This is a genomic window from Autumnicola patrickiae (assembly GCF_031846525.1).
In the GTDB taxonomy this organism is placed as follows: domain Bacteria; phylum Bacteroidota; class Bacteroidia; order Flavobacteriales; family Flavobacteriaceae; genus Autumnicola; species Autumnicola patrickiae.
Genome location: NZ_JAVRHM010000021.1, coordinates 1 through 57,671, shown reverse-complemented (window position 1 = coordinate 57,671; position 57,671 = coordinate 1). Strand labels below are relative to the sequence as shown.

55 protein-coding genes (1 of these 55 running past the window's edge) are annotated in these 57,671 nt (G+C 34.7%); 21 read left to right on the top strand and 34 right to left on the bottom strand.

The genetic code is table 11. The annotated features are described in order from the left end of the window. The 4 genes in view from RM549_RS15760 to RM549_RS15745 are tightly spaced (at most 17 nt apart) and all read left to right on the top strand, a layout consistent with a single transcriptional unit that may run on beyond the window. Positions 1 to 890: the final stretch of a relaxase/mobilization nuclease domain-containing protein gene (locus tag RM549_RS15760; RefSeq protein ID WP_311686566.1), read on the top strand. 1,480 nt of this gene lie to the left of the window's left edge; 890 of the gene's 2,370 nt are visible here — the last part of the coding sequence; its start codon lies off the left edge, out of view; it ends in the stop codon at positions 888 to 890. Between the two features lie 4 nt (positions 891 to 894). Beyond that, entirely contained in the window at positions 895 to 2,901 is a 2,007-nt protein-coding gene (locus tag RM549_RS15755) for a YWFCY domain-containing protein (RefSeq protein WP_311686565.1), read from the top strand. 17 nt (positions 2,902 to 2,918) lie between these two features. After that, positions 2,919 to 3,620, top strand: coding sequence for a helix-turn-helix domain-containing protein (locus tag RM549_RS15750; RefSeq protein ID WP_311686563.1), 702 nt, complete (start codon positions 2,919 to 2,921; stop codon positions 3,618 to 3,620). Beyond that, a complete protein-coding gene (locus tag RM549_RS15745) occupies positions 3,620 to 4,459 on the top strand; it encodes a phosphoribosyltransferase (protein WP_311686562.1) in 840 nt (279 codons plus the stop codon). Before RM549_RS15750 ends, RM549_RS15745 begins: the two co-directional genes overlap by 1 nt. A 91-nt stretch (positions 4,460 to 4,550) precedes the next feature. Here the strand turns inward: RM549_RS15745 and RM549_RS15740 are convergent, their stop codons facing one another. From RM549_RS15740 to RM549_RS15620, 25 genes are all read right to left on the bottom strand, one after another. Continuing rightward, positions 4,551 to 5,663 carry a hypothetical protein gene (locus RM549_RS15740; protein ID WP_311686561.1) on the bottom strand — a complete coding sequence of 371 codons (1,113 nt, stop codon included), beginning with the start codon at positions 5,661 to 5,663 and terminating at the stop codon, positions 4,551 to 4,553. 247 nt (positions 5,664 to 5,910) lie between these two features. Continuing rightward, the gene (gene istB, locus RM549_RS15735; RefSeq protein WP_311686559.1) at positions 5,911 to 6,630 is read right to left on the bottom strand and encodes an IS21-like element helper ATPase IstB; all 720 of its coding nucleotides are present in this window, start codon (positions 6,628 to 6,630) and stop codon (positions 5,911 to 5,913) included. A gap of 24 nt (positions 6,631 to 6,654) precedes the next feature. Continuing rightward, positions 6,655 to 8,199 (bottom strand): IS21 family transposase, encoded by a 1,545-nt coding sequence (gene istA / locus RM549_RS15730; RefSeq protein ID WP_311686557.1) that lies wholly within the window; start codon positions 8,197 to 8,199, stop codon positions 6,655 to 6,657. Between the two features lie 217 nt (positions 8,200 to 8,416). Continuing rightward, on the bottom strand, positions 8,417 to 9,109 hold the full coding sequence (locus RM549_RS15725; protein ID WP_311686555.1) for a hypothetical protein: 693 nt from the start codon (positions 9,107 to 9,109) through the stop codon (positions 8,417 to 8,419). A gap of 163 nt (positions 9,110 to 9,272) precedes the next feature. Then, on the bottom strand, positions 9,273 to 9,557 hold the full coding sequence (locus RM549_RS15720) for a hypothetical protein (RefSeq protein ID WP_311686554.1): 285 nt from the start codon (positions 9,555 to 9,557) through the stop codon (positions 9,273 to 9,275). A 2-nt stretch (positions 9,558 to 9,559) separates the two neighbouring features. Next, positions 9,560 to 10,018 (bottom strand): hypothetical protein, encoded by a 459-nt coding sequence (locus tag RM549_RS15715; protein WP_311686552.1) that lies wholly within the window; start codon positions 10,016 to 10,018, stop codon positions 9,560 to 9,562. Next, entirely contained in the window at positions 10,002 to 11,237 is a 1,236-nt protein-coding gene (locus tag RM549_RS15710; RefSeq protein ID WP_311686550.1) for a hypothetical protein, read from the bottom strand. The genes RM549_RS15715 and RM549_RS15710 overlap by 17 nt, the downstream gene beginning before the upstream one ends. A gap of 180 nt (positions 11,238 to 11,417) precedes the next feature. After that, on the bottom strand, positions 11,418 to 11,810 hold the full coding sequence (locus RM549_RS15705) for a hypothetical protein (RefSeq protein WP_311686548.1): 393 nt from the start codon (positions 11,808 to 11,810) through the stop codon (positions 11,418 to 11,420). A gap of 15 nt (positions 11,811 to 11,825) precedes the next feature. Then, positions 11,826 to 12,659, bottom strand: coding sequence for a hypothetical protein (locus RM549_RS15700; RefSeq protein WP_311686546.1), 834 nt, complete (start codon positions 12,657 to 12,659; stop codon positions 11,826 to 11,828). A 243-nt stretch (positions 12,660 to 12,902) separates the two neighbouring features. After that, positions 12,903 to 13,628 (bottom strand): hypothetical protein, encoded by a 726-nt coding sequence (locus RM549_RS15695; protein WP_311686544.1) that lies wholly within the window; start codon positions 13,626 to 13,628, stop codon positions 12,903 to 12,905. 715 nt (positions 13,629 to 14,343) lie between these two features. Next, positions 14,344 to 15,351 carry a conjugative transposon protein TraN gene (gene traN, locus RM549_RS15690; RefSeq protein WP_311686542.1) on the bottom strand — a complete coding sequence of 336 codons (1,008 nt, stop codon included), beginning with the start codon at positions 15,349 to 15,351 and terminating at the stop codon, positions 14,344 to 14,346. A gap of 24 nt (positions 15,352 to 15,375) precedes the next feature. Continuing rightward, on the bottom strand, positions 15,376 to 16,587 hold the full coding sequence (gene traM / locus RM549_RS15685) for a conjugative transposon protein TraM (RefSeq protein ID WP_311686540.1): 1,212 nt from the start codon (positions 16,585 to 16,587) through the stop codon (positions 15,376 to 15,378). Positions 16,588 to 16,598: 11 nt separating this feature from the next. Beyond that, the gene (locus RM549_RS15680; protein ID WP_311686538.1) at positions 16,599 to 17,015 is read right to left on the bottom strand and encodes a hypothetical protein; all 417 of its coding nucleotides are present in this window, start codon (positions 17,013 to 17,015) and stop codon (positions 16,599 to 16,601) included. Beyond that, on the bottom strand, positions 17,002 to 17,631 hold the full coding sequence (locus RM549_RS15675) for a hypothetical protein (RefSeq protein WP_311686537.1): 630 nt from the start codon (positions 17,629 to 17,631) through the stop codon (positions 17,002 to 17,004). Before RM549_RS15675 ends, RM549_RS15680 begins: the two co-directional genes overlap by 14 nt. Before the next feature lie 34 nt (positions 17,632 to 17,665). After that, on the bottom strand, positions 17,666 to 18,844 hold the full coding sequence (locus RM549_RS15670) for a TraJ family protein (protein WP_311686536.1): 1,179 nt from the start codon (positions 18,842 to 18,844) through the stop codon (positions 17,666 to 17,668). Beyond that, the gene (locus RM549_RS15665) at positions 18,831 to 19,463 is read right to left on the bottom strand and encodes a TerB family tellurite resistance protein (protein WP_311686534.1); all 633 of its coding nucleotides are present in this window, start codon (positions 19,461 to 19,463) and stop codon (positions 18,831 to 18,833) included. Before RM549_RS15665 ends, RM549_RS15670 begins: the two co-directional genes overlap by 14 nt. A gap of 42 nt (positions 19,464 to 19,505) precedes the next feature. After that, a complete protein-coding gene (locus RM549_RS15660; RefSeq protein WP_311686532.1) occupies positions 19,506 to 19,889 on the bottom strand; it encodes a hypothetical protein in 384 nt (127 codons plus the stop codon). Beyond that, positions 19,879 to 20,556, bottom strand: coding sequence for a hypothetical protein (locus RM549_RS15655; protein WP_311686530.1), 678 nt, complete (start codon positions 20,554 to 20,556; stop codon positions 19,879 to 19,881). The genes RM549_RS15660 and RM549_RS15655 overlap by 11 nt, the downstream gene beginning before the upstream one ends. Further along, positions 20,553 to 21,326, bottom strand: a complete 774-nt coding sequence (locus RM549_RS15650) for a hypothetical protein (RefSeq protein WP_311686528.1) — start codon at positions 21,324 to 21,326, stop codon at positions 20,553 to 20,555. Before RM549_RS15650 ends, RM549_RS15655 begins: the two co-directional genes overlap by 4 nt. 2 nt (positions 21,327 to 21,328) lie before the next feature. Next, positions 21,329 to 23,812: a TraG family conjugative transposon ATPase gene (locus tag RM549_RS15645; RefSeq protein ID WP_311686526.1), complete on the bottom strand. Its 2,484-nt coding sequence runs from the start codon at positions 23,810 to 23,812 to the stop codon at positions 21,329 to 21,331. A 1-nt stretch (position 23,813) separates the two neighbouring features. Beyond that, positions 23,814 to 24,134: a DUF4133 domain-containing protein gene (locus RM549_RS15640; protein WP_311686524.1), complete on the bottom strand. Its 321-nt coding sequence runs from the start codon at positions 24,132 to 24,134 to the stop codon at positions 23,814 to 23,816. A 3-nt stretch (positions 24,135 to 24,137) separates the two neighbouring features. Continuing rightward, the gene (locus tag RM549_RS15635; RefSeq protein WP_311686522.1) at positions 24,138 to 24,551 is read right to left on the bottom strand and encodes a DUF4134 family protein; all 414 of its coding nucleotides are present in this window, start codon (positions 24,549 to 24,551) and stop codon (positions 24,138 to 24,140) included. Next, complete coding sequence (locus tag RM549_RS15630) at positions 24,448 to 24,837, bottom strand: DUF4134 family protein (RefSeq protein ID WP_311686520.1); 390 nt, start codon at positions 24,835 to 24,837, stop codon at positions 24,448 to 24,450. The genes RM549_RS15635 and RM549_RS15630 overlap by 104 nt, the downstream gene beginning before the upstream one ends. A 40-nt stretch (positions 24,838 to 24,877) precedes the next feature. Next, on the bottom strand, positions 24,878 to 25,396 hold the full coding sequence (locus tag RM549_RS15625; protein ID WP_311686518.1) for a hypothetical protein: 519 nt from the start codon (positions 25,394 to 25,396) through the stop codon (positions 24,878 to 24,880). After that, entirely contained in the window at positions 25,393 to 26,949 is a 1,557-nt protein-coding gene (locus RM549_RS15620) for a DUF4099 domain-containing protein (RefSeq protein ID WP_311686516.1), read from the bottom strand. Before RM549_RS15620 ends, RM549_RS15625 begins: the two co-directional genes overlap by 4 nt. A gap of 323 nt (positions 26,950 to 27,272) precedes the next feature. Between RM549_RS15620 and RM549_RS15615 the strand changes: the two genes are divergently transcribed. Then, on the top strand, positions 27,273 to 27,836 hold the full coding sequence (locus RM549_RS15615; RefSeq protein WP_311686514.1) for a M23 family metallopeptidase: 564 nt from the start codon (positions 27,273 to 27,275) through the stop codon (positions 27,834 to 27,836). 90 nt (positions 27,837 to 27,926) lie between these two features. Continuing rightward, positions 27,927 to 29,033 carry a hypothetical protein gene (locus RM549_RS15610; RefSeq protein WP_311686512.1) on the top strand — a complete coding sequence of 369 codons (1,107 nt, stop codon included), beginning with the start codon at positions 27,927 to 27,929 and terminating at the stop codon, positions 29,031 to 29,033. A gap of 799 nt (positions 29,034 to 29,832) precedes the next feature. Here RM549_RS15610 and RM549_RS15605 read toward each other — a convergent pair. Both RM549_RS15605 and RM549_RS15600 read right to left on the bottom strand, forming a co-directional pair. After that, positions 29,833 to 30,150: a type II toxin-antitoxin system RelE/ParE family toxin gene (locus RM549_RS15605; RefSeq protein WP_311686510.1), complete on the bottom strand. Its 318-nt coding sequence runs from the start codon at positions 30,148 to 30,150 to the stop codon at positions 29,833 to 29,835. Further along, entirely contained in the window at positions 30,141 to 30,383 is a 243-nt protein-coding gene (locus tag RM549_RS15600; RefSeq protein WP_311686508.1) for a hypothetical protein, read from the bottom strand. The genes RM549_RS15605 and RM549_RS15600 overlap by 10 nt, the downstream gene beginning before the upstream one ends. Before the next feature lie 1,254 nt (positions 30,384 to 31,637). Between RM549_RS15600 and RM549_RS15595 the strand changes: the two genes are divergently transcribed. Both RM549_RS15595 and RM549_RS15590 read left to right on the top strand, forming a co-directional pair. Beyond that, entirely contained in the window at positions 31,638 to 32,393 is a 756-nt protein-coding gene (locus RM549_RS15595) for a ParA family protein (protein WP_311686506.1), read from the top strand. 113 nt (positions 32,394 to 32,506) lie between these two features. Beyond that, a complete protein-coding gene (locus tag RM549_RS15590; RefSeq protein WP_311686504.1) occupies positions 32,507 to 33,097 on the top strand; it encodes a hypothetical protein in 591 nt (196 codons plus the stop codon). Positions 33,098 to 33,281: 184 nt separating this feature from the next. Here RM549_RS15590 and RM549_RS15585 read toward each other — a convergent pair whose 3' ends face one another. Beyond that, the gene (locus tag RM549_RS15585) at positions 33,282 to 33,551 is read right to left on the bottom strand and encodes a hypothetical protein (RefSeq protein WP_311686502.1); all 270 of its coding nucleotides are present in this window, start codon (positions 33,549 to 33,551) and stop codon (positions 33,282 to 33,284) included. Positions 33,552 to 33,733: 182 nt separating this feature from the next. Here RM549_RS15585 and RM549_RS15580 point away from each other — a divergent pair, with 182 nt between their 5' ends. From RM549_RS15580 to RM549_RS15560, 5 genes are read left to right on the top strand one after another with little or no spacing between them, the layout of a single operon-like run. Continuing rightward, on the top strand, positions 33,734 to 36,433 hold the full coding sequence (locus RM549_RS15580; RefSeq protein WP_311686498.1) for a class I SAM-dependent DNA methyltransferase: 2,700 nt from the start codon (positions 33,734 to 33,736) through the stop codon (positions 36,431 to 36,433). Positions 36,434 to 36,493: 60 nt separating this feature from the next. Then, entirely contained in the window at positions 36,494 to 36,832 is a 339-nt protein-coding gene (locus RM549_RS15575) for a type II toxin-antitoxin system HigB family toxin (protein ID WP_311686486.1), read from the top strand. A 6-nt stretch (positions 36,833 to 36,838) separates the two neighbouring features. Beyond that, entirely contained in the window at positions 36,839 to 37,399 is a 561-nt protein-coding gene (locus RM549_RS15570) for a helix-turn-helix transcriptional regulator (RefSeq protein ID WP_311686484.1), read from the top strand. Between the two features lie 51 nt (positions 37,400 to 37,450). Beyond that, positions 37,451 to 39,412 carry a DEAD/DEAH box helicase gene (locus tag RM549_RS15565; RefSeq protein ID WP_311686482.1) on the top strand — a complete coding sequence of 654 codons (1,962 nt, stop codon included), beginning with the start codon at positions 37,451 to 37,453 and terminating at the stop codon, positions 39,410 to 39,412. Then, positions 39,405 to 40,628, top strand: coding sequence for a GIY-YIG nuclease family protein (locus tag RM549_RS15560; protein ID WP_311686481.1), 1,224 nt, complete (start codon positions 39,405 to 39,407; stop codon positions 40,626 to 40,628). The genes RM549_RS15565 and RM549_RS15560 overlap by 8 nt, the downstream gene beginning before the upstream one ends. Before the next feature lie 4 nt (positions 40,629 to 40,632). Here RM549_RS15560 and RM549_RS15555 read toward each other — a convergent pair whose 3' ends face one another. From RM549_RS15555 to RM549_RS15540, 4 genes are read right to left on the bottom strand one after another with little or no spacing between them, the layout of a single operon-like run. After that, positions 40,633 to 41,733, bottom strand: coding sequence for a putative phage abortive infection protein (locus RM549_RS15555; RefSeq protein WP_311686479.1), 1,101 nt, complete (start codon positions 41,731 to 41,733; stop codon positions 40,633 to 40,635). Between the two features lie 18 nt (positions 41,734 to 41,751). Continuing rightward, complete coding sequence (locus RM549_RS15550) at positions 41,752 to 42,105, bottom strand: hypothetical protein (protein WP_311686477.1); 354 nt, start codon at positions 42,103 to 42,105, stop codon at positions 41,752 to 41,754. Positions 42,106 to 42,109: 4 nt separating this feature from the next. Continuing rightward, positions 42,110 to 42,595 (bottom strand): hypothetical protein, encoded by a 486-nt coding sequence (locus RM549_RS15545; protein WP_311686475.1) that lies wholly within the window; start codon positions 42,593 to 42,595, stop codon positions 42,110 to 42,112. A gap of 7 nt (positions 42,596 to 42,602) precedes the next feature. Continuing rightward, a complete protein-coding gene (locus RM549_RS15540; RefSeq protein ID WP_311686473.1) occupies positions 42,603 to 43,799 on the bottom strand; it encodes a helix-turn-helix domain-containing protein in 1,197 nt (398 codons plus the stop codon). A 1,125-nt stretch (positions 43,800 to 44,924) separates the two neighbouring features. Here RM549_RS15540 and RM549_RS15535 point away from each other — a divergent pair. The 3 genes from RM549_RS15535 (at position 44,925) to RM549_RS15525 (ending at position 48,826) form a co-directional block, all read left to right on the top strand. After that, a complete protein-coding gene (locus tag RM549_RS15535) occupies positions 44,925 to 45,263 on the top strand; it encodes a single-stranded DNA-binding protein (protein WP_311686471.1) in 339 nt (112 codons plus the stop codon). 67 nt (positions 45,264 to 45,330) lie between these two features. Then, positions 45,331 to 47,052 (top strand): ParB/RepB/Spo0J family partition protein, encoded by a 1,722-nt coding sequence (locus tag RM549_RS15530; RefSeq protein WP_311686469.1) that lies wholly within the window; start codon positions 45,331 to 45,333, stop codon positions 47,050 to 47,052. 829 nt (positions 47,053 to 47,881) lie between these two features. Continuing rightward, complete coding sequence (locus RM549_RS15525) at positions 47,882 to 48,826, top strand: ArdC family protein (RefSeq protein ID WP_311686467.1); 945 nt, start codon at positions 47,882 to 47,884, stop codon at positions 48,824 to 48,826. Positions 48,827 to 49,103: 277 nt separating this feature from the next. Here RM549_RS15525 and RM549_RS15520 read toward each other — a convergent pair whose 3' ends face one another. Next, a complete protein-coding gene (locus RM549_RS15520; protein WP_311686465.1) occupies positions 49,104 to 49,787 on the bottom strand; it encodes a response regulator transcription factor in 684 nt (227 codons plus the stop codon). Beyond that, positions 49,780 to 51,228 (bottom strand): sensor histidine kinase, encoded by a 1,449-nt coding sequence (locus RM549_RS15515; RefSeq protein WP_311686463.1) that lies wholly within the window; start codon positions 51,226 to 51,228, stop codon positions 49,780 to 49,782. Before RM549_RS15515 ends, RM549_RS15520 begins: the two co-directional genes overlap by 8 nt. Before the next feature lie 284 nt (positions 51,229 to 51,512). Between RM549_RS15515 and RM549_RS15510 the strand changes: the two genes are divergently transcribed. The 5 genes from RM549_RS15510 (at position 51,513) to RM549_RS15490 (ending at position 57,671) form a co-directional block, all read left to right on the top strand. Further along, positions 51,513 to 52,781, top strand: a complete 1,269-nt coding sequence (locus RM549_RS15510) for a retroviral-like aspartic protease family protein (RefSeq protein ID WP_311686461.1) — start codon at positions 51,513 to 51,515, stop codon at positions 52,779 to 52,781. Between the two features lie 138 nt (positions 52,782 to 52,919). Continuing rightward, a complete protein-coding gene (locus RM549_RS15505; protein WP_311686459.1) occupies positions 52,920 to 53,702 on the top strand; it encodes a GLPGLI family protein in 783 nt (260 codons plus the stop codon). Beyond that, the gene (locus RM549_RS15500) at positions 53,699 to 56,368 is read left to right on the top strand and encodes a TonB-dependent receptor (protein WP_311686457.1); all 2,670 of its coding nucleotides are present in this window, start codon (positions 53,699 to 53,701) and stop codon (positions 56,366 to 56,368) included. Before RM549_RS15505 ends, RM549_RS15500 begins: the two co-directional genes overlap by 4 nt. A 304-nt stretch (positions 56,369 to 56,672) precedes the next feature. Then, positions 56,673 to 57,146: an ASCH domain-containing protein gene (locus RM549_RS15495; RefSeq protein ID WP_311686455.1), complete on the top strand. Its 474-nt coding sequence runs from the start codon at positions 56,673 to 56,675 to the stop codon at positions 57,144 to 57,146. 3 nt (positions 57,147 to 57,149) lie between these two features. Further along, entirely contained in the window at positions 57,150 to 57,671 is a 522-nt protein-coding gene (locus RM549_RS15490) for a GNAT family N-acetyltransferase (protein WP_311686453.1), read from the top strand.

The window sequence follows — 57,671 nt, the reverse complement described above, 5'->3', positions numbered from 1 at the left end:
AGGTTCTTGAACCCAGTTTTGGTTCTGCAGATGTCATAAAGGGAGAGCTGTCAAAAGGGGAAAAACAATTAATTAAATTTTTAGCCAATCGTCCCTACAAGCACAATGATATCCCTAAGAATATCAATTTTTCATTATATAGATCTTCTAATTTAAAAAGAATATTAAATGATGCTGACCGCGAATTTATTGAGACCAACTATAACAAGCATTATTTAAACCTAGTGAAAAACCAATTAGAAAATGGGCAAATAACCAATTATAAGGATTTACTAAATCACGGCCTGGTGGTGGAACCGACTTCAGAAAAAAATGGAGAGTGGAACTATGTGGCCAGATTTTACAATAATGAGAAAAGATTTTCTATACCGGTGGGTAATGAATTAAAAAAGTGGCTTAATGAAGAAGGCATAACTAAATCCATTTATGACCAGGAGATTTTTAAAAGGGTTTCTCAACGATACGAAAATTATAATTTAAAATATCGCTTGATGTCCCAGCTTAATGAAATTAAAATGGCCCCGATTCATTCACATCAAGAAAATGCTTATAAACTTGAGAATATATACTCCCAAATTTCCAAACAGAATAAAGGGATGGCCAATGAGATTGCAGGGAAGGTAGAAGAAATTTATGCTAATCAAGATAGCTCTGCAGAGATTAATTTGAACCAGGTTAGAGAAGTTCTATACGCTGAAATTGAAAGCTGTAAAGATCCGGAAATTGGAAATAATCACATCCCAGAGAAAAGTTTAGACAATCAGGTAAGTATCTCTAATCATCCGAGTATAGAGTCTTCCGGTGGAGGCTTACGTATTTCAAATGATGACGAGGAAGAGCGAAGGCGCAGGAAACTACTAAAGAGATTTTATGATGACTTAGAAAGATAGGATTATGATACATACTAATAAACACAAACAGGAGGACTATTTTTACAATAGTTATTTGATTGCCAACGGGATGCTTTTTCTTTTTGTAGCCTTGCACTTCTATTTATTTGGGTATGGATATTTCGATTATTTTGGGCTTACGCATCCTTACCTGGAAAAAATAATGATGCCTATTGCCAGTAGTCTGTTCTTTTCAAACCATTTTATTACCAAGGCAATAATTGTGGTGATAAGCCTTATCACCTTTAGTATGGTAAAAGTTTATAAAAACAAGGACATCAATTTAAATGCAGCTATTCGTAATTTGGTTTTAGGGATAATTATTTTTTTTGCCTCTAGTTTAATATTATACCTGGAGCTCTCCATGGTTGCAGGATATTCTTTTTATGTCCTCATTTCCTTTACTGGTTTAATCCTCTTTAATGATGGGATGGGCAAAATTTTCAGGTACTTTAAATCTGATCTTAAAGAGGATATTTTCAATAAAGGCCAGGAGACCTTTCCTCAGGAAAGAAGAAAATTAGTAAATGAATCATCCGTTAATCTACCGGCAAAATACAATTTCAATAAACGACAGTTTAAGAGCTGGATCAATTTCGTAAACTTATATCGTGGTTTACTGGTAACCGGTTCCCCAGGTTCTGGTAAAACTTATTTTGTTATAAGGCATATTATATCTCAACTGATCAATAAAAATTTTACGATGTTGGTCTATGATTTTAAATACCCAGATCTCTCAAAGCTCACTTATAACCTTTTAAGGGAAGCTTATCCCAAACTTAAAATTCAACCAACTTTTTACTGTATAAATTTTGACGACCTTGAAAAATCACATCGTGTAAATCCCTTATTACCTGAATCTATAAAAGATATTTCCGATGCCTATCAGGCATCTAAGAGCGTATATTACGGAATGTCCATTAAAGGCACTACTAAACAAGATCCCTTTTGGGAAGACGGTGCTATTAACGCTTTAGCAAGTATTATTTGGCTCCTGAAGAAAGAAAATAATGGAAAATATTGTACCTTCCCGCATGCGTTGGAATTTTTAATGGGCGACCATCGAAAGTATATTCCAGTGCTAATGTGTGATAGCCAGGCCTCAAAATATGCTAGCGTACTTTATACTGCTATGCTTGAGGATAACTCTAAGCTACTTAACAACATGATGGCCACCTTAAAGCAAAAGATGGCGAAATTGGCATCACCGAATGTGTATTGGATTATGACCGGTAATGATTTTTCGTTACACTTAAATAATCCGGAAGATCCCAAGATTTTATGTCTTGCAAATAATGATCAAAAAAATCATGTATATTCGGCCCCGATTTCTCTTATCATCGAAAAAACTTCCAGACTTATTAATCGAAAAGGACAACTTAAATGCGCAACGGTCTTCGATGAATTTCCTACTGTTTATTTTGAAAATGTAGCTAATCAAATTGCTACGGCAAGAAGCAACAAGATTGCTACTATTTTAGGTTTACAAGATGCTTCCCAAAATGAAAAAAATCTGGGGAGGATTGACTCTGAAATTATATTTAATATAACTCCGAATATTATTTCGGGTTCTTTAAGTGGAAAGATGGCCAAGGATTTATCTGAAAGATTAGGAAAAATAAAAATGGTCCGGGATTCCGTAAATATGGGGCAAGATGGACCAACAAAAAATCAAAGTGTTCAAATGGATTATGCTGTTCCGGTATCTACTATAAACAATCTCTCTTCCGGGGAAGTAGTGGGAGTCGTTGCAGATAATCCAGACCAAGCCATTGAACTAAAGAGATTTCATAGCCATATTATTAACGATCATAAGAAATTGGAGAAGTTTGATCGTAGAATGGAAGAGCTGCCTGTGGTTAATCCAAATGTAAGTGAAGAAAAAGTGAACTTAAATTTCGATAAAATAAGTTATGATTCAAATCAACTAATTAATGATCTATATGAAAAATATAGTACAGATGATAGGTATAGAAATATTTTCAGCCCTTTAGAAAAATCCAAAATTTAGCAAATTATTAAGTAACAATGGCAGTTAAAATTGAGACAGATCACGGGGTGATTTATTTTACTCTTGAAGATTATATGAAGCGTAACCGCATTAAATTGCAGGAGATCGCAGATTTATTTGATAAGAGTTACCAACAGGCAGGGAATATTAAAAATGGGAAAAGTAATAGTCTAACTTTTGATATGATCGCAGCAATGTGTGATAAATTTAATTGCCAACCAGGGCAGTTATTTCAATATCACAAAGTATCAAATGATAAAATCAAAAGCTTAAATGAACTTTCTATTGTAACCAGCTATAATAAAATTAAAAAAATGGCTAACAATGAAGTAATAAGTGCGGAAATCCATATAATATACTACCAGGAAGAAGACTTTATCATCTTTGGTTCCCCGGAATTGGATATTTTTTCTGATTTTGAATTAAAGACGGAACACAGAGAAGATCTACAACAAGCAGTGATCGCAAATTTTAGAGAAAATTTTAAAATAAAAAATAGTCAATATAAAAAGTTTGATGCTTTTATAATGAATATGCAACGTCACAATCATTGGAAATACTGTAATGAAACCAAATCTTTTATTCCAATGCCTCTGAGTTATTACCTATCAACTTTTGATGTACTTAAAAAGATGGTAGAGAACCGTCCCTCTGAAATAATTAAACTTCGAGTATCTATAAATTTAGATGTAGAAGCAATTGATTTTGATCTTGGTTAATGGAAATACATAAACTCTCATATCAAGCAAATCCCTACGACACTTCATTAAAAGAGTTTAATAATTATAAAGAAGATCTGAAAAAGGGTGATTTCACCTCCAAACAAGCAATGGAGGTCCTAAATAAATTTGTCACAAAAGAACATTATAAGTCTTTAGACAAAATCGTAAACGATAATACAATATTTGTTTGTGTACCTTATAATGAGTCGAAGGAATTTAAAAATATTCTCCCAAAATTATATGCTCAGACTCTTTCTGAAAAGTACAATAAACCTTCTTTGGATCTCAATGATTTTATTCTTTATAATCAAAAGGAAAGCTCCAGGTCTACTTATAATATAGAACGTCGTTCAATGAATGATTTTTCTTATAATTTTAAAAGCCAGGGGAAGTACGAAGATTTTAAAATGCTGATTAAGTATAAAGATTTAGTTCTGGTGGCTGATGTTATAACTACCGGTGAAACGGTTGCTCATTTGGCTACTTATCTAAGGGAAAAAGCTGAGATTAATATAACGCATGTCCACGCTTTAGTGACAGCTAATAATCGCAATCCAAGTGATCGGGATATGAACCGACTGGCCCAGAAAATCCAGGGATATACCAATGATAATTATTCCATGAAGGAAATAATGGATAAAGTGCATTATAATTTTAGTCCCTATACTCATTTGAAACTGGCACGGTATGAAAGATCTGTAAATGATCCTGCTTCCGCTATGAGAGCTTTTAATACAATGAGTATTGATTCAGCAAGGGTGGAAAGCAGTATACAATTAAGTATAAATAAACAGATTCCCAGGAGCATTCAAAGAGATCATGATTTAGAGCTTTAAAATTCTCTATTTCCTCATTATTCTACTTTTAAACAGTTTGGTTTTAAGGGAAGCTTACAATTGGCTTTAGTACTATATGGACTTATCGTTTTTACTCTTCGGATGCGGTTGATGTAGCATAGATTTGTATCATTACAGATGGCACAGAATAAATTACTGAATTTGCTTTATTGAGAAAATCTATTTTTTTAAATAATCTTCTGTTACCAGTTTGACTGAAATCAATGTGAATACTATCTAAGTCTTTTATTTCAAAATCTGTATAACCTGCTGGATTAGCTATTTCTTTTTTTAAAAACTCCTTTTCCTTGTCAGTTAAATCATAATCTTGAAGTAATGTATTAATAGTCTTTTTATCAAAATCCTCTTCTTTTTTCACTAAATTCTTTCTAAAATCGTCAGGTACAACATCTCGGAAACTAATTGATTTTATGATATTGTTGTTTTTATCGAACAAATTTAGTTTGACATATTGGTCTAATAATTTATCAGGTTTTAAGTTCAAGCTATCTATATCGCTTAACTCAAAATCGTATAGTTCAGAGTATTCATCTATTTTCTCAAGCATTTTTGAACTGGGCTCGCCAAGCAAATCATATGGAAACATCATTAAGATTTTCTTTCTTTCTTCTATAGCTTTTTGGATTTCTTGTTCAGCGATTTCTCTTATTTTTTCCTGCTCGGCAATTTCCTTGTTTTTAAATTCCTTTGAAATAACAAAATTTATAGATTGAGTACTTCCACTTAAGGGAAATACAATATCATTTTTGCCAAATCTATTCTTAATTCTCACATCGACTTTATTGGCAGATTTTAATTTTTCTATAAATTCCAGTTTATGAAAATATTCTCCAGTGTTGGTGTTTTTAAAATCATCCAAAAAAATGATTTTACCATCAGGCGATTTAGATAAATTACGGCTTAAATACATTAAATTAGGTTCATTGTCAAATACCCAGAAGATTTCGATATCATAGACGGACTGATAATAACCTGCATCTGCAATGTAAAAATTTAATAAATTTTCTTTTACCAAATTTATTACGAGTGTGGGTTTATGATACGGATAATCATTACCAGTACCCGTTACACTTGCAATTCTGTATTTTCCGTCAAATGCGTTTTCACTAGATTTGTGTTTCCAAGCCTGAGCGGAAAGTATATTAAAAGCTAAAAGGCTTATAATAAGAATGATACATCTCATATTTTCTTTTTTTTGGTGTCGAGCTTCTGTATTAAAGCCAACGTCTCGTATAAAAAACAGTGTGAGCTGGTGAGCCTGATTGTCCGCAGGACAATCAGGCGTTGCAAGCGAGCACGGAAATTCGATTTTGAGACAGTTTTAAGCATGGTTTTTAGCTTTAGTGGATATTCAGGTGATGCTGACCCCTCGTTCAGGCCATACTGACCCCTCTAGAGATTCTGGTCAAAAAGATAAGTTAATGACAATATTACAGTTTTTTTCTAAGACTTTCTCCCTTAAGTTCTATTCGATGGGAAGTGTGTACCAGACGGTCCAAAATAGCATCCGCAATGGTAGCTTCTCCAATAATATCATACCAGCTTCCCACTGGTAATTGACTGGCAATAATGGTTGATGATTTTCCGTGCCTGTCTTCAATGATTTCCATCAGATCCATTTGTTGTTTCTTGTCCAGATGAGCCAGACCAAAGTCATCCAGGATCAATAGGTTGGCCTTAGCCAGTTTATCAAAGAACTTCAGGAAGCTTCCATCAATACGGGCCATTTTGGTTTTCATCAGTAATTTCTGTGTATTGAAGTACAGTACCTTATTTCCCTGGCTACAGGCCTGGTGTCCTAAAGCCGAGGCAAGGAAGCTTTTGCCGCAGCCTGTGGCCCCGGTAACTAATACCGATTCCCCTTTTTCTAAGTATGTTCCGGTAGCCAGTTCGGTGATCTGGTCTTTATTGATTCCCCTGGCGGTTTCCAGGTTTAATTCCTCTATGGTAGCCTGGTAACGGAACTGGGCACTTTTCTTCAGGCGTTCAAAACGCCGGTGGACACGTTCTTCGGCTTCGGCTTGTAATAATACTTCTAAGCCTTCCCCCAGGGATAGCTCGTGGTGTTGCCGGGTTTCTATCATAGCTTTCCAGCTTCGGTGCATTCCCCCGAGCCGGAGTTGTGATAATTGGTTTTCAATGGTGTTCATGTGATATTTGATTTTAATAGTTACTTATTTATAAAAAGAAGCCCCGCGGATATTCCCATGAGTGGGTAGGGATTTTACCTGTGGTTCCTCCTGATAGTCGGTCATCCGGTTCTCCAGGACCTGCTTTAAGAACCGGTAAGAATACTGCCCATGGTCCAGGGCAATGCTGCAGGCTTTAATAAAAATATTACGATTAGTTTTCCGGGACAAGTTCAATATGCCATCACAGGTTTTGTAAAGCTGCTCGGGGTATTTGTCCTGTTTGAACAAGGCTTCCATGTACCGGTAAAGTTCTTCAGAGTGGTTATACCCACGTTGCAGGTAATAGGTAGGGCTACGCTCTTTATAATACTGGTGGTGGGAACACAGGTGTTCCTTCCGAGTGGTATAACCTGCTTTTTTGTGGTTCCTGGGATGCGTGGCAATAAGGCCTGCTTTATGGTAGATCCTCACCAGCGACCGGGTGTAGACTACCTTGACCTTCATGCCAATGTAGGTATAGGGAACGCTGTAATAGTGTTTGTCTAGTCCCAGGTAAATATGATTATTCTTGGCCACTTTATGTTCCCTGTAATATTTGATCTCGAAGGCTGTTTCGGATAAAGGCTGCAGGGTATGTTTTTCATCGGCCAGGAACTTTTCTTCCCTACAGTAATCCTTCTGCTGCATCCGGGTCTGGTTATGCTCCCTGACCTTTTGGGCAATGGCTTTGTTCAAAGAAGGAAGGTCAAAGAAAGTGAGCTTGCGAAGCTTGGCATATACCCGGCTGTAGATCAGCTTCACCTGGTTCTCCACTAAACCTTTGTCCTGAGGCTTTCTGGGACGTGCCGGGGTAACAGAAGTGCCATAATGGTTGGCAAAGTCTTCCAGGGCACGATTGAGTTCAGGCTCATAGGGATTGGCTTTTATTACTGCCGATTTTAGGTTGTCCGGAACCAAGGTTTGGGGAACCCCGCCAAGTTCTTTTAAACAGCAACCAAGGGCATAAATAAAATCTTCCAGTTTCTGACTGGGCACGGCCAGGGCAAAGCAATAATCGGAATACGGCAGACAGGCAACAAATACCTGGACCTTAATTTCCTCCCCGGTATCCCTATCAATATAAGATAAAGTCTTTCCGGCGTAGTCAATAAAGAGCTTATCACCGGGCTTGTGGTCCAATACCATGGAAGGCTTTCCACTGCGCAGGTATTGCTGGAGGTGCCAGCAGAACTGGCCGTAGCTATATGGATGAAGGTTTCCTGTTTTATACTCTTCCCAGAGCAACTGCCGGGTAACACCTACTTTTTTAAGTTCTTTGCTATAGTATTCTAGCTGTGTCTTAAGATGCTCGTAGCGCTCGTCTTTGTAAGCTGGGTTTCCGGGCCATATTTTCCCTTCCAGTACCGGGTCTTCCATTGCCAATAGCGCTTCAATTGAAAGATTGCCTGCACGTGCCTTTTTAATATATCCTTTTACAGTATTCTTGCTGATCGAGAGGGTCCTGGCAATGGTTTTTATGCCCTTGCCCTTTTTGTGCATACGAAGTATTTGCTTTACCTGACTCATTCGTTTTGGTTTTCCGGCCATTACTTATCTTTTGATGGTATCCATCAAATAAACCAAAACCAATACAAAAAGCTGGGGGGGTCAATATGCTCCTGAATAAAAATTCGAGGGGTCAACATGCTCCTGAATCATTTTTCCAGCCAGCTTTTTTATTTTCTAAAGGGGTCAGCATCCGCCGGAATGACAGATACCTAAAAGATGATCTTCAGAGGGGTCAGCTTAGTCCTGAATATCCACTTTAGTTTTTTTCGTTTTTATTCCATTCTTCACGAATGCTTCTGACTTTAATTATGTAATCGAAAAGTTGGTCAGAAAAAATCCCTAAATCCTGGTTTGGTGCATTTATACGCTTTAACATTGCTGTTCCTGCTCTAAATATTAAAGTTAAGTCTATCGCTTTTAAGTTTACTAATTGTTTATACAAATCCGTACTGATAAAATCTATATGTTTTTCAAGTTCGGCGATTTGGTTTTCTACGTATCCTTTTTGTCTATTTATTAATTCTGTTATTGATAATTTTTCTTTTGTGAGTGAATTTACGTCCGTTCTGAAGTCAGGGTTTGTATTTGCCATTACTTTTTTTAAAACCTCATTCGAACATTTGTCATAGGTCAAAATATCAATATCCAATCCACTATAATCTAAGTTTTTCAAAATAGTATTGTATGTTTCCTCAATTCGTGTAATGTGAATTTCAAGGCTAGATAATAGTTCCTTTTTCCTTATTTTTTTTGGATAGTAGTCGATTAACAAATAGAAAATAAAAGCAGAAATAATAGTGAAAGATAAATTGAATAATAAAAGTCCGATTTCGTAGCCTTTATTAAACTTTTCCGGAATATCTATAAGGAAGAATGTATAAACAATGATGAATATCGCTGATAAGAAAACAATTGTCTTTAATAAAATTTTCAGATGTTTGTTTTTCATAAATGAAGGATAACGTCTCGAATAACGCAAGTTGCGGGATGGACAGAAAAAAATGTCCGTAAAACTCCATTTTTAAATGGTAATCAAAAATGCCATTTTTGACAGGTATTCCGCAATTTGCGTTATTTAATTATTGTTTCAGCTTGTTTATCGATGACCCAAGTTATTTTGGGTTTTTACCTTTTGAAGCACTTTGAACAATATTCGTTGTCTTATTTGTTACAAGGGTAACATCTATATCCTCATAATAAACAACCCATCTCTGATTATTAGTACCATTTAATGTTTCAGGACTAACCTCACTATATTCATATGCAATGTCAAAAACATCCATACCTACTAATGAAGATATTGGAAGTACTTCGCCATTAGCTGTTGTAAATTTATCCGATTCACAGCTTATTGTTGTTAATATGCAGATTAACAAGAAAACTTTTTTAAGTTTCATAATTACATTTTTTGTTTATGCCATCGAGGTAAAAAGCCGAATTCATTTTTATACAATGAGCAGAGTCTATTTTCTACATCTGTCGGAAAATCGGAGTTTTGAATAAAATCAAATGTTACAAACCAATGGAACACGAGTTCCTCAATTTTTTCAATTTTCATATTTTCGGGAAATGCTTTCTTTCGCTTTATTTTCCCGAACTTAGGATGATAGCCATTTACAATTCTGTCTTTCATTCCTCCAAGTCCAGTTTCACGAGTTTTTAACTCTCCATTCTTTCTTTGACCACTGGAACCTATATAAATTAACTCATCCTTTTCAAAAATAAGATATACGCCACTATAAGCCGAGGGGGCATTGCATTTTACAGCTAATTTTTCTGATTGTTTAAATCTAAAGGTTCCATTAATGGGATATTTAGATAAAATCATTTCAAACATTTCTTTAATGATATTGTTCAACGGCTACTACTTTTTCATTTTTGAAGAAAATAACCGTACCTCCATATGAATAAATTTCGTTTACTCCAGTGGTGGATTGAGCAGTAAATATTTTATATGGTGTTCCATAAGCATACAATATCATTTCTTTAGTCATACCTAATTCAATTTGCCCTTTTAGAAGTTTATCACAATGGCTTTCAGAAAATTTTTGTTGGCAATCGTTCTTGACTTTTTCTAATTGCTCTTCTTTTTCTTTTATTCTCTCATTTTTTTCCTGTAACCAATGGTTGTACAAAATATCTAATTCTTCTAAGGTTAATAATCCGGATTTAAAAAGCTCTCCTAATTTTATTTTGATTTGTTGGTTTCCTTTGGAGAGAATATAGAATGGAGAGAGAGTTTCCTGGTAGGGCAAATTAATAAATGAGATTTCGTCACAGTTCCAAAGTTCTCCAGTTTTGAGTGTAATTTCTTCGCCAGTATTTAAATCGACATATGCATCTTTTGGTTTACCATAGAAATCTTGTTCACTATCTCTAAAAACAAATAATTTTTTACCTACATAATTCTTTTTGTGATAGTCGTAAAATCCTTTTACTAAAAAAGGATTTAGTGATTGGTCTGCAAAATCTAAATCTTTGTCAAAGTATATAGTGTCATTCGTTTCCGTCTGAAGCCATAACCTTAATCTTCTTAAATCTTCTGTTTTAGTCCTTAAACTTTCATTTCGTGTGTCCGTAATATCTATAATTTTATAGTTCTTGTTAAAGATTTCACGGCTGAGTTCAATTTTAGTTGTATTAGAAGGATTTCCAATTATTATTGATATAAAAGGGTTGTAAATATTGCTTGTTACCTTGCAGGCTGATAAGTCGGAAGCTATTTCTTTTGCTTTTTCATCATAATACCCGTCATATATGCCTCTAAGATTTTCTTGAGCATAAGCTGTATCAGAAATATGTTCGGTGGGTTTAATTGTTCTTAAATTTAGAACAGATAATACACCTATGTCCACGCCTTTCTTATTTTTACTTGATAGAGGAGGCAGAAATAATTCTTGACCGATGAATTTTAGGTAGTCACTATTCTTTTGTTGTTTTCCAAAATCAAAAAGACTATCGTATTGACCAATTTTTGAATTATCAATAGCTTTTAATTTTACATTGTCTTTAATATCAATTTGGGAGTGAACGGAAAACGAAATAAAACTAAGAGTTAATAGTAGAAATTTTTTCATTTGAGTTTTTTATAATACACATCTTGTATAAAAACAGTGCTGGCGAGCTTGATTTTCCGCAGGACAATTGGGCGCAGCAAGAAAGCATGGAAGTTCGATTCAATACAGGATTAAGCATCTTTTTTTATACATTTTATTATAAACTTTTGCGACACTTCCGAGTTTGCACGCACTAAATAACTACAATTCTTTAAATTTCATTTTATATTCCGAATAGTCGCTACAATCTCTTAAAGTGCTTTTCAGTTCCTCCTCTTTTTTGTTTCTCCTTTTGACGAATGAAAAATAATTGGTCATAGACTCAACATTAAAAATAAAAAAGAATATCAACGAAATAATTCCTATCCCCGGAAGGAAAGAAAAAGCTTCATCAACTGCTACGAGTGGAAAACCAATTAGAATCGCTCCTATAGCATAAAGTAAAATGGGGAATTCTTTCCAAAAGCTTTTTTTAGGTAAAATATCGGCGTCCGGATCAGAATGAATAACTTTCTTAAAATAATTAAATTCCTCTTCGGAAAGCCTTTCATTCCTTAACCAGTAATTCTTAATAGTGTATTTATATTTTGCCATTTTGCATGTTTTATTCTAAAAGGCTTCTCTTACTTTATTTGCCCTATATTTTTCTAGATGTTTAAAAGCCTTTTGCAACCTTTTTTCTAAATCTGCTTCTGCTTCACAGTGTATTTGAATACCTCTTTCCCGTTCAAAATTTTTTTCCCCAGTCGTTCTATTTATAAACTGAATTTGTTTATTATTTGATTCAAAAGTTAATAAGCACCAGTCATCCCACTGCTCTTTTACATATATTTTGTCTATATCTTCTAGTGGAAAAACATATGTTATTGTTTCCTCGTTAGTAACATACGATTTTGAACCGATAACTTCTTTATCTCTAGTTATAAAAGTATATTCCAGTTTGTCAGGGGACAAGGAAAGATCTAAGAAAAGTGATTCATATCCCTCAAAAACATTATTTACAGAATATTTGGAAATTTTACTTCCGATCCAAGTAATAGTTTTTTCCAAATCAGGCTCTATATCATTCTGGATTTCTCCTTGAGAAATCTTTGAAGTACCAGATCTTTCACCGAGACGTTGACTCTTAGGTAAAATTTCATTATCGTACCAGTTTATAAATTCCTGCGGTTCTTCATCAGCAAATTCCCAAATATCATCTGCTTCAACTTGTGAGGTAGATAGATTCATTGTTACTTTCCCCCCGAAGAGTATGGCTAAATCTCTATACTCGTATGTTGCCAACATCTGTTTAATACTATTTTTAATTTCTTCTTTTCTTGAAGCAAGATTTTCTTTCTCTATACTAGTTGAGATTTCTGAAGAATTACCACTTGATTGTTTACATCCAATTAAAATAAAAGCTAGCAGTACTGATGAAAAAAGTAATTTTAATGTTGACATATTTAAGATTTTATTTTGGATGGAATTGAAAACTTTCTCCAAAAGCTTTATTAATTAATAATTATAGAATAATATTTTAAAATAGCCCAAAATTATAATTTTTGAAAATCCACATCAATAAGAGTTTCCAATATACCGTTCTGAGTGCGTAATTTTGTAATTTTATAAATTTCATCACCGTCTTTGTATTTTAGGTGAAGGTTTGAGCATTGTTTTTCATAGGATACGCTGTTGGGCAAAGTTTTACCTTTTCGTTTCTTTTTCTGCGCGTTTATTCAATTCCTTTAGAGATCCTTTAATAAACGTTACTTTAGGAATTGTTCTTCCAACTCCTGACCATCTGATTCCCCAATGAGGTTTACTATAGAAAGTAGTATTTGGTGCTGTCTTATACTCCTGGTTCCAGGCTTTCGTAACCAAGATTACTTTATGGTCAGTTTCGTTAATAACCTTCCCTTGTTTTCTCGTACCAAATTTTTCTTTTGGATTAATATATTTTATTTTTGTGGGTAAGAAATCTAAATAGATTAAACATCTGAGAAATTTTTTCCATACTTCTGTTTCGATATCTTCTGCGATAATTTTTTCGTTCTCATTCAAATTAAAGGTGAAAATTTTAAGATCAGAATAATTATCTTTTAATGAAACCGTAAAATTTAACACTTTTAGCTTTTCATTTATTTCCTCAAAAATGTAAAGCTCAGTAGAGTCCATTATGATTATTCCATTGGAACTTTTCCTTTCCTTGAGAATATTACAGTCGAATTCATCTTGAATTTTAATTGTATGAAGTGTATCAATTACAGAGTTTGAAAAAATGTACTTGTTTTTATCATTAATATCTAAGAACAAATTGATTTCATTATCGTCAGAGTCGCTCCAATCTGGAGATTTTTCCTTTAAACCTTGGATTAGTTTTTCTTTGGAAGTCCTCAATATTTCTAAACTGGAATCCTTTCCTAATTTCATTTCTCTTTTTTATTCAATTTTGCCCAACGTTTTATATAAAAACTGTGCGATGGTGAGCTTGATTTTCCGCAGGAAAATCAGGCGCAGCAAGCGAGCAGGGAGTTTCGATTTGAGACAAACTTTAGCATTGTTTTTATATTTTGTTGTGAGGCGTCTTTTTAATTATCCGCGAGCCAAAACATCCAAATTTACCGAAAAAAAAGCGCCACTTGCGCCTGAGTGATGATTCTAAAGCGTAGCTTTTTTTTCCTTCCCGAAGAAAATTACAATCGCAACTCTTCTAAAATTTGCCGATTTTCGTCCGTCGCAAAGAGGTCTCAAAAATGGCAATTTTCGACCTTTATTTAGCTGATTGGCTCCGTTTCAAGGTCCGATTATAGACCAATCCGTTTAAACAAAAAATTGCTAAAAAACCAATTTTCGCACCATACTCTGCCCTTGATGCCTCACAACGTACGTATAAATGCACTAGTACATTTATATCCATTATAGCTGCTAATTTAGGGGATTTTTAATATAATGATTTTCAGATTATCCAATTAGCATCCAATGATCATAACTTCTATCCTATATCCCTTTTTTGCTTTTGTTGTTTGAAGTTTTCCTTTGACTTTGAATCCCAGATTAGAAACAGATAAAGTCGTAAGAAAATAATCCCCTGGCCAGAGGGGATTATCAAATAAAGTGAATTAGTTAAGTATTGTGTGATAACCAACTAGTTTAAATATTCAGCTTTATTAATCTCTCTATATTTTAGTGTACAGGTAATATTTCGGCCACCATTTTTTTCATATAAAATGATATCCATTTTTTTATCCTTGGTTAAGGTAAATTTGTCAAAGGCAAACACCTGAGTCAGGGATTTTTTACGCTCAATTCCCTCCTTATCATTATATACATATAAAGGTTCCAATTCCAGTACCTGCGAAACAGTCCTCTTAACTTTCTTTTTATCCCTCACAAAAAATTTTACAAGATCAATATCATACTGCATTTCACCCTGATTTAAGATTTGTACAGGGAAAAACACAATTCCATCTTTTACAAATATCTGTTTTACAAACATTTTAATATTGTGTTCCCGTTCTCTATCCAGCACCTTTGTTTTCTTTGAAAGAACCGTTTTAGATAAATTTTCTATCATAGTAGAATTCATTCCGGTATTATTGAATGTTATTCCACTACCATAATTATTGGAGCTTTGCGAGAATGAACCGGACATTGCATTATCTAATTTTCTCATATCCACAACGTATTGCTCAGTAAAATCCTCAAAAACCACTGTAAAGGTATAGATACGTCCATCCTCGGTAATCACAGTTAAATTACTAGGTCTGGAAAATTCTGTTGATGCTTTAATTTTTAAAACATTTTCAACACCATCGACTTTTTTAGATAGGATATTATCCAGCCCCCGATCTATAGCCACTATTTTCGTAGGAAACACTAAAGAAGTAGTGGTTGAAGTGGTTATTCTAATATTATACGGTTCCATTAGCGCTGCTTTTGGGAAATCCCTGGAAGTATTTACGGCTTCATATTTAATAGCCTTGTAGAGAGCTTCTTTGCGCTCTTTTTCCTGGGCATTCTGAACAAGTTTCAAACTATCATTTTCCTGATTGATTTGTGCACTTATGGTTATGGATGAATTTTCAAATTCTTTATTCTGAGCCCAGCTTGTTGAAAGGATTAAGCATAGCAGTATTACTATTGGATATCTCATGATCTTTGTTTTTTAATTATTTAACTACTTGTTTTTAAGAAGAATTTTATGGTGGGGTTTTACCTTTACTTTTACCAGACGTACTTTCCGGGAAAATAAATCCTTTACAAAGTTAGAACCCGATTCAATGGCTTTATCTTCCACGGTTTGATCAAAAGACATTGTTGTAAAATCCATACTTCGTATAGATGTACTTGTTTCCTTCTTTGCTAAATCACGTTCGATAGATCCCGGTACATGAATTCCCTCCATTCCATCATAATCATATGCAACCAGAGAAACCGGAAAGAGATATTCTTTGTATTTGATAGAGGTAATGGTGAGCCTCAAACGATCACCGGAAAGGCCGACTTTTCCGTATAAAAAAGTATTTTTGGGAATGGTCATTTCATTTACAAAGAGATCTTCGTCCAGTTTTATCTTTACCGTTGAGCCGCTCATTAATGTTTGCTCTGTAAAGAAACTAGCCTTAAACGTATTATCCATACTGGTGTAATCTGTATAATCTTCTAATTCATTGAATTGATTTGAATTTGAATCGCTAAATCCATCCTTAACCTTTTTTACTTCAAGGACATTTCTTTCCTCTCCCGGCTGATTGGATAATTCGCTTTCCAGGCTTCGGCCTTCTTCCATAGCCCTGGCCATTTCCATTACCTTAACCATCTTGTCCATGGTTTGATTCACATCGTCTAGCTCCTGATTTGCCCCCTCTAATCCGGTTTGTTCCATTTGGGCTACCATTCCTTCCATTTCAAGAAGCTCTTTTTCTTTTTGTTGGGCCTTAAAATCTTCATAGCTATATGAATTACCATAACTTGTAGAGGGCGTGGGCTTAGTATTACGATTATCAAGTTCCGCATTAACCTGATCTAATTTTGCCTGTAATTCTTCCACGCTTCGTGCTCGATTTCGATCAGCGTTATCCAGGGCAACTATTTCCTGCGAGCTTTTATTAAAAATTCCGAAATCTGATTTTGAATCTTTTGCTTTTTTGATAGAATCCTCCCTGGCCCGTTCTATTAATGAGAGTTTATCTAGAGCATTCCCAATTACTGGTTCCGGAAGATCCATATTAAAACCTCCAGCACTTTTATTGCTTATTTTATTTTGGTCTTCTGGAGTTGCACCGAAAGTGGTGCGTACCTGGGAGAATATGAAGACCGAAAATATTATAATCGGGACCTGGGCGTACATTAAAAACTTCCCGGTTCTTTTTCTAGTGAGATCTGACATAGCTTTTTATTTTATCTGTTCATATATAGATTGATGGAATCCTTTAATCCAGGCCGAGTAATCATTATGGAATCATAAATATGAATAGTTTCCGGATTGGATCTTAATGTGTCCAGGAATGCATTTATTTTCAAAGCTTTTAATTTTAGATAATCAGGTTCCTGGGGAAGTTCTACTTCGCTGTATCTAGTGGTTATTTCCGGGCCTAACATTTCATATCCCTTTTTGGTTGGATTAAAACTGCTTACTAGGTTCCATATGAGCAGGCTAAATACAATTAGTGCCAATGAAGTATAAAATATCCATCTGGTTTTTTCATTCAATCCATTGTCGAAGGTGACCAATCGATCTGCAGTACTTTTTTTTATAGTAAGTACCAGGCTTTCTTTCTCAAGCTCTTTTTCTGTGGTTTTTTTATTTTCTTCCATAGCGAGTTTCAGTTGAAATAGTGGAATTATCTACAATCCTCCAGTTTTCAATAATAAATCCGTGGGGATTATTTTCAGTTCTATTTTCTAGGATGCGTAACCGGCCAGAAGTTTCAAGGTTTCTATAGGCTATAGAGGTGGAGCGTATCAAACGTTGTTTTCCTTTTACCCCAAATTGTAAGTAGAGAGGATTATCGGTTTTCTCAATTTTTATATCCTCGATGTCTAATCTAGAGGAGATAGATCCGGCAACTACATTTTGAAAGAAGCCTTGCTCCTCCATTTTACCAAATTGCACTACTACCGATTCATCAGCGAGATAAGACCATTGCTCCCTGTTTTTTTGAATTATGGCTCTTTCTGGATCAAAGCTGAAAAAAAGATGATGGAAATTTTTTAAATGAGCCATTCCCTCTATTTCCAAATTATTTGCCCTGGAGGTGAGGGAAGCTGTTTGAATATTTCCACTGGTATCCATAACCAACATTTGTTGTTTGGACATTTGGGAAATTTGGTTAGTTTTCATCACGGCATAAAACGTAATGCTTAAACAACCTACTATAATTATTAAAGTAAATGACTTTACATAAGAGAAGGCCGATTGAATGTTTTTCATTGATTGGAACATAGTCTTTGTTTTTAATTATAGATTAACCTCTTATTCTTGCAGCTGCGCTTCCTATAGCTTCTTTTCCTTTAGATACTGCCATTTTTCCAGCTTGTACAGCTGTTCCAACTCCACCTGATGCTATTCCAGCAGCTGCTTGAACTGTACTTCCGGTTTTCGAAAACTTGCTGTTTAGAGCTCCGGCAGCAGCCCCCGAAACTTGAACAGCCATTGAGGCCACTGAAGGAACACAAAAGAAAGCGACAATACCAATGAGAAGGAATACCAGGTTACTGAAATCTGTGGGTGAAAAAAATCCACTATCCCCTATCTGCCCCGCAGTTTCAGAGGTAATAATCATTTGCTCTTGAATGGTATTGAGCATCGTGGCCAGAATATTTGCAATGGGTAACCACAACCATTTTGAAATAAATTGCCCCAACCAATGAAACGGCATATTGCTAAAGCCTGGAAAGATCATAAGAGCAAATGCTATTGGACCTAGAATTGCCAGGATAATCAAATAAAAAGTGCGTATAAAATTGATACATAAAATGGCCGCTTCATAAAAGAGGCGCAGTAATTCAGCGATGATCATTTTAAATTTGTACTGCATTTTTAATAGGGCACCTTCCGCAGCAAATGAAAGATTAGCAGCCATTTTTTTTACTCCAAGTGCATCACTCTCTCCATCTTTATATTTTTCATAGTATTCCTCGAATTTCCCTTCCCCATCGTCACCAATGTACATTTGGTACTCTTCGGAATTCCTAATATTCCGTTTTCTGGCCTCAATCATCCGCTCATAACTCGCAAAACTCATAGTCTCGGTAACACCATTAATTGGGCTTAGACAGAGTTCTGTTAACTGTAAAATAACCGGATAAGAAAGCACTAAAAAGAAAACGCCAATAGGTTTTAATAAGCTCCAAAAATCAATAGGTTCTGCAGCAAGTAGGGATCGCCATATTCTTGAAAAAATATAAAATACAATACCAAGAGCCAATATGGTTGATACTGCCCGTATCATACCACCCATTTGTCCCTTTTGTTGTTGGTACATGTTGGTAATGGTTCCGTGGAGACCTCGCATCCCTTCGGTAAATCCTCCGATAGAATCAGCCCAATCGCTTGACTGAGCAAAACCCGTTCCCGGAATTAGAATAACTATCAGGAACATGACTGGAGCTATTGCGGTAAGATGATTTTTAGTTGTCTCCATTGTATTTATTAATTTCGTTACTTATCTCCAGCTCTATATTTTCAGTATCTCGACCACGGGCTATTTTAAATATTCGTTTATCCAGTACATTCATAAACTCAACCTGGTTGGAAACTTCGGTATGAATTCGATCAATATTTTTCATTCGCTCATCATCGGTCATATTCATTTCCGAAGCTGTGATAACCATTAATAGGCGTTCGGTCTGCTCCACAGAATCACTTACCAGGTTATCTAGAATATGTTTTAAATATTCCACTTCTTCCGGGTTGAAATAATCAGTACCATTCACATAACCAAAAAAATCTGAATAGTGATCTACGATGTATTTTTGCTTATTAATTATCTCGGCCACTTTATAGTATTGCTGAACTTGTGGGCTGACGCTTTTTAATCCATCTAAAAAGGCCTTGTGTAAATCATAATCTCCGGAAGCTACATTATTGATACGCTCATATCCATCTTTCAAAATTTCATACCCTTTTTTAATTTCTTCCGTTGTCTTTTTTATTTCCAGGTATTTCTCATAATTAAGCAACAGCACCTGTGCATCATAAGATTGGGCTATTCCGTTAAAGGGAATAATGGAGAGCACCAGAATGAATAAATATTTTTTCATACTCTTTGATTTTATTGCCAAAGGAGCTGTTTAACCTTTCTTTTATTGCTTTACATGCTCAATATTTTGAACACCATCTAAATGTGTCAATGTTTTGAAGTCTTCGGAAAATTGATAGGTTGATGTACCAACAATGGTTTCCAAATAAAGAATTTTCTTTTCTGGTCTGTATTCATACTCGTGATACTCAATTACAGGATTGTCTGGTTCGTCAGCTTTAATATCTTTAAATTCAATCCCGTATTTGTTTTCTTCAACATGGGAAACAGTTAATGTATTTGTATAGCCATCATTGAACTTGTTAGGTCCTTTCTTATGGACATATATCCCCTCTATGTTTGAGGATATATTTTTTTCTTTTTCTGTGTTCTTACAGGATAATGCTAAGATTGCGATCGAGAGAATTAATAAAAATTTAGTTTTCATAATTGATTTCTGAGTTTTGGATTTGACTTTCTTTATCGGTATTTATCCTACTTAAAATTCCTATAGTAGATCTTCTGGAGAGCATTGAAGCATATTTTCTCTTTTGGTTTGATTCCTCGGAAATGGCCATAAGCCTATTGAGACGTTCATCATCTTTAAGGTTCATTTCATTTTCAATCACAACCATATTCAATTCATCAATATCTTTTTCCAAATGAGTGAGTAACCCTTCAAAGGCATTTGTGTAAAATTGTAGCTGTTCCGGAGTTATATATACTTCATTATCTTCCAAATCATTTTGTGTCTCGCTAGAGATCGATAAAATATACTGGTGGTTCTCTAAAATGTTTTTGAGAAATGGAGATTCAGCTATAAAGGGTGGGACTTTGCTAAGGCTTACAATATATTGGTTGTCCTGAAAGTAATTCTCATCTTTATGGCTGTGTATGTTATCCAGCCCTTTTTGAGACTGCGTGGAGAAATTTTTATTAAGTTGCTTTTTTACAATGGATAGAGCTATAAACTCGTACATATAACTTAGCCGGGTTTTTCGCTGTTTCAGGATCTCTTTTGTTTTAGGAGTCCAGGTGTCATCCTGAGCAGAAAGATTATGTCCCCCCAGGAAGAGCAGCAGGATTAGGATGATATTTTTATAACCTATTTTCATTGAATGCCATAGTAGGATTTCATCAAATCTAATTCCCCATTCTCCTTAGCCCTTCCCAATGAGATAGAGGTAATATAGCCTGTAAAATCATTGAAATCCGCAGAGACCCTTTCAATTTTATCCAATGATTCTTCAATAAGCTGCAGGCGCTCTCCATCCTGCATTTGCAATCTACTGTCGGTAATTAATAGATTTATAGAGGTAATGACATCTACATTCTCGCTTAACATTCCCATGTACACCTCATTGATCAAATCAAGTTCATCTTGTGAAAAGTATTCATCATTTCTAAAATTTGTGAATATTTGAGTAAACCTGGTAATTAGTTGAGCCTGGGATGCTATGGCATTTTTTATTGATTGGATTTGGTCAATCTTGGCCTTAATGGTCCATAATTCAGCATAGTATTTATCAAATATTTCCCTTTTTTCATTAACCCAATGATTAATCTCATCAAGTTTTAGTTTGCTCATTTGGTTTTTTAGTTCTTCAGTGGCCACCTGTATCCTTAAGAACTGTTTCTGGAACCGCTGCATTACCAGATCCATAGCCCTGATGACCTTTTTAATCCCTTCTTTGATTATTATTAGAATAGGATTGACCACCATGAAATCAGCATTGGCCACATAGGTATTATCGATGGCGACTGAATTAATAAGTCTATACTCCTGGTAACGTCCAAGATCTAGGGTGCTCTCTTTATTAGCAGCATAGGAATCAATGCTTAGGGAAGTCAAAAGCAGCACGAGAAAGGGAGTTAAGCTTTTCATATCTATAGATTTAATTCCTTACTTCTGATGGCCCTGGCCATATTTTTTAATCCCAAATCGTAATCCCCTCCGGCATCATTTATGAATTCGAAAAGTTTTACTTTTTCTGTCTTCTCCGTAGTAAAAGTTAAATATTCCTCCAGGGAAACTTCAGTTCTATAAACCCTTGAATATGTTCCCCCCAGAGAGATAAAGACTTCTCTATATTTCTTTGTAGGATCATTGTTTTTATTAATCGAAAGCACCTGCTGTGTTTCTTTATTGGTGAGTCCCAGAAGTGCTTCAATCTCCTGGAATTTATTTTCAAATTTGCTTTGATCCAGCAGGATCTTACAATCACTATTATTAATAATAGCATTCTTGACTATTGGAGAAGAAAGGATATCTTCCACCTCCTGGGTTACCACAATGGCTTCCCCATTGAATTTCCTGACAGTTTTGAAAAGGTATTTGATATATTCAGCCATCCCTTCTTTTGCGATAGCTTTCCAGGCTTCTTCAATGGCAATAATTTTCTTTAAACCCTTTAATTTTCTCATTTTATTGATGAAAATTTCCATAATCATAAGGGTGACCACTGGAAAGAGAATTGGATGGTCTTTGATATTATCAAGCTCAAAAACGATAAACCGCTGATCCATAATATTAAGATTCTGCGTAGCATTTAACAAGTAGTCAAATTCCCCTCCCTTATAATAAGGCTCCAGGTTATACAGGTAGTTTTTTATATCAAATTCCTTGTCTCGGACCTTTTCCTTTTCCAGATAAGCTTTATAATTATTTACAATAAACTCATAGTACGAGTTAAAGCAAGGAAAGACTTCTGAGTTTTGTTCCAGATACTCATAATACATTCTAAGGGAATTAGACAAGCCTACGTATTCTGACCTGGTGTGGTCTCCGGCGTCTTTTTTCCACAGAGACAAAAGCAGTGCCTTTAGTGACTCCTTTTTTTCGGTGTCCATATTATCATTTTCTGAAATATAAAATGGATTAAACTGGATAGGATCATCTTCCTGATAAGTAAAGTAATGCCCTCCAACCTTCTTGCATAGCCCCTGGTAAGAGTCCCCAACATCAATAAGAACGATATGAGCGCCATCATCATAATAACTACTCATTATTTTATTCATAATAAAAGACTTCCCGGAACCTGAAGGACCCAACACAAATTTGTTCCTGTTATTGATAATTCCTTTTCTCCAGGGTTCATCCGAGAGGTCAATATGAACAGGTTTGCCACTAATGCGCTCCCCTAGTTTTAACCCTAATGGAGATTTGGAACTACGGTAATTGGTTTCATTGTTAAAAAAGCAAACCGCTTGATCTACGAAAGTCAAAAACGTATCATTGAGCGGTAATTCAGCTTCGTTTCCAGGAATACCGGCCCAGTACAGTTGACCAGCTGCAACACTTTCAATTTTGGGAGTAGCCTCTATTTTTGATATTGCTGATGATACTTTATTACGGATCTCCTGGTTGTCCATCAGGTCATTTCCCCAGGCGATTAAATTAAAGTGAGCCCGGACAGGTCTTTGATGCTCCGTGGTGTACTCGTTCAAGTATTCATTTACGCTATCTCTGGTAATAGCATTGTACCTACTTCCTTCTGAAAAGGAATGTAAACTGTTTACTTTCCTTTCTAGATCCCTAACAATTTTCTTTTGATCATCGATATATAAGTATTGGTTATAGACGTGGTTACAGTCTAAAAGCAATCCCAGGGTGGTTGCAAAACCAATGGAAAATTTGTTTTTATCCGATGAGTATTCATCATAGGTTATTCGAGGTCCGGTAAATTCAGGAAGATGTTCCAGATCCGCTAGGGAATAAATTTCCGGTTTATTGTCTCCAATTTGAACCGATCCATTTAAAATTATATCATCCAAAAGTGGATTCTGGTTAGGACTTTTAAGAAAAACATACTGTTCCAGGGTTCCAATTGTTTTATCAGTTCCGCATATTTCATCACTGCTTAATCCTCTAAGTTTAAAATGCCCGGAGGATTCGAGAATTTCCTGCATTTGTTTTAAATCATCAATGAATTGATCTTTTACCGCTTTCTTTAATGAGATATCAGGAGGTAGTGTTTTTGAAAATAAATTCGAGTTCCCGGAGTTTACCTTTGCTCTATTCTTTGGCTTATGGGTGATATAAAGGAAACAGGTATGATCCAAATACGGGCGTTCATAAAAGTGATTCTTATAGGCTTTTTGTAAATAGCTATCGGCCTCCCTGGGCTCCGGGTAATAATTTTCAGCCAAAAACCAATCCTGTTTGTGAACTACAGTTTGTTCAGGAAGCGACTTTATAGCCTTTGTCCAGGAAGAATGAATGTTTTTGTAATCCTCCGTACTTAAGGTGAATATTTCTGGCAGATCAACCTGAAACCCAAAAGTAACATCCCCCTTTTTTGATAAAATGAAGCCATCTTCCACAGAATATAATGGCCATCTTTTTCCTAATTTCTCACCCTTTTTTGCCATTTCATTTTTTCAGTTTAAGGAAATAATCCCTTGATTCAATTTGTATATATTCCGGCAGCTTTTTTTTTGCAAAATATTTTTGCAGGCCATCTTTCCCAAAACGATCCGATATAGCTGTCACCCCTTTTATTCCCAGAAATGCAAAGGCACCCACTATTAAAACCGTTCCCAGCGTATTCACGCCAAAGGAATTTAAGAGGGCAAAGAGGATAAAAGCGATCACGACCACCCCGAGGTAATAGTAGATATATTGGGCCTTTAAGCCTTTAAAGACTAATGGCCTATCTATATTTTTATTAATGAAATAAATTTCTTTGCTCATAGATTAATAGATAAATGATCTGACCACCCATATCCCGAATAAGTAGAAAACAAATGCGGTTAACCATCCCCTTGCAGCAGTATAGTTATTGGCATCACCGCTCTGTACTCCTTTGAATAAATTAATCAGTCCGAAAACGGCCATTACTCCTCCCATTAAATAAGCAATAGTGAAGGCTGGTGAACTTGCGTTTTTCGCCATCGTTTCCATTTCTTCAATGCTGTCAATAGTATCCCAGGATTGCATATAAGCCAATTGGGAAGAAAGAAAAAGGAGTAGGAATACTCCTTTTTTCTTTAGGAATAGGATTATATTATATTCCCGTGGCCGCACCAATAATGAATGTATCAACAGCCCATATACCAAGTAAGAATACTGCCAACCCACCAACCCAGGCCCCGGCAACTTTACCAACATTATCCTCTCCTCGCTGACTTTGGCGAAACACGTTTACCAAACCAAATAAGGCAAATACCCCGGCAAGGATATAAGCGATTACTTTAATTCTTGGCCACCATTCATTTTGGAAGGTCCCTGAAATCCCCTCCAAACCTTCGGTTAGGTTATCCTGGCCATAACTTGTTGCAGTGGCCACCATGGCGATTGCGATAACAGCTGTTCCCTTATGGGTTAGAGCAAAGTTTTTTGCAGCCTGTATTTGACCTACCCCCAAGTTTTTAAAAATTGAAATTGCATTTTTCATAATGAAATGTTTAAGTGATTAATGATTAATATTGAATTGATTACAGTTCTACAGTATTGGTTATTGGGGAGATTTCTTTTGTGAATACTTGGCCATCTTCCCCTCTTACGGTGATGGAAAGTTCTCCCGTATTTTGGGTCAGGTGCTCAAAAAAATTATTGTTTAATTTCTCTGTTGGGTTCGAAGAGGAAATATTATCTCTAAGATGATCCAAATTGTCGCTAATTTCTTCTGCAGTGTGGCTATTGGAAGGGGTCGGCTGGCCTGTTAATTTGTGGTAACTCACTTTCTGCTCCACTGAATTCTTATGCTCAAAATGCTCCTCTTTAATTTCTGTATACGAGTTATTAGCGTGCTGTTCTTCTGAGGATATGCCTACAAAACTTCGTTTTTCAGCATTTTTTTCCTGTAAGGATCTTTTCTTGGTATTCGGAGTTGTAGGGTTTTTATCTCCCTTTATAATACCAAGCAGTTCAGGTTTGAAATACAGGAATCCTATGGTAGCATTATATGCTATGACTACCACCCCAAGGATGGTTAAAAATGTTGTCCAGTTCATCTGCTATGAGCTATATGGTTATTTAAAAGCTTCTCTTTTTTCATTTCCCGGATAGTCTCAACTTTTAATACAGCCCTTCCAGTTACAGGGTTTAAATCAATATTCCCTTCATATTTACCTGGCTTGTCCGGGATGGAGATGTTCTTTACATTAACAGACTTCCCAGAACCAAGGCGGTTGTGGTCCAGAGCCGAGAGTTCTACGTCATAAGTTTGGCTAAGCTCCCTGGCGGAACCGATATCGTATTTGCGGATTTCTTTCTTTTCAATGGTGTTCGTTTCCTTATCAACTCCCACTTTATAAGGCTCTATATGACCCTTTTCATTGGGATAAAATTTTGGTTCGGAAATAGTTCCTTTTCTTTTTAGTTCCGCTTTTTCTTCAGGAGTAAGGGTCTTCCCGATATTGTCTTTTTCAATATCAAGATCCTTTTGCTGAAAAGTTATTTTTGCCACTACTTTATCATCTTCCCTGCGCTCCAGGTTGATTTTAAAAGGAGGGGTGTTACGAACCTCAATGTCTTCTTTGCGTAAATTCTTATTGATCAGGGTGGTACTAAGCCCTTTAAGCATATTATCAATATCTGTTTTTGAAAGATCTTCTTTGGCTATGCCAATCTTCTCCAGGGATTTATATGGGATATCTCTTTCCGAGAATTCTTTCCCATGATTTTCCTGCCGCTCTTTTTCTTCGACCCATGCTACTGCTTTTTCCTTCCCCTTGTTTAAAGCCAGGAATACTTTATTTATATTTTGCTCGGCAAAAGACTTACCGGCATTGTAGTTATGGATTATATGAGCAATTACATTTTTATTGCTCACAAGCATAAATTTATAATCCCCATTTTCTAATCCAGGATCATTTAACTTTACGAAAGCTTCCTTGCCCTTATCTCTGCCTTTGGTTTTTTCGGCCAGGACCCTTAGCTCCTCTTCCTGGGTTTTAACTATAACCATGGAGGTGGGAACTTCCCCTGTTTTTTCATCTTTAAAATATTGATGAAAATATCTAGGCTCTTTATCCTGGCCAGGATCTTTGAATTTTTTAGCTATACTATCTTCCGATTTAATATCTTCAGCTATATTTTTAGAAAATGGTTTGGGTTCGGTTACCGGGGACTTACCGGGTGGGCTATTAAATTCAATATCCTTAATACCCATAATTGAGCTTTGGGGAACTACCTTTTCATCCAATTGAACCTTTTTTATATGGCCTTCTTTTGTAATAGTATACGCCAGCCCTTTTTCCGGGTATGCTAATTCATTAGAAACCAGAGCATATTTTTCCCACCTTCCCATCTTTATGTTGTCTATTACATCAGGAACGGCCGCATATTGTTTTTCAGTTAGGTCATTGCCCGGAATGGTTTTCCCGGATTCCCAATACTCTGAAAATGCTTTACGCTGGTCCTTTGATAATTTGATATCAATCTGGAATGGTTTTGAGCTATTACCGGAGAGAACTTCAACCGGATCTATTTTTTTGGCCCCTGAATTTTTTTCTTTATAAAATTCCAGCTCAGAATTCGGGGTAGATGTCTTCTTCTCTTCCATTGGATTTTAAATTTTTATAGGTGTTAATAATCAAAATATACAATCTGCTTTTCCATATTGTATAAAGGAGTAATCCACTCGCTATGGTGGGTTTAATCCAGAACCAATTGATTACAGCCCAATTATAGATATCCAACATCATTAAGATCACTGGAGCCCCAATAAATATGTATAATAATAGTTGAAAAATATCCTTTAAACCCAAAACATAAAAAGTAGTATACAATTAGATTGTAATTTAGACTAAAATATATAATTAGATTATATATTTAATATTAAATTTATGGAAATTTTAGAGGATGAAGTTTTTTTATCAATGCTGTATGTTTTTAATCCCTTTCATAGGATATAATCAAATTGGAAAGGATTCTACAGCCTTAAAATTGTTGAATGCTCAGAATTTAGAGCAAACTATTTCTGTGTTGTTTTCTGATCCTAAAGGAATTAAATTTATTCCAGCTATTTTTCCATTTAACCAGAACTTCAAAGTTTCCTCACACTTTGGTTACAGAATCCATCCCATATCAGGAATGTCCTCCGATCACCAGGGCGTAGATTATATCTGTCCGGAAGGAACCCCGATCCTGAGCACGGCTAATGGGAGAGTATTAAAGATTGAATACCATCACCCCATAAAGGGAAATGCAATCACCATAAGTCATTTAGGCAACTGGAATACATTTTATGGCCACCTTTCAAGAATTATAGTACAAGCCGGGGATTTAGTTGAACAGGGACAAATAATTGGATTTAGTGGGAATACCGGGAGATCCACCGGAGCACATTTGCATTATAGTGTGTCCAGAAAGGGCGAATATTTTAACCCTTTAATGATCTCCCAAATTAGCAATCAACTTCTTACTACGAAGATTAAAACAGAATTATAAAATATATTATTTGTAATATATATAATACTATATTATATTTAAATTGTAATTAGCAACAAAGACATTATGTTTGACCAAAATAAAGGCTCCATGGACGATCAAAATATTAACCGTTCCTATAATTCTAAGAATAATAAAAGCGATTTTGTAAATTTTCCGGTCTTATTTCGCCGGGAAGCTTTGTCTGTTAGCGAAAATTCTGAATTAATTCAGGCCCCAATAACAGCTGTTCGGATATTGTTTAAAATATTACATGATATCAGTCACGACCAGTTTCAAGCTGATAAACAAAAGAACCAATTAAATTTATTTGAAGAACACTTTACTACAGATAACAATTCTTATTGCAAATTTCTTTTTCCAATCGAATCCATAGATGAAAACAGGAATTATAACAGTGTAAAAAAAGGGCTTGAATTTTTGGAGGAACTTAATAAAGGTTGGTACAAAGTCACAAATTCCAAAGGGAAGACCGTATCTAGTTATGGTGGTGTTATTTCCAATGCGAATATCGATGAAGGAAATGTTTTCTTTCTTGTGAGTAGCTATTGGATTGAGAAATTACTTAAAATTCCAAAGTATAATACCGTGATTTACGATCTGGCCTGGCAGCTTCCAAAAAGTAAACAAATACTTTTTTATCTATGGCTCCTGGAGGTACCCGAGACCGGAACCAATGTCAATTTTGACAAGTTTCAGAGCAGCTACGGTTTTAATTATAGTACACCCCATAGCTTTTGTAAAAATTTCCTGAAGAATATAAAAGATATTTTAGACCAATACTCCAATGTAAGCTTTAACTACAAGGTTAAATCCAATAAAATTCATATTCTCCCCTATCCTACCAAAACCATTAACTTAAAGCTCAGTAAAAAAACGATTAAAAAACAGGAAATTACCCAAAAGCTTCATTATTGGAAAATCAGGCATAAACTGGATAATAAAATTGATACTATCAAAACTGTCATCAATTTAGATAATAGTTGCTTTCCGATTCTTTTAAAGGCCTATAAGAACCTGGTTAAAGATTGTAGGGATGCAGGTACCAAAGTAACAGATTATACAGGAGAGAGCTTTATGAAGGTGTTTCAGCACCATATTAAACTACATTACCAGCAAAGCAACTGGAATACAATTGTAAAAGATGGGTATCCCAGGATAACGGAAAGTGATTTTGATCCTGATTTAAACGCGTAATTACACTACCATTTGATTTATCTTGGTGCTAATGTTGCGTAATTACACTACCAAAAAGCCTCAATTTCATCCCGATCTTTGCGTAATTACACTACCAAAAAATGTAAATTGCTCCCTAACTTGCGTAATTACACTACCAAAAGAAAAGGAAAAATTCTTATTCCAAGCGTAATTACACTACTCTTTTAGAAAATCCTACTAAATCTCTGCGTAATTACACTACCATAAAATGTGTTTAAAAGACTGTTGTACAGATACATGTGATTTATGGGCTTATTCAAATCCTGCGTAATTACACTACTATTTGCGTAATTGCACTACCCTGTGCGTAATTACACTACCCAAATTTGCGTAATTGCACTACCTTTCTTGCGTAATTACACTGCTAAAAACCGCGTAATTACACTACCACAAAATATCAAAGAAAAAAGGATTAAATATTTGATAAACAGAGCTATATGAGTTCAAAAAATGGCAGCTTAAAACTCATTAAAACTATTTTAAACTATTAATAAAAGAAAAATTATAAAGGAAGTATTTTGATATCGCTTCGCTCAATAGGTTTTTTTAATCATTTTCTAACAAAAGCATTAATATTTCAAATTTTGACTGCAAAAAAAATAAACCGGGGCCAAAAAAAAAAAGAGCAAGATTAGATCCCGCTCTTTTAAGCTTTATGCTTCCGTGTACTGGTTTCGGCGATTCTCAAGGTCGTCCTCACGTTGCCTCTTTGTCTTTCCTCACAGTACATTTCAAATATAATCTTTTTTTTCAAAATTTATTATAAATATCGGGAATGTTATTTTTTTCGTTTGATTTTTACTGGATGTTGCTGAGTATCGAAAACATCCACAATTTCAACCTGAGATTTTTCTGTATTAATCCAATAAACAATTTTATAAGTTTGATGTACCAGGGAGCGAAATTCGTGAGCCCTTCCAGTTAATATTTCTTCTACTTGTCCAATCTCGGGATGTTTTTTAAGCCGTTTGGCTTCCTTAACTATTTTCCTGGTTTCATTTTTGGCAACCCTTAAACTGGCATTTTCTTTTAAATATTTGAAATTTTTTTGAAGCTCAATTTTAGCGAAGTCCGTCCAGAATATTTTTAACTCCATTTTTCAATTTCAGCTAGTAAATCATCAGCCTCCGTTAATTTCCCTTCTTTGGAATCTTTCATGGATTGATCAATCCTACTATGGAATTCTTTTTTACTCATTGGCTGGAGAACTTTATTCCGAGTCAATTTGCTTTCTTTTTTTAAAACTTTTTCAAGTCGGCCAATCGCTTCTTCACTCTGGAGCTTTAGAAATTCTTGAATAAATTCTGTTTTTCTTGCATTTAAATCCATCTCTCAGCTTTTTATCAAAATTACAAAATTCTATTTTAAATATTTTAATTTCTGTTCCCGGCGTTTCCTTTAGGCCGCTCCCTTCCATACTCCGCTATCGCTCCGGTTATTTTTCTACAAATGAGAAAAATGAACAGCTCGATACCCTCGCTTATTCCAGGTAAGCTAACGCAAAAACTGGACAGCTGATTTTGAACTTGCGTACTTCCCTATTGCCCTTTATTGTCATTGTTTTTGTCCCAAAAACACCGCCAACCAGGTCAACTTTTCCGGGACAGCGGAAAAGCGCCGGCGATCAAATTCAGCAGGATCTAATTACGGGCCGAATCCCCTATTCAATCACCCCTTAACGACAAGCAAAATAACAAAACCGGCCTGTATTGGCAGCAAGCATTTTTTAAAAAACTTTCTCCGGAAAAAAGTCGAAATTTTTTAATGCAGTCGTTGCCTCCTAAAATAACTTGCCTCCAATGACCGCTTTTGGATCTGATGGCTAACGACAGGGGGCAACGATTTCATAGGTGATCCTTAAATGCCCTGCCAAAGGGGCTGCCGATATAATTATTAAAACAAAATAATTAGCAAAAAAAAAGTTGAATATTTAACTAAAATAACACTTGTAACATTAGTAATATACGTAATAAAGTGTTATATTTAAGTGTAATTAAAAAAACCAGATTTTTCTCTTCCCTTAGTGGCCTGAAATTCAAATCCGGTACACCCCTTTTTAGCGAACGGCCAAAAATTATTTCAAATTAGAAATGGCTGCTCAATTTTTTGACATCAAGGTTTTGGATCACCTGATAATTACTCCGGAAGCTTATTTGCGGATGAAAAACTTTTTATTTTAATTTTTAATGTAACATACGTAATATATATAATAATATGTTATCTATTTTAAAACTTTTTATATTATGGAACCTTTGCAATTTCACCGGATGTTATCATTTATCAAAACTCAATTATCTTTTGAATACTTAGAAGAATTTGGCGTTGAAAATATTGCTCCGGAGGAGAATATTCAATTTCGTGGAGGGCTGATTACTTCGAAACAAAATTTATTTATTCTAGATCTTAATTTTTCAACCTCCAATTCGTATTTCAAAATTCACATAGAACTTTACAGTCTCAAATGTGTAATTTTGCTTTTATCCTTTATAGAAAATGAGGGAAAGTTTTTTTTATTTTTATAATATTTCTATTATTTGTAACATTTATAATAAAGTGTTATATTTATTGATATAAAGCCAAGTAATGAGAAAAATAATAAGTCTGATCAATCATAAAGGGGGTGTAGGCAAAACCACCCTTACTTTTAATCTTGCTCACGGATTAGCTGATAGTGGTTATAAAGTTCTGGCCATTGATTCCGATCCCCAAGGAAATTTATCACAATGTTTTGGAGCCCAGGGCACTTATTCCCTTTTAGATTTTTATAAAGATAAAAAAGGTAGCCCTTCGAAGGTAAAGGACAATTTGGATCTACTGAGTTCAAATTTGGAACTAGAGGAAGCAGAACACAAATTGAATTCGAAAAAAATACATCGAGAGGGGGTTTTAAAAAAGCTATTGGAACTTAAGAAATTTAATACTCTCTATGATTTTATACTTATTGATTGTCCCCCTTCCTTAAATATTATTACTACCAATGCCATTGTAGCTTCAGATGGTATTTTAATACCGGTAAAACCAGAGTTTTTGCCTTATGAAGGCTTAGGGTCTGTAAATAATATCATCAGGGAAATTCAAACGGCTTTTAATCCTGATTTAAGTATTTTAGGGGTGGTCTTTAATGATGTTAGAACCGAACGGGTCCTAACCAAGGAAGTTATTGAAAAGGTAAAGCACATGTTTGGCGATGTCGTTTTTGAGGTGGTGCTTCGTAATTACGTGGCCGTGGCCGAATCCCCAATATCTAATCAATCTGTGATGGAATATAATCCAGGGTCTAATGCGGCTTTGGATTTTAAGGCCTTTATAGAAGAATTTGAAAATAAGGTTAAAAAATGATAAGCAGCCCGAAGGCTGCTTATGTGGTGTAATTAAAAAACAAAGACTGGTAAACCAATCAGCGTTTATTAAGGTTCAAATATATAATTTAATATTCACAAATTTCTACGAAGATGGCTAAGAAAAAATTTGCTATAAAAGATTTTTCTAATCAGGAAACTATTAAGGCGAACCTTAAGAACAGTAAAACTAAAGATATTCCTAATATACCAAAACCAGATCAACCGGAACCTAAGGTTAAAGAAACGGCAGACGATGATCCTTTATCTTTTTTAGATACGGATACGGAACGCATTAATAAAACTTTCAGGATGTTTATTCCGAATATTGATTATTTTAAGGATTTTGCCCACGCCTGGCATCTTTCAATATCTGATTCTATAAACATTGGGGTCAATATTCTTAAAGAAAAGTATCCTGATCCTGAGGCTAAAGAATATTCTTTTAATTATGGTTCAAACCCTGACTTTGAAGCCTCTAAACAAAATTATACAGCTGTGATCCCAGAGTATCAGATTGATTATATCAAATCTCTCTCTGATTCTCAAAGCTTGTCCATTGGAGAAGCTTTTCTTTTTGCGCAGATCCAAATGGTTAATTTATTTGGGGAAGTTAAAAAACGTCCAGAAAGGCTGAAAATTAGAAGTCAAAAACGCTCTGATAATATTTCAAAAGGAATTTCTAATGCTAAACCGGGTATCTGATGAAACCTATACGACTTATAATTGCTGGTTTCCCGATTTTAATTATTTAGAATACCCTGTTGTTATTAATAATTAAGAGAGCCTTTAAAATGACGATTAGCACCATGAGTCAATTAAAAGAAATAATAGGTTTAACGGTTAAATTATAATATAATTAGAATACAGAAGAAGCTTTTCTATTAAATTAATCCTTCCTAATAATCTGCTGCATTGCCTCAATAAAATCTTTGTCTGATTCGGCATCAATTTTATCTTCAATAATTTTGAGATGTTCATCGACATCAATATCCGGATTATCATTTAATTTGACCAAGATTTCTACCTGGGCCTCGAGGATAGCTTTAAGGTAGTTGTGATTGAAAATATGGTAAGAAAGCAGGTTGATGGCATATTTTCCAAAATCTATTGGAGTGCCTTTATTTTCCATATCTTTTAAAATATCCTGGATATTCATATTGTACAACTTTAGATCCTATTATATACTGGTAAGTTAATGATTCTTAGTAAATTATTTTTTGAGAAAATTTTCAAGTTGGACGTATTTTATAAAGGGAAGTTGAAAAAGCTACAGTTTCCAAACATTTTATTAATCTTAATTTAAAAACCTATTTTTAAGCTCCAAATCCAATTCCGTTTATGAAGTCAACTGAAATCGAGGAAAAAGTAAAAGCGCTATTCCAAAATTTTGATCGTGAGAATTTTATATATGATTTATTAAGGGCGTATGGGATCTCCAAAACCTCTATAACTCGCTTACAAAAAGGTGATTTCAACCTTTCAAAGAACGAGGGCGAAATCCTGTATAAGAAGAAATTGCTTTTTAAAGAAACCGACAGTGACCAACTGCTGGCTATTATTGATGATTTATCTAAAGAAGAGAATTTAAAGCATAATCCCCGTTTTGTGGTGGTGACTAATTATAAAGAATTAGTAGCCAAAGACACAAGAACCGGGAAAAATCTGGATATAGCGCTAAAGGACTTACCTAAAAATTTCAGTTTCTTTTTACCCTGGGCTGGTCAGGAAGTATATGCGGCGAAAAATGAAAATGAAGCTGATCGTAAGGCTTCATATAGGATGGCTAAACTTTATGACATTCTGGTTACTGAAAATCCGGAGATAGCCGAAGACTATGGCCATAACTTGAATGTGTTTTTCTCCCGACTTTTATTCTGCTTTTTTGCTGAAGATACCGATATATTTCCGGTTGAGGGAATGTTTACGAACGCTCTAATGCAACAAACGCAAAAGGACGGCAGCGATGTTCATTTGTTTTTAAAAAGGTTATTTAAGATTCTTAACACCAAAGATAACAGTATTGAGCCAGAGCCCTTTAGTGAATTCCCATATGTAAATGGGGGGTTATTTAAGGATGAGATTGTGCTGCCAAAATTTAATGCTGAAGCACGCAGAATAATTGAAGAGTGTGGCGATCTGGATTGGAAAGAAATCAATCCTGATATTTTTGGGTCAATGATCCAGGCAGTAGTTCATCCTGGGGAACGGGGGAATTTAGGAATGCATTATACCTCGGTGCCTAATATTATGAAGGTGATTGAGCCTTTATTTTTAAATGAGCTGTATGAGGATTTGGAGAAAGCTAAGGGTAATGCAAAAAAGCTTCGCAGATTAATAACTCGTATCAGTAAGCTTAAAATATTTGATCCTGCCTGTGGGAGTGGAAATTTTCTCATTATCGCATATAAAGAATTGCGGAAGCTGGAAATTGAAATTTGGAAGGAAATTTTGGAAGAAGAAAAACAGCAAAGTTTTATTTATTCTGAAATAAAACTCATCCAGTTTTACGGAATAGAAATAGACGATTTTGCCCACGAAATAGCAATGCTTTCGCTTTGGCTTGCTGAACACCAAATGAATAAATATTTTGAACAGGAGTTAGAAATGGGTAAAGCCCTTCCAATTCTACCGCTTAAAGCAGCAGGGAAAATTATTCGAGGAAATGCTACGCGTATAGATTGGGATCAAGTCTGTTCTAAATCAGATAGTGGTGAAGTATACTTACTGGGAAACCCTCCTTATTTAGGATATTCATTACAAGATGAAGAGCAGAAAAAAGATATGAAATTTGTCTTTTCTGGATTTAGCAATTTTAAAAAATTAGATTATATATCTTGTTGGTTTTATTTAGGAGCAGATTATATTAAAGGTAAGAATGCTCGATGTGCTTTTGTAACTACAAACTCCATTTGCCAAGGAGAACAGGTATCATTACTATGGCCTATCATACTATCCAAGAAGATAGAAATTGATTTTGCTGTAACTTCCTTCAAATGGTCCAACAATGCTAAATCAAATGCAGGAGTTACAGTAAACATAGTAGGTTTGAGAAACGAATTTCAAAATAAAGATAAACTACTTTTTACCGGAGAAAGGGTAATTAGTTGCAAGAACATAAATCCGTATTTGGCTAATGGACAGAATACGTTAGTATATACAAGATCAAGACCTATTTCGAAATTACCTTTAATGACCAAAGGTAGTCAACCTACAGATGGAGGTAATTTATTGTTGACAACGGAAGAGAAAGAAGATTTGCTTTATAATCACCCTGAAACTAAGGAAATAATTAAGAAATTTATCGGTGCGAATGACTTTTTAACAGGGAAAGAGCGGTTTTGTATATGGATAAATAAGGATAATTATGAAGATTTTAATCGAATCTCGATACTAAAACAGCACTTTGAAAATGTTTTTACCTTAAGAAGTAAAAGCTCAAAAAAAGCTACTCAAATTCTAGCTTCCACGCCTTATAAATTCACGGAGATCAGACATAGGAATACAGATTCAATTTTGGTACCAAGACATTCATCTGAAAGAAGAAATTATCTGCCATTAGGTTTTTTTGATGGCGATACAGTAATAGGAGATTCTGCCCTAGTCGTTTATGATGCAGAACCATGGATCTTCGGGGTCATATCCTCAAAAATGCATATGGCTTGGATTAAAGCTGTAGGGGGTCAGTTAGAAACTAGAATTCGGTATTCGGGTAGTATTTGCTATAACACTTTCCCGTTTCCAGAAATCTTGGCAAAAGACAAAGAACGTATAAATCTACACGTATTTTCGGTATTGGAAGAACGTGAAAAGCATCCTGAAAAAACAATGGCACAGTTGTATGATCCAGACAAAATGCCCGCGGGTTTACTTCAGGCTCATAAAGAACTAGATGAAGCTATAGAGCGTTGTTACCGTCTAAAGCCGTTTCAAAATGATACCGAACGCCTTGAATATTTGTTTAAAGAATATGAAAAGATGATCAATAAGAATACCCTTCTGGAGCAAAAGAAGGGGAAGAGAAAAATTGTATCAGAATAAACGCTATAAAAAGGTTCGGAAATAATAAGAACTTTTAATTATCTTTGTAATTAGATTGTAATGAGGTTACTTAATAAGAAGGCGCTCCAAAAACTCAAAAGGAAGAAAAGAGGCAATGCTTCTTTAGCTTCAGAAATTGATGTGCTGATTAAAGATTTTGAAACTCATAACTGGAAAAACCAGGGAGAGTTAAAGAAAAATCGCAAAGACGCAGATTGTGTTCATTCTGAAGGGTTTTATTTCTTCAATATAGAAATTCATAGAACAATGATTCTGATTGAATTTGAAGATAATGAAGCTACGGTTATATGGGTTGGAGATCACCAGGAATATGAGCGGGTTTTTAAAAATAATAAAAGTGCCATTGCAAATTGGTTAAAAAGTAAGGACTTAATCTAGATAGTTATGAAAACACAATTTGATGTAGATAGCTTCCTTGAAAAAGGAAAGATCCAAAACGAGTTAGATTTTGAAAGAGCTTTGATTGCGGATAGAAAGTTAAGGGTAATGGCAAAAGAAAACCCTAAACTAAAAACTGTTCGTAAAAAGCTTCGCGATCTTATCGAAGTCTACGAGAATAAAACCTGGGCGCCTGATGCTGCAATATCAGAAGATAAGCTTAAAGAAAGTGATTGGGCTGAACAAACTGCAGAAAAGGAACGGGTTTTTATCCATAACAGGAAAAAGTTAATCAAAAATAAGCTGAAGGAATTAGATCTTTCCCAACAGGATTTCGGAATAATCTTAGGGCATACTAGTAAATCTTATATGTCGGAATTAATGAATGGAGTAAGTCCTTTCTCTTTGAAAGATTTGGTGGTTATTAGTCAATTGTTGAAAATAGAATTAACTGATTTGGTGCCTACATTTTTACCTCAAAAGGAAAGAATTAAAATTAAAACTTCTATTAAAAAATTAGATAATCCTAAGCTAAGCTTAAGCGAAGATGATTTTGCCCTAGCATAAATTGTTTTGCCCTGAACCTGTTAAATTCATCCACTATCTTCAAACAATTCTATGCCAGATTTAGTTCACGTTACCTACAATCAAACCGGGAAAAGTAAAAAAACCAATGAATACGGAATGCGCGAAATGCAGGCACGTGCTTATGACGCCCGAACAGCGCAGTATTTATTAATTAAAGCTCCACCGGCCTCAGGAAAATCAAGGGCTCTAATGTTTATTGGCCTGGATAAACTGAGAAACCAGGATATCAAAAAAGTAATAGTAGCAGTACCCGAACGATCTATTGGAAATTCTTTTTCTACTACAGACTTAAAATCTTATGGTTTTTTTGAAGATTGGAAGCCTAATCCTATATATAATTTATGCACGCCTGGTGGTGAAAAAAGTAAAGTGAACGCTTTTATCAATTTTTTAAAAAGTGATGAAGAAATACTTATCTGCACACACGCCACCTTGCGTTTTGCTTTCGATGCTATTGAAGAAAAAGATCTAAACGATACTTTGTTGGCTATTGATGAATTTCATCACGTCTCGGCAGATGCTACTAATCGGCTTGGTGAAGTATTGCGTACTATAATGGTGAAATCTAATGCACAAATAGTCGCTATGACGGGTTCTTATTTCAGAGGAGATAGTGTGCCGGTTTTACTTCCTGAAGATGAAGCAAAGTTTATAAAGGTAAAATATGATTATTACGAGCAATTGAATGGCTATGAATACTTAAAATCTTTAGGTATTGGTTATCATTTTTACAGAGGAAAATATACTGGTGCGATTCACGAAATACTGGATGAGGATAAGAAAACCATTATTCATATTCCCAGTGTGAATTCTGGTGAATCGGAAAAAGAGAAATACGAAGAAGTAAACCGTATAATTGATAGCTTAGGGGAATTGGATTATCAAGATCCAGTGACCGGTGTTTTGTATGTAAAAAGTAGAGATACGGGCAAAACTTTAAAAATAGCCGATCTTGTAAATGACAATCAGAAAGACCGGGATAAAATTCAAAATTATCTACGGGGAATTAATGATGCAGATGATATAGATATTATCATCGCCCTGGGAATGGCAAAAGAAGGTTTTGACTGGCCTTACTGCGAGCACGCTTTAACGGTAGGTTATAGAGGATCTTTAACTGAAATTATTCAGATTATTGGCCGGGCCACACGGGACAGTAAAAATAAAAATCACGCACAGTTTACCAATTTGATTGCTCAACCCGATGCAGCTGATGATGAAGTAAAGTTATCAGTTAATAATATGCTGAAAGCGATCACGGCTTCCCTGCTAATGGAACAGGTGCTTGCACCTAACTTCAAGTTCAAAACAAAGGATGACACTAAAGACTATGATTCCGATGATGATGAAATCAATGAAGCAAAGGAAGATGATGATAACCATATTTATATAAGAGGTTTTAAAGAGCCCTCTACCCAAAAGGTGAGTAACATTATAGAATCTGATTTAAATGACCTTAAAGCGAAAGTTTTACAGGATGATGATATGATTAAGGCATTGCCTGGGAATGTTGAGCCGGAGGTAATCAATCAGGTTCTAATTCCTAAAATTATTAGGGAAACCTATCCGGATTTAACCGAAGAAGAAGTTGAAGAAGTTCGGCAGCATATTGTGGTGGATTCTGTAGTTAAAAATGGAACCATAGAGGAACAAGGTGATAAGCGCTTTATTAAGATGGCTGATAGTTTTGTGAATATTGAAGATATCCATATTGATCTAATAGATAGCATTAATCCATTTCAAAAAGCCTTTGAAATACTTTCAAAATCTGTTACCGCTTCTGTATTTAGGGCAATTCAGGAAACCATAGATGCTTCTAGGATTACAATGACAGAAGAGGAGGCCATTATCCTGTGGCCTAAAATAAAAGATTGGGTTCAGAAAACTGGTAACCAACCTGATATTAAATCTTTAGATCCCAAAGAAAAAAGAATGGCTGAAGCCGTTATTTTCCTGAAGGAATTAAAACGCAAACAGAAACAGAATGTCTAAGAAGAAATTAAGTATAGAAGATATATTTGAGGACGATGATTTAGGTATTTTGGAATCTAAATCCAGTAAGACTTCAGTTAAATCTGAAGATCAACGATTGGTTGACTCTTTTGAGGAGATTAATAGCTTCATTGATTCCAATGGAAAGGAACCGGAGCAGGGGAGCGGAATGTCTGAAATGCGTTTACAATTAAGACTGCAGGGCTTTCGATCATCTGATCACAAAAAAGAAATTCTAAAGCCTTACGACAGGCATAATCTTTTATTTCAAAAGCGAACTCCAAAGTCAGTCACTGATATTTTTAATGACGATGAACTGGATATTCTGAATCCTGATGCTGAAGCAGAATCAATTTTTGAATTTAACCATACCCCAAAGAATTCAGAAAGGGCTGAAACCGATTTTGTGGCCCAGAGAAAACCTTTGACAGATCAAGAATTTGAGCCATATAAAAAGCTGTTTCAAAAAGTACATAAAGAAATTAAATCAGGCCGGAGAACCCTTAAAGAATTTAGAAAGGCCGATAAAAACTTAAAAGAAAAGCATTTCTATATTGTTGATGGAATGCTTTGTTACCTGGAAATGGCAGATATTTCTTTAGTAGAAATGGGTGACAAATCTGGGAAAAGATTACGTAAAGAGGGTCGAACACGTACTGTATTTGATAATGGAACCTATAGCAATATGCTTTATCGTTCCCTGGGAAAAATATTAAGCAAGAATGGCCGTATAGTTTCAGATACTGATGAAGCCGCAGAAAATGAACTGGCAGCTAATGCCACCCAAGTAGAACCGGAAGATGTTGAAAGCGGATGGATTTATGTTTTACGTTCAAAATCTAAAAATCCAGAGATTGCTTCTATAAAAAACCTTCACAAAATCGGTTTTTCTACAGTTGATGTAAAAAGAAGGGTTGTAAACGCTGCGAATCAATCTACCTATCTCAATGCCGATGTGGAAATAGTAGCTACTTTTAAATGCTTGAATTTAAATACTCAGAAATTCGAAAACCTGATTCACCGCTTCTTTAAAGATGTCCAGTTGCAAATCGACATTTTAAGCCAGGGTAATCAGCGCGTTTCCCCCAGGGAATGGTTTGTAGTTCCTTTTCCCATTATAGAGAGGGTAGTAGAACTATTTATTTCAGGAGAAATTGTGAACTACCGGTATGATGTGGAGAATGAGGGGATTATTGAGATTGATCGTAAGTTCTAAGAAATTATAAATTATCTAATTTTTCAGGTTTCCGTTCTGGATTATACTGTTCGAATAAATAGGAATTTTTTGTTTCGATATAATCTTTAAAATGATCTTCAGGCCTTTCTATAAATTTCACCCTCTTGACAGGTATATTGTGAATCATCTTATATTCTGTAAGAAATTTATTCTTTCTTTTCTTACTTCTTTTATCCCAATTCTCTCCAAATCCGATACGATAATTATAATATAAAAAAAGTTGCTCATCATTTGACAGTTGAGCTCTGAGTAATTTCAAATAGTGTTTTGCTTTATCCTTAGAAATAATATTATCTTTTTCTCGAGAAACAATATAATCTACTGTACTATAGAGATGCCTATAATAATGTCCTAACCTGTTCTCGTGACCTGAAAAAGGTTTATACTTAATATATAGGGGTATATATCTGCCATTAATGTTAAACTTATTTTCTTTACTGTAAGAATCAGAATGTTTCTTCCTAATATTCTTAAGTTTTAATTTGAACTGTTGAAATCGATAAAAATTCCATTTTTGAACATTTTCCGATTCTATTCCAAAGAAGAAAATTTCATAAGCAACTTGAAATAATCTCTCTTTATCCTTATCAGTTTTTGGTTGCAACATTAACTGTGCTATTTCAATAATAGCTTCTAGTTCTGTAACCATTGTTACAAATACTTTTCTTTGAGAAGTTTGTCTTTGGATTTTTTGTAAACTATACTTGTCACCAGATTGTTTAGTTACAATGTGATCATAACCATCAATATTAAATTCATTTACATTTTCCTTGTGTAATTTCAGCATTTCAAAAAATAGCTGATCAACTTCTTGAATTTTAAACTGTTCCTGTATTTTTTTGTTGGCTTGATATTGAACTAAAAATGCAATAAACGTAAGTAAAGCGGCAGAGATTCCTATAAATGGAGACATTAAACCATTCAATGTAATTCCGATCTCATTTCCTGCTTGGTAGTTTAAACTTGGTAACCATTCAGGATTAGATTTAGGGATTATTAAGGGTGCAAAAACAGCAAAAATTAATAAAGACAAACTCAGAATTCCAAAGAACCAAAGCCAATTTCGTAAGGTAGAATCCTTCATAAATTAAAACCGACTTTTCTATTTTCCTGAATTATCTAATGAACTTGCTTTTAATAAAGCTTTCTCAACAATTTCTGATAAACCCGCAGCTGAATCACTTTTTTCTGAATAGTTAACAAGGTTCTTGAAATATTCATTCGATTGACTATAGGGTGCTTTGGTTTGTAATTTATTAAGGGTTTCAATTAATTTTTTCTGAAGTGCAAAAAATTGCTTTTCAGATGAGCCTAAATGTTTTGCGTAAGTTTTTCCTTGTTCCATCGTCAATGCATTCTCTAACAAGCTTTTATTCGCATTAACTGAACTAGCTGAATAAACCTTACTAAGAAGTCTTTCGAATCGAAACCCAGCAATATACCTTTCATTTTCCATGATCTTATTTAGTTTGGTCCACTTTGTCTAATTCATTTTCCTTGTAATAGCCATATTTTATATTTAAATCCCGAAAAATTAAGAATAAATCAAATTTAGTTCCACCTTCTTGCATCCATCTAAGTAATTCATTTAGAGTGACTTCAAGGTGGGTGGTAATGTATGCTTGTCTAGGATCAGCCCCTCGCCGGCCACTGGCATCCTTTTTTTTGCCACCGGTTAAAAAAATGTTTTTTTCTTCTCGGACAAAGGTGCTAAATTCAGATTCTGATTTGGGAGGTAAATGCGTTCTAAGTATACCTTCAATAGCATAAAATAATCGAAAAGATTCAGAAGGATTTTGTTTGTCATTTATCAGATCTAATTGAATCAGTTCTTCTTCAAAGTCAGTTTCTAAACCAAGTTGAAAGCCTGAGTTCTTATCAGATTCATCGGCTAATTTTTTAATTTCTTCTAAAGTTGTATCTCTTTCGAGTTTCTTATTTTCCATAGAACTACTAGTTTGATATTTTTTCAATTATTTTTCTTGCTTGATCTGCTGGGCTTTCATTTGTGTCCCATAAATTAGTTTTTAGGGATCGAACAGCCATTTCGGATTTGATCAAAAATCGATTAAACTTTTTATATAATACACCACTTTCCTGTGGGTGATCGTGAAGATAGAAACCGTAAATTATAGAGGGGTGTACATTATTTTGTTCAGCATATTGTGAAACCAGAAATGGATTGAAAATATTTGGTTTTAAGAAATTCATTCTTTCCTCTGGAAATAAAATTTCTCTAGCAAATTTATTGGCTCTTTCTTCATTAAGTAAAAGTAAGTCGGAAGCTCCAGATAGATGGTAACTCTTTCGACTAAGCTCGTCGAAATCAAAAAGAACGTGGCATATTTCGTGCAACAAAGTGAACCACATTAGATCATATCTTTCGTATTGATCAGTTAAAATGATACAGGGCTTATTGTCTACGATAAAAGTAGCACCTTTCACAGCAGTTTTAGAAACGTATTTCTGAACTATTACCGTAACGCCTAGTGAATAAAGAGCTTTAATCACAGTAATTAAGCCATTATCTACTAAGCGAGTATAGGGACGGATTTTGGTAACTATTTTTTTTAATTCTTCTGGATCGAATTCATTCGGATTGTTAATAGCTTCAAATTGTAAATATGCAGCTTTAATCCAAAACGTATTCATAACTTCATCCGCAGACCTTTTGGTCTTACTGAACAGCGGATAGGCAACTGAATTGTGATAATCAAAAATGTTATCAATTTCAAAGAAATTTAAAATTCTTTTTTCTATTTCCTCAAAGTTTGTTTTTGTTTTAAGAAATCCCAATTTATACAACCTTTCAATATCAAAGTTACGTAGTATAAAATTTGCCTTTCTATTATCTTCAATCTCAGATATCGATTCAGTTTTAAGTGTAGATACATAAACTTGTATTGTGTCCTCGATCTTTAAATCAAGGAAATTACTGATTTTGATTATAGATATAATATCTACTTTTTTACTTTCACCAGTTATAATTCTATTAAGAGTATCTTTATTTATACCCAAAACCTTAGATAACTGCCGGTCAGAAGAAATCTTCAATTCTTCTTTTTTATCCTCTATAAGCTCCTTGATAGTTTTATGGTTATTAATACCAAGAAGGTTATAGATTTCCTTCATTTGATAATCTTCTTTCATCTACACCAAAATTGAAATACAAATATAATCTAAAAAAATATAGATTTAATATTTTTGTCTCAAAAATGAGCCAATAGTTTTGATGAAGTCCAAAAGATTTAGAAGCCGGATTTGTCACCTATTTGTCACCTGAAAATAAAAAACCCAGTAAACATAGTGCTTACTGGGTTATTAAGTGGAGTCGGAGGGGGGATTATAGAAATTCGATAGAACCCATTTATATTATATAGTGTAAGAACGATTGGTAGAACCAGGTTTCAGAAAAGAGTCTCGGCAGCTATATATAATTTTATAACTAGCTCTCAATGAGAGAAGGTGAAAGTAAAGATTAACAATAAATTTATAAAACTGATATCAGTTAAATTATATTTTTAATTTCCAGGAACCAGAAAAAACAATAGGAACGAAATATACCAATCGCCCCTTATGCTCTTTCCCTTCATTCTTCACTCAACCCCCAAAAAAGGAACCTCGTGATCATTCCGGGAACCGCTTCCGGAGCGATCCGTATATTTCTAATTTTTATGCTTTTTCCTGCTGGCTGGAAATTGCCTCCATTGCATTCCGGCAAATACCAGGCATCGGAAATTTAAAATCAAATTGGACAGCTGAATTTGATCTTGCGTACTTCCGTATTGCCCTTTATTGTCATTGTTTTTGTCCCAAAAACACCGCCAACCAGGTCAACTTTTCCGGGATAGCGGAAAAGCGCCGGCGATCAAATTCAGCAGGATCTAATTACGGGCCGAATCCCCTATTCAATCCCCCTTTAACGACAAGCAAAATAACAAAACCGGCCTGTATTGGCAGCAAGCATTTTTTAAAAAACTTTCTCCGGAAAAAAGTCGAAATTTTTTAATGCAGTCGTGGCCTCCTAAAATAACTTGCCTCCAATGGCCGCTTTTGGATCTGATGGCTAACGACAGGGGGCAACGATTTCATAGGTGATCCTTAAATGCCCTGCGAAAGGAGCTGCCGATATAATTATTTAGAAACAAAATAATTAGCAGAAAAAAGATGAATATTTAACTAAAATAATATGTGTAACATTAGTAATATACGTAATAAAGTGTTATATTTAAGTATCTTAATAACAATTATTTATTCATTTAAAAACCTAAAATTATGTCTTTAAGAAATCAAAATTCTATTACGTTAACTGGTAGACTAGGGAGCGATGCTTCACTAACAAAAGTATCCGAAAAAAGCCAGTATGTGAGTACTTCTATTGCTCATAATGAAAGTTACCAAAATCAATCTGGTGACTGGATAAACAAAACCCATTGGGTCAATATCAAAGCTTGGGGTAATGTGGCCAAAAGCTTTGTGGAAAATTCAAAGAAAGGAGATGAAGTAACCGTACAAGGGAAACTTAAAACTTATGCTTTCAAGAACAACGATGATAAAGAAGTATCTGGAATTGAAGTTGTTTTTGAAGATTTTGTAGTGAATTCCAAAGCTTAATAAAAATTATTACTCCCCCTCTATGTGGTGTATGAGGGGGATTTTTTCTAATTAAAAAACAAAGACAATGAAATCTGTAAATATTAAAAATTTAAAATTATCTCAGATCACAGCAGACCCTTCACAGCCGAGGAAAACTTTTAATGAGGAATCATTATACGATCTGGCCGGGAGTATTAAAAAGCACGGTGTTATTCAGCCTATTACTGTTCAACCTTTGGAAAAAGGCTATATCATTGTAATGGGGGAACGCAGATTTAGAGCTTCCAAAATAGCAGGTAAAAATACTATTCCTTGTATTGTAAGGGAGTTTTCTTCTGATGATGTGAGGGAAGTTCAAATTATAGAGAATCTACAGCGTGAAGATGTAGATACTATCGAAGAAGCGGAAGCAATTTCTTACCTTATTGAAAAGTATTCTCCCGAAGAAATTTCTAAGCGAATTGGGCGTAGTATTCCTTTTGTGTATCAAAGGGTTAAATTAGGACAGTTAATTGAACCTTTCAAGGGGGCTGTAAGAAACAAGAAACTTCCTTTAGGTTTGGCTGTTCGAGTAGCTGCATTTTCTGCGGAAGATCAAAATATAATGGCTGATCATTTGGGAAATGATTTTATGGAATGGCAGGTTAAAAGCCTTATTTCCGATACCACTTTTGATTTAGTTTCAGCACCTTTTAATTTGGATGATGAAGATTTATTACCAAAAGCTGGGGCTTGTTCAGTTTGTCCTTTTAATACTCTCAATAATGGAGATTTGTTTGGTGAGGGGAAACCAATTTGCACGAAAGGGAATTGTTTCCAGGCTAAGAAAACCAAATCATTTTTAAAGTTGGTTAAGGAAGCTAAGGTAACAGGAGATATTATAATTCCAGATGTCAATTCTTGGAATATAGCGGATTCTAAAAATCAAGAGATCATTAAAATTATGGAATCTCATAAGTTTAAAGTTTTTTGTTCCTATCAGGTTTCTTATTTAAAAGAGCCGGATAAGCCAACTTTAGAAGAAATCATACGAGATAATTTTTTGGATTACAATGAAGAAGAAGATGGAGAGGAAGCCAATCAAGATTTTGCCGATGCAATGGAAACTTATGAAAGCGATTTTAAAGAGTGGGAAGAAGCCAAAGAAAATGGTTTTGTAAATGGCAAGCTTTTCAATACAGCCAATTACACGACTACTGATGTTTTGGTTCAACTCCCAGAGGAAGGAGAAGAAGCCGAAATTAATAGCTCTACTGTTCCTGTATCTCAAAAGAAAATGGATGAATGTACACCTGAAGAACAGATAATCAAAATTAAAGATCGCGAGAAGCGTAAAAAGGAAATTGAAGGGGGCAGAGAGTTTGAGGAAATTGTTACTTCGGTTAGGACAAATGGCTATCTGGATAAAGAAGAAGATGTAAGTGAAGATGAAATTATTGCATTTTGTATTACCGCTATTCAAACCAATATCGGATGGCACGGAAAAGATATCTTTAAAAATGAAGCTTTCTACGCTAAAAACTCGAAATCCAAAAACTACTTTGAGGAATTTAAAAAGGATTACCACAAAGGAATATTTAATAAGGTTTTTAGGTACTTTATTTTAAATCAGGTTTCCCTTGGGGAAAGCACAGCTGATTCAAGCAACGGGAACAATGGTTTTTACCATTCTGTAAAGGATTATTATAAAACAGAGATTGACTTGATAAAACAGGCTTATAAAAAGCGTGAGGAAGCCAGGGAAGCTAAGATGCAAAAGCGGATCGATGAATTGGAAGAAAAAGTAAAAGTTTTACAGGTTAATTAAATACATCTAAAGGGCAGGGGAAACCCTGTCCTTTTATCTTTTAAAACTGTAAATTAAAATGAAGCCAGGGGAGAGGGGTTAATTTTTCGCGGTTTTTTCTGTTTCTCAGGAACCAGAAAAAACAATAGGAACGAAATATACCAATCGCCCCTTATGCTCTTTCCCTTCATTCTCCACTCACCCCAAAATAGGACCTCGTGATCATTCCGGGAACCGCTTTCGGAGCGATCCGTATATTTCTAATTTTCATGCTTTTTCCTGCTGGCTGGAAATTGCCTCCATTGCATTCCGGCAAATACCAGGCATCGGAAATTAAAACCAAATTGGACAGCTGTATTTGATCTTGCGTACTTCCGTATTGGCCTTTATTGTCATTGTTTTTGTCCCAAAAACACCGCCAACCAGGTCAACTTTTCCGGGACAGCGGAAAAGCGCCGGCGATCAAATTCATCAGGATCTGATTACGGGCCGAATCCCCTATTCAATCCCCCTTTAACGACAAGCAAAATAACAAAACCGGCCTGTATTGGCAGCAAGCATTTTTTAAAAAACTTTCTCCGGAAAAAAGTCGAAATTTTTTAATGCAGTCGTGGCCTTCTAAAATAACTTGCCTCCAATGGCCGCTTTTGGATCTGATGGCTGACGACAGGGGGCAACGATTTCATAGGTGATCCTTAAATGCCCTGCGAAAGGAGCTGCCGATATAATTATTTTAAAACAAAAATAATTAGCAGAAAATAAGTTGATTATTTAACTAAAATAACAAGTGTAACATTAGTAATATACGTAATAAAGTGTTATATTTAAGTGTAATTAAAAAACCAAGACAATGAAAAATTCCAATTCAAAACAAGAAGCAAAGTTTAAACAGATGGCCGAAGGTATTATTAAACTTTTTGAGAGTGTTAGCCAAGATGATTTTAAATCCTGGAACAATATTAATATAGGAATGCCTCATAATCTGGAATCAGGTAAAAATTATCAGGGGTTTAATTTTATTTACCTTTTATCAGAAATGATGTGTAATGATTTCACTCATCCCGTTTTTGGAACATTTAGCCAAATCACACATAAAAATGGAAGTGTAAATAAAGGTGCTAAAGGATTTCCTATTACTCACTATAATTACATTTGGAAGTATAAAGGTAAAACAGTTGAATATGATTATATAAAATCATTGAGCCAACAGCAAAATAAAACAGTTTCGGAATTTATTTCTAATAATGATGATATTTCTGGTAAAGGGTATTTTAAGTTTTTCACTGTATTTCATATGTCTCAAACTTCTCTGGCTGGAGAGTTTGAAAATTCTACTCCGTCCCCTTTTTCCCTCGATGCTTTAGATATGGAAGTAGGAGCACTATTAAATAACCTGAAAAGAGATAAAGGTTTAAATTTAGTTTCCAAACCTTCAAATAGGGCTTATTATTCTCCTGCTACAGATCAGGTTTGTGTACCTGATTTTAGCCAATTTGATGAGAAAGAATTTTATTATGCTGTCATATTTCATGAGTTAAGTCATTGGACGGGTCACCCAGATCGTTTAAACAGACAGTTTGGTAAAAATTTTGCCAGCGAAGAATATGCTTTTGAAGAATTGGTTGCAGAACTATCTTCACTCTTTATTTGTTCTCAGTTCGGTATAGAAAAGAAAACTGATAGATCCGCCGCTGCTTACCTAAAAAACTGGTTGACAATTTTTAAGAGCGATATAAATTATTTGATTAAAGCTAGTAAAGAATCCATAAAGGCTACACATTTTATATTAGAATAGAATAGAATAGAATAGAAGAGGGGCTAGTTGATTATATTTTCTGCTAGCCTTCACCTCTAATTTTGCGCGGTTTTTTCTGCTTCCCAGGAACCAGAAAAAACAAAAGGAACGAAATATACCAATCGCCCCTTATGCTCTTTCCCTTCAAGAATTATCACTTACAAGCATAAAAAAATTAACATTAATAATACTTCTTACCCAAAAAAAAATTTCAAGAAGTTCTAAATTTCTTCTCTTGCGTTTGCATCTGAAAGAAAAAAATAACGGAACTTTAGTTTTATATTATTATCTTATACCCATACCCCCTCACGTTCACGATCTGGATATTTTTATCTTTGCTGAGTTTTTTTCGAAGCTTTGAAATGAAGACATCCATGCTACGGGCACTAAAGAAGTCGTCATCGCCCCATAACTTTTTTAGGATAATGGATCTGTCCAGGATTTGATTTTTGTTTTTGCATAAATGAAATAACAGGTGTGCTTCGCGGTGAGTAAGGAATTCGTTTTGTTCATTATTGTACGACAGAGTCTGCTTTGGAAAATCAAAAATATACTGGCCAATCTTCAAGATTTCTGACTCTTGCTGCAGTTTGTTGCGGTTAAGTAGATTTTGAATGCGTACAATAAGCTCTTCCATACTAAAGGGCTTTTTTAAATAGTCATTCCCCCCAACACTAAAGCCTTCTAATACATCCACTGTCTGCGACTTAGCCGTAAGAAAAATGATTGGGATATTTTTGTCCAATTGGCGGATTTCTTTGGCCAAAGTGAAACCATCTTTTTTTGGCATCATCACATCCAGCACCAGAACTTCGGGAGTCTTTTCCTGATATCTTCTGAGAGCCTCATTCCCGTCAGCAGCTAGGAAAACCACAAAATTTCTGGTTTCCAGGCTTTCTTTTACTATCTGCGCCAGGGCAGGTTCATCTTCAGCCAGCAGTATTCTTATCTTTTCAGCCATTTCTCGGTAAGGTAATTATAAAAGTAGTTTGGTTGTTTAAGTCGAGTTCCACGCTTCCTCCATGTTTTTCAATAATGTTTTTGGTATAATAAAGTCCAATTCCGAAGCCTTTCACATCGTGCGTATTCCCTTTCGGGACCCGATAAAATTTATCAAAAACTTTTTCTGCCTGAGGTTTAGTGAGGCTGTTGCCATTATCGCTTATCTTGATTTTAACGACTTCTTTTTCAGAAGAAACCACGGCCTCTATTTTGTTGCCGCCGTATTTTACTGCATTGTCAAAAATATTATTTAGTGCATTTTCTAGGTGAAAAGCATCTGCAATAATGAAGATTTTCTTTTCTTCCGCATCAAATGAAAATTCCTTGTTTAGGGCGAGGTTGTGGTGTTTTTCAACCAAATCTGATAGCATCCTGTACAGTGGAACTTCTTCTTTTTTAAGTTGCAGGTTGTCTCCGTCCAGTGTCGCTGTCTCCAGCAACTTTTCCACCATCATCTGAAGTTTATTCAGCTGGTTATTCGAAACGAGGAGATAATTCTTTGTCTTTATGGGATCATTTTCTTTGTTGAAAAATTCAATTCCTTCCAGCGCGACTTTTACAGTGGAAATAGGTGTCTTGAATTCGTGGGTAATATTGCTGATGAGATCATTTTTTAGCTCTGCTAATTGTTTTTGCCGATTGATAATTCTTAAGAGAAAGAAAAGACAAGCCACAACTGAAGCGACTAAAATCGTTGAGAGTATAATTCCAAATAAATTCCGTCTCAGAATTGTTGTGGTCAAATTTGTAAACATTAGTTCAAAATGACTATTTTTTGGAAGATAAGCTGCCTTTGCAGTTGTGCTAAGAACATTTTTTTCTACAACATCTGTATTGTACGTCTGTACTACACCATTGTTGCTTTTAAATTTATATGCATAATCAACATTTATATTTTTGGCAGACAATTGATCATTTAAATAACTATTAAGGATAGAAATTTCCAGAGTATCAACTGTAAATGATAAAATTATTCGTTTGGCGAGATCTGTTATGGTATTTTCCGAATCCAGTTTATCTGTACCTAAAGCTTTTTTTTGGTCATCGAGCCCAGGCCCTGAAATAATATTCATTTTGGAAATATCATTTGGATCAATCCTATCAAGAATATCGATTCCTTTTCCTGTATCCTGTTGATCTATTCTGCTAAGCAAGCTGTCAAATTCAGTGTTTTTCAAGATTTCACCATCTTTTGAAACCGAAATGCCGATAGTATTTCTATCTGCTAAGTCTATGAAATAAGAATCAATCGCACTATCTAAACTGCTTTGTACCTCCCGTATTAATTGCTGTTCTCCATCAATATAGTTCTTGTAATTCCAGTAAAATTGGATGCTTAAAGTTGCTAGAATGACTGTACAGATGAAGTAGAGGATAGTTCTGAAATTCCAGTTTCGCATAAGCAAAAGTAATTTTTTCCTTCCCTGTTACCAAGGTTGGTTAACACTAGTTAACATTACTTAACACTCGGTATTGAAGAGAATATGCACTTTTGATTCAAGAAACACGGGGACGTTCTAACATCTAAACGTCAATATATGCACCAATTAACCTTAGATACATTTAGAAGGATAGGTGCCGTGGTTCGAGATATTCACCACGAATTTGGCTCAGAGGAAAAAAAAGAATTTACAGCTTCTAGGTTAGTCGTGATAACTGATATGATTCACTTAAGCCAATAAAAATGAAGAAGCTTTTAATTCTGTCTATCTCTTTTTTCACTATATGTTTTCAATCTATATCTTCACAAGAGGTAAATCAATATGAAGAAATTGTAGCCCGGACTTTTGAGGCAGTTGACAAAGGAAATCCTGCAGAATTAATGACTTTTTTATCTGAGGATTTCACAATAGCAGGATATTCGGGTGAAATTGCAAGAAAGATTTTACATCGGCTGGTTTCTCAAATAGGAGAGACTATTAAGGATTACAAAGAAAAAAAGAGAACAGAAAATGAAAATGTTGTAGAGCTGGTTTATTCTGTTGAATTTGAAAAGATGGGAAGGAAGGAGTCTGTCTTTACTTTTAACAGAGAACATCAGTTAATTGGATTAGAACTTTTCAAAATGGAGGTAAAAGTGTTGGAGGAAGGAGAAACAAAAATAAATATGCCTTCCAAGAAAATTATTGAAATACCTTTCGAAAAGGCAAGAGGTTTAGTTGTAATAAAAGCTTTGTTGAATGGTAGGGAAAGAAAATTTCTATTAGATACCGGATCACCAAGAGTAGTACTGAATTCGAAATATGGTTTACCAGAGGATATTAAACATGAAACGATTTCTTCCACAAAAGATGTGAACGGCAGCAACATTTCTGGAATGAATATCAAAAAAATAGAAAACCTGGATTTCGGAGGAATTGAATTAAATGACCAGAAGGTTGTAACGATGGATTTGACTCATCTTGAAGAAAGTTTAAAGATGGACTTATCTGGCATAATTGGTTACGAATTAATTAAAGATTATGATATTGTTTTTGATTATGAAAACCTAATTCTTACACTTATTGACCCTGAATTTTTCGAGACTTATAGAGAAGATCATTTGAAGGAAATGAGTTTTATAAAAGCTCCCCTAAAAATGAGAGGGCACATCCCTGTTTTAGAAGTTCAAATTGGCACTGGACTTTTTAATTTCGGAGTAGATAGTGGTGCTGAATCAAACCTCATTGATAATAATTTATTTTCATCACTTAAAGAACATTTGAGTAAAATTCATGTGGATAATTTAATTGGAGGTGGCAGAAATTCTGCCCAAGTCAAAAATGGAGTATTAGAGAAAATGTCTATTAATAATAAACACTTTCAAGATTTAAATACAGTTTTTACTGATATAACTCATCTCAATAAAGATAAAGAAAGGGAGATTCAAGGCTTAATTGGTTACCCCATCCTATCAAGACAAAGAACCATAATTTCATTTAGGAGAGAAGAAATATTACTTGAAATAAAGTAATCTCAAAGGATTAAAAACCTCTGCTAAAAATTGACGCGCTGGGTGTCTTCAAGCTAGCTCACTCTGAGAATTGAATGAAACCTATTTTGCGGCTAATATGTACAATCGGAAGAAAAAGAATTAACTAAAAATAAATAAATGAAACATTTTATCATATTTCTGTTTTTATTGAGCTGGAGTTTGCAAGCCCAGAAAGGCGTTGTGTATTACGGGCAAATAAAAAGTCCTGGTATGAAAAGTTCTGCCGGTCCAGATCTTAATTCTTATTTGGTTTTCGACATAGATAGATCTTATTATGTCACAGCAAAAGATTCATTGGAAAGGGCTGATGTAAGGAGTGAAAATATTTATAAAGGTGAAGGCGATCGACGAGTAGTCTATAACGGAGCTAAAACTACAGAGTTTGGCGAGCAAGTATATTTCGATCGCGATAAAGATAGCTTGTGGTGGAGCGAGCGCTTTCAAGGCTATATTTATATTTCAGAAAAGAGGCCTTTGATAGACTGGGAATTGAAAAAAAGAACTAAAAAGATTGGGAATTTTAAAGCAAAAAAAGCTATTGGAGAATTTAGGGGTAGAACCTATACGGCCTGGTATACCACAGAAATACCACTTCCATACGGCCCCTGGAAACTTCAGGGATTGCCAGGGCTAATCCTGGAAGCATATGACGAATCAAAAGAAATGTATCTATATTTTAAAAATGTAGAATATCCTACGGAAAAAGAAGTAGCAATATCAAAGGTTCAGAGGCCAAAAGGTGACGAAGGAAAGTGGGAAACCATTGAGGACTTCGAAAAGATGCTGCGAAACAGCTTAACCAGAGCTTATAACAGGATGGTTCTTAATGCAGAAAAAAATGGTTCAGATAAACCTGAAAAACCTGTCTTTCGTGAAATTTATATAGAGTCTTTTGAATGATTGCAAATAAATGGAAGAAGTTCTTTTTATTCATTTCATTAGTCATAATCCATAATAAAGCCCAGTCTCAATCAGAAATTATAGGAAGTGTGGAAGATTATAAAGGAAATCCTGTAGAGAGGGCAAGTATATTATTGCAGGACGCCGAAGAAAATATCCTTGGCTATGATTATTCTAATAAAGAAGGAGAATTTGTTCTACAATTGGAGGAACCGGAATTGAATTTGGAAATTTTAGTTGTTGTTTGTCAGAGTTTGGGTTATGAGGTGCAAATGGATACAATTTCGAATCTTGAAAGTAATAAAGGGTATGAAGTTAATTTTAGATTAAAAGAAAAGATTGAACAACTTAACGAGGTAGTACTGGAATCGAGCCAAAAAATATCGGCCGAGGGAAATGTTACAACACTAAGAACAGCACCGTTCTCAGACGATACGGAGCAAACGGTTGAGGATATGTTAAAAAAATTGCCCGGAATAGAAGTGTTAGAAGACGGTTCAATAAAAGCACATGGAAAATTTATAAACAAGTTATTAATTGAAGGTGAAGATATGTTCGCCAATGATTATCAATTACTTTCTAAAAATTTAGATGCAGAAGTTTTGGAGGCAGTGGAGATTATCGAAGCGTTTGAAGATAACCCGGTTCTGGCAACAGTGCTGGACTCTGATAAAGTGGCTTTGAACCTAAAGTTAAACGATGAGCTAAAAAATATCTGGTTTGGGAACATTAAAGTTGGCACTGGTACGTCCGAAAGGGTTATGGGCGATGCCAATATAGGTCTGTTACGTAACAAGATTAAATTATTTTATTTTGGGAATATTAATAATCTTGGAAATAAGGCTTCAGATCAGTTGGGAACTTCCCCGTCTTCTCTTAATATTAGTACAGCTTACCAGGAAGAAAGAATTGAAAATGACATTAAACCGGTCTATTCCATAAACAAAAGAGAGAACAATATTTTAAAAGAGGGGCAAAGTATTTTTAATATGGCCTTCTCAAATTCAATTGGACTCGTCACAAAGCTTACCCCAAAATTGAGTATAAGAGCGACAGGTGCTTTTATTAATGACAATCAAGATCAAGCTTTTAATTCCGAAACTATTTTTGCTGTTGATGAAAATCCTATAAACATTCAGGAAATTAGCCATACCAATCACATTAACAGGATCGGAAATGGTGAACTGGAATTGAAATATTCAATAGGCAGTAAGTCATACCTTAAAAATGTCCTGGTTTACCAGAACCATCCTGAAAATTATAGGAATCGACTTTTGTTTAATGAAAATATTATCAACCAAACCTTATCCAACAAAGAGAGCTCTATCTACAATCATTTAAATTATAGTTATGCCTTAAACCGCAGGCACGTGATCAATAGTTACTTGTATATGGGTAGAAATGAAGTTCAACAAAAGACCAGTATTGAATCACCTATATTAAACCATTTGTTTTCTGTTCCTGATGATTCTTTTATTCGGCAGGGATCTCAAGATTTAGTTAAGAGTTACGGATTGAAAACAAATCTTTTTTCAGATTGGGGCAAATTGGAACATAGATTGGATTTGGCAGTCGAGGCTTTAAATAAAAACAGGCGTACCCATTTAGGTCTTGATGTCCCTAATGCCGGGGATAATGTTGTGCTAGACAGTCTTCATAATAATTTACTTTTTACCCAGAAGGAGATAAAATTAAAATCGAAAACCAGTTACTCCTTTTCCGAAAAGATTAAAATAGGAATAGGTTTATCTTTTAATTATTTAGATTTAAGCACAGGGATCCAAAGTAAAAACGGATGGATTTTTAATCCTGAAATTGATTTGGATTTACGCAAACTAAAAATGGGTCGTTTTAAGTTTAGCTACGGAAAAACCTATGGTTTACCGGAATCAAATGTTTTTCTGCAAAATTATCACTTGACAAATTACCGATCTTTTCAACGCGGCTTAGGAGATTTAAACCTCATAGAAAGGGAAGCATTCAAATTTAATTACAGATGGGCAAATGATTTAGAATCACAAGCAATCACCTTACGCTTGAAATATGATAATTCCGATAATAAATATACCACCACAAACCTAATAAATGAGAATTATAGCCTCTCAACCTTTCGCTTTGTAAGTGGAGGGGAACGTTTCTCGGGAAATCTGGATTTCACCTCTTATTATGAAAAACTGAATTTTTCAACTAACCTTAGAACTTCTCAAAATTTGTCAGCAACCCCAATAGCTGCTAATTCTTCCGAGTTTAGGGAGCTTAGAAATTATTCATCATCATATCACTTAACTGCATCTACTTATTTCGATTCACCTATTAATTACAGTTTCGGTCTAAATTATTATAAGAATGAATCGCAGTTTAACGGTATAGTATCCGCTTCTCAATGGGCAAATGAGAGTTTTGAAATTACCTATTTTATTTCGAGTGAATGGAGTGCAACATTAAACAATGAGTTGTATCAAATCGAGAACAGTTCATCATATTTTCTCGGTAGCACGATTAATTACAAGCCAGATAATAAGGATTTATCATACCGTTTGGCTTTGCATAACCTGGCAAATGAAAAAAGGCTGAATACAGTGGCTATCGATGAATTTATGACCTATCGGTCAAGTGTTCCGTTAATTCCAAGGTATGTATATCTGGAAATAAAATATAGGTTCTAAGAAAGTTTTTAATAACCGGGACGGGAGCTAACGGCATCTCAGATGCTAATTTTGTTTTAATGTATATGATAAATCAAGTCATTGAAATGAGCTTAAAAAGATTCTGGAATTCACTATGTTTGATGAATAAAGGGATATAAATGTAATACTACATTTTATTTCGAAATAAAATGTAGTATTACATTTATTAGTACGTTGTAATGCATTTAACTAAAACCAATGAACAATAATTCAATCAAGCTAATTTTCTTCTCATTTTTGTTTTTATTAATTAATTTGTAAATCTGAAAGCAATACAAATCATATGAACCAAGTTGAACAAAATAAAAAATCAGTTGAAATACTTTGGAATAACTACATTAATGAAAACCCAAAAAATAAAAGTTTAGACACACCTATTTCTTTCTACTTCTGTGATAATGAATTTGATGCGAATGATTGTGCCGATTTGGTCGTAAAAGGAATAAAAAGAGCAACTGCGACGTCATTATGGTGGTACAAAAAAAATAATGAACCACTTCCTAAAGTGGGAGACCAATATATTGTAACTGATTGGAATGGAAATGCAAAAGCAGTCATTGAAACTACCAAAATTGAAAAAGTACCTTATAATAAAATTACGGCAGAATTTGCTGAAATGGAAGGCGAAGGAGATAAGTCTTTAGACTACTGGAAAAAAGTTCACGAAGCTTATTATAAAAAAGAAATGGAACCTCACGGAAGCGTTTTCAATGAAAATATGATTATCATCTGTGAATACTTCAAAACGATATATTAAATAATGAATAAAAGTAATTACATACTCAAAGAAATAGAACAGAGAGATATAAATAATATCCATAAAGGATTATCCAATTCTGAGATAACAGAATTTTATGATGTCCATTTTTCTACATTAGAAGAGACAGAAGAACAAATGGAATGGTATCAAAATTTAAAAAAAGAGGGCACTGGAATTTGGTGGGGAATTTATGACAAAAAAGATAATCAATTTTGTGGTGCTGGAGGTTTTAATGGTTTAGATAAAAACCACCAAAAAGCTGAAATTGGCTTATGGCTATTAAAAGAATATTGGGGGAAAGGAATTTTAAAAGAAGTAATGCCACAACTATTTGAACAAGGTTTTAAAAACTTAAATTTAAATAGAATAGAAGGTTATGTAGTAAGTGAAAACACAAAATGCAAAAGTGCTTTAGAGAAAATTAACTTTCAATTTGAGGGTACGATGCGAGAATGTGAAATTAAAAACGGAGAAAAAATAAGCGTAGATTTTTATTCTATTTTAAAAAGTGAATGGGAATAA

What these genes read in the sequence shown, in the direction of transcription:
- RM549_RS15755 (WP_311686565.1), top strand. Translation starts at nt 895, where the DNA reads ATGATACATACTAATAAACACAAACAGGAGGACTATTTTTACAATAGT.
- RM549_RS15750 (WP_311686563.1), top strand. Translation starts at nt 2,919, where the DNA reads ATGGCAGTTAAAATTGAGACAGATCACGGGGTGATTTATTTTACTCTT.
- RM549_RS15745 (WP_311686562.1), top strand. Translation starts at nt 3,620, where the DNA reads ATGGAAATACATAAACTCTCATATCAAGCAAATCCCTACGACACTTCA.
- RM549_RS15740 (WP_311686561.1), bottom strand. Translation starts at nt 5,663, where the DNA reads ATGAGATGTATCATTCTTATTATAAGCCTTTTAGCTTTTAATATACTT.
- istB (WP_311686559.1), bottom strand. Translation starts at nt 6,630, where the DNA reads ATGAACACCATTGAAAACCAATTATCACAACTCCGGCTCGGGGGAATG.
- istA (WP_311686557.1), bottom strand. Translation starts at nt 8,199, where the DNA reads ATGGCCGGAAAACCAAAACGAATGAGTCAGGTAAAGCAAATACTTCGT.
- RM549_RS15725 (WP_311686555.1), bottom strand. Translation starts at nt 9,109, where the DNA reads ATGAAAAACAAACATCTGAAAATTTTATTAAAGACAATTGTTTTCTTA.
- RM549_RS15720 (WP_311686554.1), bottom strand. Translation starts at nt 9,557, where the DNA reads ATGAAACTTAAAAAAGTTTTCTTGTTAATCTGCATATTAACAACAATA.
- RM549_RS15710 (WP_311686550.1), bottom strand. Translation starts at nt 11,237, where the DNA reads ATGAAAAAATTTCTACTATTAACTCTTAGTTTTATTTCGTTTTCCGTT.
- RM549_RS15705 (WP_311686548.1), bottom strand. Translation starts at nt 11,810, where the DNA reads ATGGCAAAATATAAATACACTATTAAGAATTACTGGTTAAGGAATGAA.
- RM549_RS15700 (WP_311686546.1), bottom strand. Translation starts at nt 12,659, where the DNA reads ATGTCAACATTAAAATTACTTTTTTCATCAGTACTGCTAGCTTTTATT.
- RM549_RS15695 (WP_311686544.1), bottom strand. Translation starts at nt 13,628, where the DNA reads ATGAAATTAGGAAAGGATTCCAGTTTAGAAATATTGAGGACTTCCAAA.
- traN (WP_311686542.1), bottom strand. Translation starts at nt 15,351, where the DNA reads ATGAGATATCCAATAGTAATACTGCTATGCTTAATCCTTTCAACAAGC.
- traM (WP_311686540.1), bottom strand. Translation starts at nt 16,587, where the DNA reads ATGTCAGATCTCACTAGAAAAAGAACCGGGAAGTTTTTAATGTACGCC.
- RM549_RS15680 (WP_311686538.1), bottom strand. Translation starts at nt 17,015, where the DNA reads ATGGAAGAAAATAAAAAAACCACAGAAAAAGAGCTTGAGAAAGAAAGC.
- RM549_RS15675 (WP_311686537.1), bottom strand. Translation starts at nt 17,631, where the DNA reads ATGAAAAACATTCAATCGGCCTTCTCTTATGTAAAGTCATTTACTTTA.
- RM549_RS15670 (WP_311686536.1), bottom strand. Translation starts at nt 18,844, where the DNA reads ATGGAGACAACTAAAAATCATCTTACCGCAATAGCTCCAGTCATGTTC.
- RM549_RS15665 (WP_311686534.1), bottom strand. Translation starts at nt 19,463, where the DNA reads ATGAAAAAATATTTATTCATTCTGGTGCTCTCCATTATTCCCTTTAAC.
- RM549_RS15660 (WP_311686532.1), bottom strand. Translation starts at nt 19,889, where the DNA reads ATGAAAACTAAATTTTTATTAATTCTCTCGATCGCAATCTTAGCATTA.
- RM549_RS15655 (WP_311686530.1), bottom strand. Translation starts at nt 20,556, where the DNA reads ATGAAAATAGGTTATAAAAATATCATCCTAATCCTGCTGCTCTTCCTG.
- RM549_RS15650 (WP_311686528.1), bottom strand. Translation starts at nt 21,326, where the DNA reads ATGAAAAGCTTAACTCCCTTTCTCGTGCTGCTTTTGACTTCCCTAAGC.
- RM549_RS15645 (WP_311686526.1), bottom strand. Translation starts at nt 23,812, where the DNA reads ATGGCAAAAAAGGGTGAGAAATTAGGAAAAAGATGGCCATTATATTCT.
- RM549_RS15640 (WP_311686524.1), bottom strand. Translation starts at nt 24,134, where the DNA reads ATGAGCAAAGAAATTTATTTCATTAATAAAAATATAGATAGGCCATTA.
- RM549_RS15635 (WP_311686522.1), bottom strand. Translation starts at nt 24,551, where the DNA reads ATGTTGGTAAAGTTGCCGGGGCCTGGGTTGGTGGGTTGGCAGTATTCT.
- RM549_RS15630 (WP_311686520.1), bottom strand. Translation starts at nt 24,837, where the DNA reads ATGAAAAATGCAATTTCAATTTTTAAAAACTTGGGGGTAGGTCAAATA.
- RM549_RS15625 (WP_311686518.1), bottom strand. Translation starts at nt 25,396, where the DNA reads ATGAACTGGACAACATTTTTAACCATCCTTGGGGTGGTAGTCATAGCA.
- RM549_RS15620 (WP_311686516.1), bottom strand. Translation starts at nt 26,949, where the DNA reads ATGGAAGAGAAGAAGACATCTACCCCGAATTCTGAGCTGGAATTTTAT.
- RM549_RS15615 (WP_311686514.1), top strand. Translation starts at nt 27,273, where the DNA reads ATGTTTTTAATCCCTTTCATAGGATATAATCAAATTGGAAAGGATTCT.
- RM549_RS15610 (WP_311686512.1), top strand. Translation starts at nt 27,927, where the DNA reads ATGGACGATCAAAATATTAACCGTTCCTATAATTCTAAGAATAATAAA.
- RM549_RS15605 (WP_311686510.1), bottom strand. Translation starts at nt 30,150, where the DNA reads ATGGAGTTAAAAATATTCTGGACGGACTTCGCTAAAATTGAGCTTCAA.
- RM549_RS15600 (WP_311686508.1), bottom strand. Translation starts at nt 30,383, where the DNA reads ATGGATTTAAATGCAAGAAAAACAGAATTTATTCAAGAATTTCTAAAG.
- RM549_RS15595 (WP_311686506.1), top strand. Translation starts at nt 31,638, where the DNA reads ATGAGAAAAATAATAAGTCTGATCAATCATAAAGGGGGTGTAGGCAAA.
- RM549_RS15590 (WP_311686504.1), top strand. Translation starts at nt 32,507, where the DNA reads ATGGCTAAGAAAAAATTTGCTATAAAAGATTTTTCTAATCAGGAAACT.
- RM549_RS15585 (WP_311686502.1), bottom strand. Translation starts at nt 33,551, where the DNA reads ATGAATATCCAGGATATTTTAAAAGATATGGAAAATAAAGGCACTCCA.
- RM549_RS15580 (WP_311686498.1), top strand. Translation starts at nt 33,734, where the DNA reads ATGAAGTCAACTGAAATCGAGGAAAAAGTAAAAGCGCTATTCCAAAAT.
- RM549_RS15575 (WP_311686486.1), top strand. Translation starts at nt 36,494, where the DNA reads ATGAGGTTACTTAATAAGAAGGCGCTCCAAAAACTCAAAAGGAAGAAA.
- RM549_RS15570 (WP_311686484.1), top strand. Translation starts at nt 36,839, where the DNA reads ATGAAAACACAATTTGATGTAGATAGCTTCCTTGAAAAAGGAAAGATC.
- RM549_RS15565 (WP_311686482.1), top strand. Translation starts at nt 37,451, where the DNA reads ATGCCAGATTTAGTTCACGTTACCTACAATCAAACCGGGAAAAGTAAA.
- RM549_RS15560 (WP_311686481.1), top strand. Translation starts at nt 39,405, where the DNA reads ATGTCTAAGAAGAAATTAAGTATAGAAGATATATTTGAGGACGATGAT.
- RM549_RS15555 (WP_311686479.1), bottom strand. Translation starts at nt 41,733, where the DNA reads ATGAAGGATTCTACCTTACGAAATTGGCTTTGGTTCTTTGGAATTCTG.
- RM549_RS15550 (WP_311686477.1), bottom strand. Translation starts at nt 42,105, where the DNA reads ATGGAAAATGAAAGGTATATTGCTGGGTTTCGATTCGAAAGACTTCTT.
- RM549_RS15545 (WP_311686475.1), bottom strand. Translation starts at nt 42,595, where the DNA reads ATGGAAAATAAGAAACTCGAAAGAGATACAACTTTAGAAGAAATTAAA.
- RM549_RS15540 (WP_311686473.1), bottom strand. Translation starts at nt 43,799, where the DNA reads ATGAAAGAAGATTATCAAATGAAGGAAATCTATAACCTTCTTGGTATT.
- RM549_RS15535 (WP_311686471.1), top strand. Translation starts at nt 44,925, where the DNA reads ATGTCTTTAAGAAATCAAAATTCTATTACGTTAACTGGTAGACTAGGG.
- RM549_RS15530 (WP_311686469.1), top strand. Translation starts at nt 45,331, where the DNA reads ATGAAATCTGTAAATATTAAAAATTTAAAATTATCTCAGATCACAGCA.
- RM549_RS15525 (WP_311686467.1), top strand. Translation starts at nt 47,882, where the DNA reads ATGAAAAATTCCAATTCAAAACAAGAAGCAAAGTTTAAACAGATGGCC.
- RM549_RS15520 (WP_311686465.1), bottom strand. Translation starts at nt 49,787, where the DNA reads ATGGCTGAAAAGATAAGAATACTGCTGGCTGAAGATGAACCTGCCCTG.
- RM549_RS15515 (WP_311686463.1), bottom strand. Translation starts at nt 51,228, where the DNA reads ATGCGAAACTGGAATTTCAGAACTATCCTCTACTTCATCTGTACAGTC.
- RM549_RS15510 (WP_311686461.1), top strand. Translation starts at nt 51,513, where the DNA reads ATGAAGAAGCTTTTAATTCTGTCTATCTCTTTTTTCACTATATGTTTT.
- RM549_RS15505 (WP_311686459.1), top strand. Translation starts at nt 52,920, where the DNA reads ATGAAACATTTTATCATATTTCTGTTTTTATTGAGCTGGAGTTTGCAA.
- RM549_RS15500 (WP_311686457.1), top strand. Translation starts at nt 53,699, where the DNA reads ATGATTGCAAATAAATGGAAGAAGTTCTTTTTATTCATTTCATTAGTC.
- RM549_RS15495 (WP_311686455.1), top strand. Translation starts at nt 56,673, where the DNA reads ATGAACCAAGTTGAACAAAATAAAAAATCAGTTGAAATACTTTGGAAT.
- RM549_RS15490 (WP_311686453.1), top strand. Translation starts at nt 57,150, where the DNA reads ATGAATAAAAGTAATTACATACTCAAAGAAATAGAACAGAGAGATATA.